Below are 57,671 nucleotides of genomic sequence, written 5' to 3' on the forward strand. Positions count from 1 at the left end.
TACCGCCAGCAAACTGGTATATTACAAATCTACGCATCGGGTAATCGAGATCGAGCTGGGCAATATTATGACCACCACTACTTTCTATATTAAAAATGACAAAGGAGAGGTAATCAAGAAAGGAAGCGTAGCCCGCAATGGCAAGATCGCTGTAAATACAGCGGAACTGAAAAACGGCAACTACCGCTTCGAGATCTGTGGTGTAACTCAGGACTTTACTATCCGTTAATCCACAATATATAAAGCCGCTTCCTGATTGTCTGCATGCAAGCAGGAAGCAGCTTTCATTACACCGTTAGTGCAACACGAAAACCGCGTGCAGCGTAGTATGATTCGGCACCGTTGTGGTAGGTAAATACCGTATTGTACCGCCGGTCACAAAACAGGGCACCACCCAAAGAACGGATGTCTTCCGGTGTCTGCACCCAGCTGGATGTTTTCAGATCAAAGGTCCCCAGCTCCTGTAGCGCTCTGTATTGTGCTTCTGTAAGCAAGGTTGCTCCCATTTCTGCAGCCATACCCAATGCACTGTGTTTGGGCTTATGCTCTTTCCTGGACTCCAGTGCCTCATGGTCAAAACAAACGCTCCTGCGGCCTTTAGGGCTTTCTGCGGCGCAGTCGACAAAGAGGTACTCATCTGTTTTTTTATTGTAACCAATTACATCCGGCTCACCTCCGGTCATTTCCATTTCATTAAGTGACCAGATTTTATCGGGATGAGATTCAAGCCTGGCCTGCACTTTAGTCCAGTTGACACCTTCGTGCCGGCCTTTATTTTTTTCAAAACGAGCCTGTAGTATATCTAGCAGCTCCTGCTGCACTTCTGGTGCTACGGTCTTTTTGTTACTTTTCATATCAATAGATTTGAGAGGAGTATAATGATGCTTTTAAAGAACTGCCCGACAGTACTTAATCGTCCAGGCCCTTGCCTTCCATGATTTGTGGTATACACTTCTCTACCCGGGAAGCGCGCGTCTTCGATTGTTTCGCTTGTCCGAAGTAAAAAAGATAAGCCCTTTGTCTTCCGGGAGTCAGTGCGGCAAAGGCTTCCTTCAGCGCAGCATTGTTATCAAGCTGCTCCTGAAATTCTTCCGGTATGGCATAATCTTTTGTTTTCTTCAATGCAACTTTTGCTCCCGACTCTTCTATTTCCACCGCTTCAAATATGTACTGCTTCAGGGTTTCCTCCACCGCCTCTATATCGGTCACGGATGTGAAGCGGACTTGCCTTGCCGACTGTACATTTTCCGTCTGCTGTATGAGTATGCCTTTCGGATCTTTCAGTAAAGCGCCTTTCATAAATAGCACTGCACAATACTCCTTAAAGGAGTGAATGAGGATAATATTTTTGTCCTGATAAGTATAGCAGGGCACACCCCACTTGAGCTCTTCTTTAAGCTGGCAGTCGAGGACAATAGTGCGCAGCAGCCTTTGTTCGTCATGCCATTTGGTGGCCTTATCAAAAAAGAAATCTACTTTCGGATTCATAGCATTAGTTGTGGCTTAAAGTTACTATTTTTCGTGCCGCCGGGCGGAAATACCAGGATACAATAGTCAGTAACAGCAGCAATAGCGAGGGAAAAACTCCCATAGGATCACTCATGACCATATGTGATATAGCCGCACCGGTCATCGCAAAGAAGAACCCGGCATATGCCCATTCTTTCAGTACCGGAAATTTAGGGACCAATACGGCAACAACACCCAGCAGTTTCCACACACCCAGTATGGTCAAAAAATAGGACGGATAACCCAGTACTTTCATCTTTTCTGCTTCTTCCTCCATGGGGATAAGTTGCACAATTGCCGTAGAGACCATACCCAAAGACAGCCAGATCGTAGCTATCCAGTAAATGATTTTATTTCTTTTGCTCATGGTTATTATTTTGAAGTAGCCAATAATTCCTGAATACGGTTGTGTGCCATGTTGAGTCCATACTCAAACGGCAGCTTCAGCATCTGGTCACGATCTGCGATAGAGCGGTATACAATCTGCATGCTCAGTTTGCTACGGTTATCGTCCAGCGATTCAAATTCCAGGAATTCGAGCTGTACCGGGAAGCCCGCATTTTCCATTTCAAAGGTGCGTACAATACGCTTGTTCTCTGTACATTCATGAATGGTGCCATTGGCTTTGAACACCACATTACCTTTATCATCGCTGGTTTCAAACTGGTATCCGCCATGCGGCTGCACATCCAGCTTTACCACTTTTGTACCCATCCATTGCGCTACGATCTCCGGCTCTATATATGCCTTAAAAAGCAGGTCCAGGGGCAGGTCGAATGTGCGGGTGATCAGCAGATCTTGTTTACCTTCTTCGGCATGTACTTTAGTTTTCGGTTCCATAGTTTATTTATTTTTAGCTTGATAGTTTTTCATAATGGCTTCCAGTTTGTTGAAGCGCTCATCCCACATCTGGCGGAACGGTTCTATAAAATCTGCGATCTCCTTCATCTTATGCGGATTTAAGTGATAATATATCTCCCTGCCCTGTTGCTCCTGCTTCAGCAGCTCACATTCGGTCAGTATCTGCAGGTGCTTAGAGACAGTTGGCCGGGCCGTATCAAAATTGGCGGCAATAGCCCCGGCCGACATCGATTGTGCAGCCAGCAGCATCAGTATAGCCCTGCGGGTAGGGTCGGCAATTGCCTGGAATACATCTCTTCTCAGATTCATTATGTAGCTATTTGACTACAAATATACATGTAGCTATTTAACTACGCAAATATTTTTTCACAAAAAAATGCCCGGCGCTGTGCCGGGCATTTTTTTTATGAAATTCAGTTATGATTATTTACCCTGAAATGCAGCTGGTCTTTTCTCCAGGAATGCTGCTGCACCTTCTTTTTTATCTTCGGTATCGAAACACTCACCGAACATACGGATTTCATTATCCAGTCCGGTAGGGCTAACGGTAGCCGCTTCATTAACCAGGCTGATGATCTTGCTGATCGCCACCGGTGCTTTGGTCAGTATTTTCTGAGCGATCTCGGTCGTTTTAGCCAGCAGCTCTTCTGCAGTAAATACGTGATTAACCAGGCCTAAAGCTTTTGCCTCGTCTGCTTTGATCATATCTGCAGTCATCAGCAGTTCCATTGCCTTGCCTTTACCAATCAGCTGTACCAGGCGTTGTGTACCGCCATAGCCAGGAATCAGGCCCAGGTTCACTTCCGGCTGACCGAAACGTGCACCTTCACTCGCGGTACGGAAGTGACAGGACATCGCCAGCTCACAACCACCACCTAATGCAAAACCGTTTACCGCTGCGATAATAGGTTTAGGGCTGTTTTCAATTTTATTAAACACAAGCTCAGCACCTCTTTTAGCCAGGGCTGCACCGCCATTGCCATCCAGGTCTGTAAATTCAGAAATATCTGCACCCGCTACGAAAGCCTTTGCACCGGCACCGGTAATGATGGCTGCTTTGATGTCTGCATTCTGGTACACCTCGTCCAGGGCTGCACCCAGTTCTGTAATCACGTCTTTATTCAAGGCGTTCATTTTGTCAGGACGATTGATCGTAATGGTACAGATATGTTGTTCTACTTGTGTTAGAATTGTTTGATACATGTTTTAAAAAAATGGTTTATAAAATTAGTTTGTATAATTTAGAAGATGCCCTCTTTCAGTTCTTCCCATAGTTCTGTATACGCTTGTGCTGCCCTGGAGCTGGGTGCAAATGCCATGACCGGAGCCTGGTATATGCCCATCTTCTCCACATCGGACAGGTAGGGTATGTAGGAAGAGAAGAATCTGCGCTGACGGTGAAAAGCTTCCATGGTTTCGAGATGCAAGGCTTTGCGGCTGTCGACCATAGAGAAGTAACACATCAGCTTGGCCAGGTCTATCTTCTTTTCTTCAAAGAAAGACTTGACGGCCTCGAAGGTTCTCAGAGATAGTGTAGTAGGTATAGTAGGCAACAGCACAATGTCCGCCGCCTGAAAGATATGCTCTGCCAGTACAGAAAACCCCGGAGGGCAATCTATAAAGACCAGGTCATAATCGTTTTTAAGTGGTTTCAGCAATTGTTTTACATACTTCTTGCTGTTACCCTGTGCCTCCAGCATAGCATCCAGCTTGCGGCTGGAGAAGTCGGAGGGGATAATGTCCAGGTAATCATAACCGGTATGCTGTATGAGCTCAGAGATAGCCACATGCTGTTCTACCAGCTTCTTTGTATCCTTGGCGCTACCGGCACTGGCCTGATAGTAGAAGCCTGAAGCCCCCTGCGGGTCCAGATCCCAGATCAGGGTACGGTACTCGTCCATAGCAGCAAGGTGTGCGAGGTTTACGCAACCGGCGGTCTTCCCCACACCACCTTTAAGATTATACAGGGCAATGGTAATCATAGATAAATATTTTAAAATGTTTACTATGCAATTCACTGATGTAAAACAAAGATATAATAGCCTTACATGTATTACCTTTCTATAAAGCCTGCTGCTGATTACATTTTGCCGATCTCGTCATCGATCCACAGCGCATAATTGGTATACCATTTTGCGGCTTTAGGATAGATTTCTGCCAGGGCACCTGCATCGGCCTGTGTACCATGTAACAGGAAAATATGGTTTTCGTCCTCATCTTCGCTGTTGGCAAACACGAATCCGAATGGGTTCAGTGCTTCAAACTGTTTCATATCTTCCGGAAATACAGACAGTACCTCCAGGTAAGTATTAGTAGGCATGTGTACCAGTACAGTACGGCCTTCCAGTTGTTCGCCTAAGTGGTTTTCACCATCCAGCAGTACGAATTCAGGAATCGGGAATTTATTTGCAATATTCATCTCTTCTTATTTTTGCTGTTTATATAATTACAATACTTCGATCTGGTTTTTCAGCAGATCTTCAAATACTTCTCTTTTTCTGATCAGGTGTGGCTTACCGTCTACCACCAGCACTTCTGCCGGTTTCAGGCGGCTGTTAAAGTTAGAGCTCATTTCGAAGCCATAGGCACCTGCATTATGAAACACCAGTACATCACCCTCTCTCACTTCATTGATCTTACGATCCCAGGCAAAGGTATCTGTTTCGCAGATATTACCCACCACAGTGTATATACGCTCAGCCCCTTTAGGATTGCTGATGTTTTCGATATTATGGTATGCATCGTAGAACATAGGACGGATCAGGTGGTTGAAGCCTGAGTTTACCCCTACGAATACGGTAGCAGTAGTTTGTTTGATCACATTTGTTTTCACCAGGAAATGGCCCGATTCGCTCACGATATATTTACCTGGTTCGAACCACAGCATCAGCTCTTTGTTGCTGGCTTTCTGAAATTTATCAAAGGCTTTCAGTACTTTCTTTCCTAAAGTCTGTACATCTGTCTCCAGCTCATCTTTAGCATAAGGCACTTTAAATCCGCTACCCATATCGATATACTTCAGGTTAGGGAAGTGCTCTGCTACCTCAAACATGATCTCCAGGCCTTGTACAAATACATCAGCATCTTTGATCTCACTGCCGGTATGCATATGCAGCCCTTCTACATTAAGACCTGTAGACTTCATGATGCGCTCGATATGGCGCAGCTGATGTATAGAGATACCGAATTTGCTATCGATGTGACCGGTAGAGATTTTATAGTTACCACCCGCAAAGATGTGCGGATTGATGCGGATAAAGATCGGGTAAGCACCGGCATATTTATTACCGAATTGCTCCAGGATAGAGATATTGTCAATATTAATGTGTACGCCCAGTTGCATAGCCGCTTCAATCTCGGCCAGGTCTACACAGTTAGGGGTAAACAGGATGCGATCAGGGGTGAAGCCTGCACGCAGACCCAGTTGTACTTCATAGATGCTCACACAGTCCAGTCCGGCACCCTGCTGCTCTACTACTTTAAGGATATTAATATTGGACAATGCCTTACAAGCATAAAAAAAACGAGTCTGCTTATCGAATGCCTTGCTTAACTTTTGATACTGCTGCTTTATCTTCTCTGCATTGTACACATACAATGGGGTACCAAATTCTTGTGCAATCGCTAATAGCTCGTTGTTTGTCATAATAACTTTTATACTTGTTTTAAAAAATTTTAGAATCCACAAAAATATATTAAAATATCATTTATAGCAATTCCAATGCGGATAAATAAGCCTCCGCCTGGCCTATAGGGGTACATGCTTCATAGCAGGGGCAAAAATACATTGTTTACAAGACGCCTAGTATCAATACAATAAACATAGTCTTTTTGACTGCTTCGAAAAGTTTGGGATCAAAATATTTTTAACAATTTCATTAAACCTATGCAAAGCCCTATAGTCTATGTAGGGCTGCTTAACGAAATATTAAGGACTACTACGGAGTATTTCACTAATTAGTGTCAAAAGACATACGTCTGTAATCATATTATCGTTATTTTCGCCGCATTACATACACTAGAATAAAACATTATCAGAAATTAACCCCATAATTATAATTGAACATGAAAAAAACACTACTCGCCTTACTGGCCACGACGACCATTGGCATGGGCATGAGCCATGCACAGACTCCTGTTAAACGCTATACCCCAACCTACTCTACCGGTGCTGCTTACGCACCACTGACCAATGCTACCGATGTAGGATTTGATGTAGACTGGGACGATACGGTAAGTGATGCCATCAACCTTCCGTTTACCTTCAAATACCAGAACACTCAGGTAAATACGGTAAGAATCGAAACCTACGGAAGCCTGTACCTGAACGACCTGGCGCATGAAGACGTTGACATGGGCCATATTACCGGTGTGTATATGGACTATGTTTCTGCTGGCAGAGGTAAAGTATTCTATACCACAACAGGTACTGCCGGTAACCGCATCTTTAAAGTAGAGTACCGCAATGTGGGCCGCTACAATGATGATAATGGTACCGATACCCTTAACTTCCAGATCTGGCTGTACGAAAGCGATAACGCGATCGAATACCGTGGTGGCTACTCTAATGTATCAGACACTATGTTTGCCAAAGATGCAAACGATGTGCTGGTAGGTGAGAAAGAACTTATTTTCTGCGGACTGGTATCTAACCCAGGTGACTCTATTGCTACTACAGGCGGCAATGCTTTCCTGCACGCAGCCCAGTACCTCAACAACACCTTCTACAACAATGCAGTACTGCTGTCTGACCTGCAGACCCCTAACCCATTGATTATAGAAGACTTACTGTATGGTGCCTACCCTGCAAACGGTTCTGTGATCCGTTTTGTACCTGTAAATCCGAACAGTATTGCGAAGGTAGACTTCGATATGGCTAGTGTATACCCTAACCCGTCTAAAGATGGTAAGTATAGCCTGACCCTGAAAGAAGCCCCTCAGGCTGGTGCTACACTGACGATCTATGATATGACCGGCAAGGTGGTGCTGAACCAGGCTTTAAACCAGTCCGGCACAACCATTGATCTGACTGCTTATGCTAATGGCAACTACTTCGGTAAGATCAATAACGGCGGCCGTACCGGCAGCTTCAAACTGATCAAAGAGTAAGCTATTCATACACGACATTAAAAAGAGAGGCGATGCATTGTGCATCGCCTCTCTTTTTAATGTCGTCTCATGCCTCTGTGCAGAGCGAAAAGCAGGGTATAAAAAAAGAAACCATAATGCTCTAAGCCATGCCCTGCAAATTGCGTCTATATTACCACATCACCAAAGAGAGAGATAATACCCTTGCCCTATAAACCCTTAAACAACCCAAACGATTATGAACATGAAAAAACCCTTACTCACTCTGCTGGCCGCAACTATGCTGGCTACAGGCATCAGCCATGCACAAAACCCGGTAAAACGTTACGGTGTATCCTATAGCGGAAGCACATACACCCCGCTGACCGGCGCCACCGACCTGGGCTTTACCGGCAACTGGGACGATACGACCAGCGCCAACATCACTTTTCCCTTCCCGTTTAAGTATCAGAATACTACGGTCAATACTTTTGCGATAAACAATACGGGCAGTATATACCTGAATGGTGTGGAGAGCGATTATACCTACCTGGGCCAGATTGGCGGCATCAACCTGCCGTACGAAGGCCGGGGCAGAGGCAAGGTCAAGTATGCCACCACCGATACAACGGGTAACCGTATATTCAAAATAGAATTCAGCAATGTTAGCTGGGCAAACGATATTAACGGCACCGATACCTTCAACTTCCAGGTATGGATGTATGAGCAGAACCATGCTATCGAATACCGTGCCGGTTACAGTAATGTAGCCAATACCATGTTTGCCACTACTGCCGCCGAGGTATTGTATGAAGGTAAAGAGCCCATTGCCTGTGCCCTGCTGGGCAATCCCGGCGACTCTATAGGCACCAACTTCCAGCAGCAGTTTATCCATGCTGCCCAGTACAAGTTTATCAGCAGCGAGTTTACAGATACTGCTGTGCTGCTCAGTGAAATGTCTTTTGATAATCCAGAGTTTGACATGGCTGCCCTGGATGCCGTTATCTATGGTTACTACCCTACTAATGGCTCGGTAATACGCTTTGTACCGCTTAACCCCAACAGCATTGCAAAGATAGATTTCGATATGGCCAGCATATACCCCAACCCATCTAAAAATGGTCAGTTCCGTATGCAGCTGAAAGAAGCTCCTAAAGCGGGTGCTACCCTGACGGTCTGTGATATGACTGGAAAGGTGGTGTTGCAACAAGCGATCAATCAAGCCACTACCCATATAGACCTGGCTGGCTATGCCAACGGACACTATTTTGGCAAGATCATGAACGGCGGCCGTATCGGCAGCTTTAAACTGATCAAGGAGTAAACCTACCAACATAAAAATTGCGGCGATGCATAGCATCGCCGCAATTTTTATGTTGGTCAATACCCTTTAAGGAGTAATTGTCCCCGTCTTTTCGAGCACAGCGCAGCGTCGTCGAGAAATCTCCTGAATGCTGTTCTGTATAAGAGGAGATATCTCCATTTCGCTTCGCTTCAGTCGATAAGACGAAGTGGAGCCGAAACTCGGTCGCTGAGGCCCTCAAAGCACCAATGTTGTACAAAAGTACCCTTCTAGAGCCTCAGAGTACAACAAGCGTTTCTGTGCTGGCCAACTCCAACCGATTGTACCAGTAGCAGAAATTATAATTCTAAACCTATCTTCAGGCACAACTCCGGCACTTTGGTATATGAGAATGTTGTGAGCTGATTTTTATAGTATACCTTCTCTGCCTGCATTGAATAATTATAAAAAGTACGGAACCACAATGAATTATCTTCATTAAATAAAATATTCAACTGTAAGCCATAAGAAAGCTTTGTTTTTTTATTTGAAAAAATTGTAACATCCTTATTGCTGCCTACATAAAAGTGAATCCTTTGCACTTCTGATTGAAAAACCTTTGGGCGGTTAAAATTATTGTTCTGCTGATAGGTATACGGCAGTAAATAGTCGTACCCATTTCTGCTGAATCCAAAAAAATGATTTGTATGTTCATAATGTTCAATAGTATTTAGGGTAAATGGGGCAGATGCACCAAGCCTTACCTCAAACTCATGATTCTTGATTCGGAAATTCTTCCCTACATGCAATGAAAAGCTTAACAGATTCAATTGCTGGTGATAGGTATACAGCTTATCTGTTGGCCCATTCAATGAAGAGTGGTCGGCCAGAAACTCATCAACTTTATATTCGTAACGAACAGTATTATTCAAGGTTCTGAATTCAGCACCAGCACCTATAAAAAATCGTTTAGGTAGCCACAATTCATAATCCAGCCCCGCTGCAAAATTGATGTTGTTTTTTACAATTACCTTACCAGGAACAGTGCTGGTTTTATCATTCGATACTCTTCTATACTGCCTCACCCCATTGGAATCATAGTTGTCGTACACGGTTTGCTTTTCTACACCACTTGTATTGATGCTGTATATAGGCATCGCATAAGGCCGAATGGCTTTGGTTGAAAAGCTTTTTTGTGCATATACACTACTGTTACTCCAGAGCAACAGTAGTGTATATGCCATATATCTAATTATTGTTGTTATTGGCATAATGGTAGTATTTGTGTTAGTTCTAGTTTTTCATTGCCTTATAAAAATATTCTGCCAATTTTAATAATGCATCACCTTAAAAGCCACTGCTGTAAATGCATATTGACTATCAATGAACTTCTTTTGTTATTAACTTTATGATTGTAAATAATAGCCTTCTTCTTCGCTGGCACGCGCTCCCAGCGCATGCCAGCATTCCCGTCTTTTCAAGCACAGCGCAGCGGAGCCGAGAAATCTCCTGATTGTTATTCTGTACAAAAGGAGATGTCTCCACTGCGGTCGACATGACGAAGTGAGCATTCCCGTCTTTTCAAGCACAGCGCAGCGGAGCCGAGAAATCTCAAGGTATTACAAAAAGAGATATCTCCACTACGCTCACACTTCGGTCGATATGACGAGTGGGAGATGAAAGCTCGTTTACTGAGGTACTCGAAGCGACAGGGTTGTGCCCCGGCCCCATACTATTACCTCTGAAAAGCACCAAAAACAGTACATAAGTTAGTAGCAGGGCTGCTGCCGTTGCAAGAGCGGGATATTAATTTAGAGGTAATATTTATTCACTTTCTAAATTTAATATTTATGTCAGGAATCAACAACAACCGTGTAAATGCTGTAATGAACAGCGATCAGCTGGCCAATGTAAAAACGCTCTTTGCTGCCATACAGGCGCAGCTGCCCTTTCTCGTAGGGCTAAGCCCGGCCGAGCGGGTCAATCTGCCTAAGATTAATGTAAGTAACAAAGCTTTTACAGAAGATGCCTTTAATGCCCTGCGCAACAATTCTACGCTGTTTCCACCCTTTATGGATGCTAATGCCTTGCAGAATGACCTTACCCTATTTGCCCAGCTGGACGAATTAAGTGCTATATGCAGACAGCTGTCGGAGAAGATAGACGACACGCGCATCATAGCCGGTAGCGAGGCTTATACCACCGCATTGAGCGTCTATCGCATCTCCGAGGCGGCAGCCATAGCGGGCATTCCGGGCAGCAAAGCCATATACCAGCAGCTAAAGGCACGATTCAGCTACAGCCCGGCTACTTCGGAAGCCGGTACCCCCACCCCTGAGGCAGGTGCCCCTACCGAAAACTGAAATAGAGGGTAGACAAATGCAAAACCTGACCTATACCAAACACTAATTGAGGTACCCAAAAGTGAAATGAGGGGTAGACGATGGCTAAGTGCGAGGGCAAAAAGTATACCCGGCACTGGTACATTGCCTACCCCTTAGGTATGGATGCGCATACCCTCAGGCTATATAAGAGGCAGGCGGGGCCACCCGAAAGCAAAATTGGATTTCACTTTCTGATACCCTCGATGCTCCATAGCGGTAGGTACGACTGGTACAGCGGTGGGTGCATCTGTATTTTTGTTCAGTACATAGGGTACCTGGGCCCGTCGGCGCGGCTTTTGAGTGGGTGCATGTGTCACGGCAGTATGTTTCTGCGCCTTTTTTGGAGGCGGTACTACCTGTATCACAAGCCTTTGTGGCTCCTGCACGACCTCTATATGCTGGCCGGGAGCAAAGCCGCAATCGGCCAGCCACTTGCCCGCAAGCCTTATCTTGGGGTATATAACATGGGTTTTGTACAGCAGGTGGGCATTATAGGTGACATGATGGTCATATACCTTTACGATGCGGGGCTTCTTAGCAGCCGGGCCATTAGTTTTCTTAACCATAAAGCGGGTGTTTTAGTTATAGCACAAAGCAAAGGCATGTGGCCTACCCGTACGGGTGTTACTTACAGGTAAAATACTGCGGTGGCAATACCGGTAATTAGTATAGAAATGTGTAATTTTCCAGTCTGAAAAAACAATTGACCTATGACCAAAACAACCAACCGTAAAGCGCACGAAGGCCGCAACATAAAACGCTTTCGCGAGATGCTGGGCATTAAACAAGATGCCCTGGCCGCAGACCTGGGCCATGACTGGAACCAACAGCGGGTATCGCTGCTGGAGCAGCGCGAGACTATAGAACTGGATGTGCTGCAACAGATTGCAGCGGTACTGCACCTGCCGGTAGAGGCTATTCAGAACTTTGATGAAGAGCAGGCAGTGAATATAATATCGAATACGTTTAACGATCAGGCAAACGGTTATAATTACTATCCTAACTTCAATTTTAATCCAGTGGATAAGATGGTGGAGCTATACGAGCGCATGCTCCAGCAGCAGAAGGAGATGATAGATCGACTGGAAGCGTTGATGAAGAAATAGACAAAAGAATAAGGAGCCCGGTGGGCTCCTTTTATACTAGTCAACTTACTAATAGAAATATCCTTATAGTACAACAGGAATTTTAATATTTTTTTTGTAGTTCTCTATATTTGAATGATTTCTATATTTATCATACAATGATTTCAAAGCAAATCCATTCAATATTAAAATCAATGTACTTACAATAATAGAAAGAATGATGTGACTAGTATAATATTTATACGCTTCGTCTAAATTATAGTTGTTCTCTTTCAAAACAATAAACATTATAAAAATAAGAATGGAGAGAAAAATCACACATTCAAAAATGCTTTTTCTCCTCCATTTTTTTATCTCACTGCTAATAAACTCCTCTTCTCTAATTTCTCGAATCTTCTTCTCGCTAATCATCAACGCTTCTTTCAATCCTAAGATTTGACTTTGATTATCATTGGTAAGTTCCTCATATTCTCTTTTTGCTTGAGAAAGTTTATTAGCTTCACTTCTAATAGCCTTAAATACACTATCTATACTTCTAGCAGTTTTCTCTTCTAATGCTTTCTGCTTACTTGCTTCATCATTCAACCTTTTAATAAACTCTTCTTTATCACTCTCTGCAATAGAATTAAGCTCCTCGATATCAATTAGTTGTTTATTGGTAATTCTCCTTGCAACTCTTAATATATCTTCGTCTGCTATCTCCTCTTGTGCATATTTGCACAAATTATCATCCAAATCTTTCAATACCTTAGATTTAGGCAAGTTCTTATTTAATGTCAAAGAAATTGTGGATGTTAATCCGATATTCACTAAATCATTAGCACTGAAGTTACTATTTATAGATGGACTACTTAGCCACAATATATTTAATAAATCATCTGCTTTAATACTAATCGGCTGAATACCATTTCTTACACTATATATCTCACCTGAATATGATGTAGAGTTATTTACAAACCAGCTATTTACTTTTTCAAAATCTTGAACATTCTTACCTCTTTTCTTCTTTACATATAGAATAGCTGTTGCATCATGTAAAGCTGAAATCTCAGAATTTCGAATTTTCTTAAGATCTTCAAATTCAGAAGTATATCTCGCTTCATTAGTCAACTTATCATGATTCGCTAAAATAAATATTTTAAACTTATTTAATTCAATCTGTATATTATCAGCAATTCTTTCTAAGTCTGATTTATTTAAATTTCTTCTATCGCATGCATTATAAACATCTTCAGGATTAATTTTTTTTTTGTAAAAAAGACTTATCAAAATTATGGGCCTTATTCTTTAATAAATTCTCAGTTTCATCAATAGTAGCCTTTAATACAGTAATCTTATATCCGCTCGAAATGGCCACTTGTACTAAAGTTCGACAAGTATGAGTAGATTCAGGTGTATTAAGATCCAATAGACCAACAATGAAATTTGTGTCTAGTATTAACTCTACTTCACCAGTATTTATATGTGGCTGGTATTCAACGTAGCAAGCAATTATAGATCCTAAATATATATCTTCAATTACTTCATAGACAGAAGGAATACTCTTAAAGAAATTTATAAATTGGGCTTCAAGAGTATAGTCCTCTCCATTAGTCTCACCCTTTATTGAAAAAAACTTACATAGGCTATGTTTATTTCGTTCAATAAACTTGAAAATATTTTCTGAATCATTTGTTGACTCAGTACTTTCTTTAAAGGTGATATACAAACTCTCAATATTGTCTATCTCCTTTTTTTTCTCATTAAAAACTTCCTCGAACTCATCAAATGTATATTTCGAGATCGCAAAGCTACCGTCGGCATATAAAAAGAATCTAGTAGCATCTTCTGTATTGACTTCGATTGCAATTCGATTAAGAATAGTTTTTAATACTGGAATTGGGAAGTCAAGAGAATAAAGCTCATCTGCTTCGGCCTTTATTTCACCTATACTTTTCCCACTATATATTTCCTTTCGATTTAAACTTGCTATAACCCTTTTAATTAAAGGTATAAATACGTCTAATGGACCTTTTATAAGCTCACCATTATTTCTTATGTGTGATAGAATACTATAGGTTACCGCTTTGTTCTTATTTGTCATTCTTTAGAGAATCAATTAAAATCATAAATAAATTTAAATATAACTCCATCTCTATACAATATCCAAACTTTCATACTTCCAATTTAAATAATGCATCCAAAAAGGGCAGCTTTCCCATAAAAAAATAAGTAAAAATCCCCTTGCATTTTTACTTCGCTAGAACCACCCAACATGAGTCTTAAACCTCAAACAGGACATATTCGAGGCACGTGTGCCAGCCCGCAATCGTTCCCGTCATTTTGAGCACAGCGCAGCGGCGTCGAGAAATCTCCTGAATGCACGTACAAAAGGAGATATCTCCACTGCCGTCGATATGACTTAGCTACCAGAGGAGATATCTCCATTTCGCTGCGCTTCAGTCGATATGACGAGTGAGTGTTCCTAAGCTGGCGCGCTCCCCAGCGCGCGTCTCAAATCTAATAACAGTAAGAGAAACCGGCACACGAGGTGCCTGCGCTAGCGTACAAAGTGAGTATACGACAAAAGGCTACCCAATGGGTAGCCTTTGCTATTGTATTATGTTATGCAGCAATTACTTGCTTAAGTGCATGCTTCTTTCTTTGTACAGGGTTCTGAAGTATGGGTCTCTCAGATCTTTGATGAAGCGGATAGCCTCGCCCGTGCTCTTCATCTCAGGCCCTAACTCTTTGTTTACATTAGGGAACTTGCTGAAGCTGAATACCGGCTCCTTGATCGCGTACCCTTCCAGGTGCTTCTCAATGGTGAAGTCTTTCAGTTTCTTATCGCCTAGCATTACTTTGGTAGCAATGTTCAGGAACGGTACACCATATGCCTTAGCGATGAATGGTGTGGTACGGCTGGCACGAGGGTTGGCCTCGATTACAAACACGCGACCGTCTTTGATGGCAAACTGTATGTTGATCAGTCCTTTAACGTTCAGTTTCAGGGCTATTTTCTTTGTAATGTCTTTCATCTCCTCAACTTCCAGTTTACCCAGGTTGAAGACAGGCAGTACAGAGTGGCTGTCTCCGCTGTGGATACCCGCCGGCTCTATGTGCTCCATGATGCCCATGATGTATACTTCCTCTCCGTCGCAGATGGCGTCGATCTCGGCCTCCTGGCAGCGATCCAGGAAGTGGTCGATCAGGATAGTATTGCCCGGCAGTATTTTCAGCAGGCTTACTACGCTCTCTTCCAGCTCCTCGTCGTTGATAACGATACGCATGGCTTGTCCGCCCAGTACATAAGACGGGCGCACCAGTACCGGGTAGCCTACCTGGTTGGCTACTTCCATAGCATCGTCGGTAGTGTAAGCGGTACCATATTTTGGATAAGGTATTTTCAATTCTTTAAGCAGGTCAGAGAATCGGCCACGATCTTCTGCGATATCCATATCGTCGAATGAGGTACCGATGATCTTAATGCCTTTGGCATGCAGGCGTTTAGCCATTTTCAGGGCCGTTTGTCCGCCCAGCTGTACGATAACGCCTTCTGGTTTTTCATGCTCGATGATCTCCCACACATGCTCCCAGTATACCGGTTCGAAGTACAGTTTGTCTGCAATGTCGAAGTCGGTAGATACGGTCTCAGGGTTACAGTTGATCATGATCGCCTCATAACCACACTCTTTAATAGCCAGCAGACCATGTGTACAACAGTAGTCAAACTCGATACCCTGACCAATGCGGTTAGGGCCTGAACCCAGTACGATGATCTTTTTCTTATCAGTCACCTTAGACTCATTCTGCAGGATATCGTCAGAGCCGGTTTGCAGCTCTTCGAATGTGCTGTAGAAGTATGGAGTTTTGGCTTCGAACTCGGCGCTACAGGTATCTACCATTTTGTAGACACGGGTTACACCCAGTTCTTTACGTCTTGTATAAATCTCTTCCGGAGTGCAATCGCCCATCAGCTCAGCAATCTGCTCATCACTGAAGCCCATTTTCTTAGCTTCGAACAGTACTTCTTTAGGCAGGCTGTGCGATTGTTTGTATTCCTTGATCTTTGCTTCCAGTTGTACGATCTCCTGGATCTGGTACAGGAACCAGCGATCGATCTGTGTCAGTTCTCTCAGTGTTTTGATAGAGATACCTACTTCCAGCGCTTCTTTGAGGCGGAAGATACGGTCCCATGTAGGGCGCTTCAGGTATTCTTTCAGCTCTTCAGGACGCATGCGGCTGCGGCTGATAGAGGTAAGACCGATAGCATTGTTCTCCAGGCTCTGACATGCCTTTTGCAGGGCTTCAGGGAAGGTACGTCCGATAGACATTACCTCACCTACAGACTTCATCTGCAGGCCCAGTGTATCGTCAGCACCTTTAAATTTATCAAAGTTCCAGCGTGGCATTTTTACGATTACGTAATCCAGCGCCGGCTCAAAGTATGCAGATGTTGTTTGGGTGATCTGGTTTTTCAGCTCATCCAGGTTGTAGCCTACCGCCAGTTTAGCAGCTACTTTGGCAATCGGGTAACCCGTTGCTTTAGAGGCCAGTGCAGAAGAGCGGCTTACGCGCGGGTTGATCTCGATGGCGATGATCTCTTCTGTCTCCGGGTTGAGGGCGAACTGTACGTTACAGCCTCCGGCAAAGTTTCCGAGATTACGCATCATATCTACTGCGGTATTACGCATCAGCTGGAATGCTGTATCGCTCAGGGTCATAGCCGGTGCTACAGTAATGCTGTCGCCGGTATGGATACCCATCGGGTCAAAGTTCTCTACGGTACAGATGATAACTACATTATCAGCAGCATCTCTCAGCAGTTCTAATTCAAATTCTTTCCAGCCCAGTACTGCTTTCTCAACCAGTACCTCGTGTATAGGAGAGGCTTTAAGACCGGCATCCAGTGCCGCTTCCAGCTCATCTTTACTTTTTACAAAACCACCTCCGGTACCACCCAGTGTGAAGGACGGACGGATAACCAGTGGAATACCGATCTCCTGTGCAAACTCTTTACCCTCAAGCATAGAGTTGGCCACGCGTGCAGGTGCTACGGGAATACCCATCTCCAGCATCCACTCGCGGAACAGGTCGCGGTCTTCTGCCTTATCGATTGCTTTAATGTCTACCCCGATCAGGCGTACATTGTACTGCTGCCAGATACCCAGCTCGTCTACTTCTTTACACAGGTTCAGCGCAGTCTGTCCACCCATAGTAGGCAGTACGGCATCGATATCATTTTCCTTCAGTATCTGTTCTATACTTTCCGGAGTCAAAGGTAACAGGTAGACCTTATCCGCAACTATGGGATCGGTCATGATCGTAGCAGGGTTACTGTTGATCAGTGTTACTTTGATTCCTTCTTCTCTTAAACTTCTGGCTGCCTGAGAACCGGAGTAGTCAAACTCACATGCCTGGCCTATTACGATAGGACCGGAGCCAATAATTAAAACAGATTTGATGGAAGTGTCTAAAGGCATTTTATATATGTTTATTTTTATTTTACGGATTTATGCTGCACTCAGTCCCCAATCATTGTATCGTGAGTACCCTCACCTATAGATACAAAAAATCGGGCTGGCGCCCGAAGTGCAAAACTAACACAATTATGCTTTCTGTACAAGTAATTATTCAGAAGCTTGTGCCGATACCTGCCTATTTATATATAGAGTATAGCTATTACATTTATAAAAAAGCCCGGGAGGTGGACGCTCCCGGGCTGAACTTTAACCACATACCTTATCGTAATAAGGTAATATCTCCTTTGTATGTTTTCTTCTCTTTATTAGGCAGTTCTACTATAATTATATACTGATACACACCCTGGTCACAGGCTTTCCCGTTATAATTACCATCCCAGCCGCTCATCGGGTCAATGGTTGTAAACACCTGCTGACCGTAGCGGTTATAGATCTCGAACCGCAGCAGCTTCTGAAATTTCGCATTAGTAAGCCCAAAAACATCGTTGCGGCCATCGCCATTGGGGGTAAAGGCATTAGGCATAATAGGATCCTGGGGGTAGCGTACATCTATATAAATATCTGCCGTATCCTTACAACCATAAGCATCTACCCCTACTACTGTATAGGTTTTAGGCTCGGTAACCGGGTAGGTAGTCGGGCTCTGCTCTCTGAAGTCGTGAAATGCCCCCAGCGGATACCAGGTATAGAACACTGCCCCCTGTGCAGACATGTTCACTTCCTTGCCATAATCGACCAGTGTGCCGCTCGGCGGGGTAATGCCGAACAATGGAGTTGGCGCCCTGAACCCTATCCTGACCTGTTTTGTGGTGGTACAATGGGCTTTGGGCGTGCTCGCCGAGAAGGTATAGTTATATACCCCCACAGGCATCCAGATATAGTTGGTGGCAATATTGGCTGCCCTCAGGCCGGTAGCCGGTGTCCAGTTATAAGTATAATTGATATTATCGGGCAGTACCTGTACCGGTATCATGAGGCTGTCCTGGCCGCAGGCGGCGGTATCGTCTGTCATAATGATCTGCGGGTAAGGTTCTGTAACCGCATGAAAGGTAATACTTCTTGGCGGACAGGTAGCCAGTGCACCTGGTTGTGTAACGGTAAATACAAAGTCCTGGTCCTGGGTAATGACCGGGTTTATGGTGAGGTTGCCCAGGTTATACTGCGCCGGCGCCCAGCTGAACTGAGAGCCAGGATCGGTCGATCCGGTAATAGCGATCTGCGTACCCGGACAATAGGCAGGAAGCGGGGTCGTCAGATTGGCATACAGTGCATCATATATATATATAGTATCTCTCTTTACAATATCGGTCGGGTTCAGACAACTGCAAGGCTCCAGCAGATCTATGATCAGCATCTTAGTACCATTGGGAGGCAGTAGCCCAACAACATCAATTGTACGGCTGGCCTGCATCGCTGCCAGCTGTATGGTATCGGGCAATAAGGCGTAATCTGATCCGGGGGATGCTGTGCCTGATTTATTGATATGCAGTACCAATGGCGCTGTGGTATCGCCGGTACGGGTAAAGGTGACCCGGGCAGGATTACAACCTCTTACCGTATGGTACCTTGGGTCGTTGGCCCCGCCACCGGTCGTAACGGTCATAGTTACCGGTATGCTGGTCTCATACTTAATCTTGAAGGTTACATTATCATTGACATACCCGTTAAGCTTGGTGGGAGCGTACGCACTCGCAGTGGTTGGAAAGTTACCGGCACCTGTACAGACTGCCTGGTAAAAAATCCCTTTAGGGTCAATACGACAGACTCCGGAATGAAAATGCTCACTGTTTGGGTCTCCGAAATAGCTGGCAAATTTAAGCCCGGCAAAATCGTCCCGGAACACTGCCATGTAAAATGGCTTTGGACTGGTATCGATCGCATTGGCCGTAACCGGCATACCAGTTTGTTTTAAAGACCAGGTAAATGTAGATATTGCAATATTGCCGCACTTATCTACAATCAGGGAAGAAGGAAAGATGTCGCCCATATACCCGGTTCTGAGGCCGGTACGGGTCGATGCCAGCGAAGCATTCAGCGCAGGAGCCAGCTTATCTATAAACACTGGGCCATTACTCACAAGTCCCTGTGCAGAGGTATTGGTAACAGGATAATTACCCTGGGTATTACCGGCTACATATACATTATGATTGCAGTCAAACGCAACCCGCATGGCATAGTCTGTCGTATCAGTACCTATGTAAGTAGAAGCCAGAAAAAAGAAATTATTATTATCAATAACGGTCACAAACCCATCCAAACGGCCGCCGGGCCTTGCTGGCTTATACGCCCCAAAGGATACCGGGTAATTGCTGGATATGGTGCTGCCCACGATGGCGATGCGGTCTGCTCCGGGATCGTACTCTATACCATAGGCACCATCCCAGGCACTACCCCCTATATAGGAGCCGTATTGCAGCGTAGTGAGGGTAGGATTAAAACGGGTAATGGTGGCATCGTGATTGCCTCCAAGCGCATTCTGAATAGCACCGGGTGTGGTGGGAAAGTCTGTAGAACCGGAGTTGCCGGTTATCCAGATATTATCCTGATTATCAAAAGCTACATCAACAGTACTATAGCCATAGTTGCCGGGGGCATAGGGACTGAAGTAGATAAGGTTCATATAATAGGCTTCTGGTCCTGTTCCGCCCAAATAGGTACAACCGACAAGTGCAGATCCTGCAGCATTAAACTTAACTACGTACATATCGGACGTCCCTTTCAGGCTGGACTGGTAAGCTCCGGCAGTAACTGGTAGTGTTGCCGTTTCGGTATAACCTGTCATTACCAGCTCCTGATTGTTGGTGACCCGTAAACTGCTGGGCAATATCCGTCCGCTATTGCCACCGAAATATGTGGAGTACACCAGGCTGGTACCATTGGGATTGTATTTATTGATGCCAATACTAAACGTACTGGGTACCGTGGTCTGATAGGCACCAATGGTAGTTGGCCAGCCCCAGGCAAATATGGTTGCTGAAGTATAGGTATTGCCAGCCGTATCATATGTGGCTCCATAACCGTTCACCCCTCCATCGAAAGGATTACTGTTATTGGAACCGCTAAAGGTGGCAAATACAACAGATGGATCAATTACGAGCTCATAAGCTTTATTATATCCTTTAGGGAAATGATAAGACAGCACGCCCTCTTTGAAACGATAGGCAGAAGGAACCATTACTTTCTTCCCTTCAATCATCTGGTAACAAACCGGAGCCTGCTCCATAACTTTATTTACAGTCGTGGTAATTGCTAAAGATCCATCCCGCAATAAAGCCGGCGTTACCCCATCGAATGATAAGGCGATCTGCTGCGGGTCTGCACCGGGATGTACAATAAAATCGTACTTGAGGTTATCGCCCGAAGCACCATATATTTTAAAATCGACACCAGTATAGATATCGTTCTGTAATACAGAACCATACAAGCCCACATTTCCCGCCCATTTTTTCGGATCATTACCGATGAAGTAGTTATGATACGCTTGTTTCTTGTCTGCTGTTGTGTAGGTAACACCTGGATTACTGCCTACAAAGTTTACCTTATAGGCATGTCCATGAATGAGAGGGGCCTCTGCCTCTTTCTCTTCTTTTGTATCATGTATTTTCCGGATGTCTTCTTTGCTGACGAAGTTGTATACCAGCCCATGATCGGTAAGAAACAGCGCACCATTGTCGCTCAGGCTGGCTTTATACTTTGCTTCGGCAGTCCATTGTCCTTTGTTCTCTGCAAAGGTCATTTGCTGCACCTGGTGTTCATGTGGTACACTTGCGGTGGGTGATCCGGGAGGAGGCGTTGCCCAGCCGGTGACCACACCGAACCCGGTCAGTCCGGCCAATAGCCATAATTTGCCCATAGTGATAATTTTTTACAATTGATAAATAGGGTTACCCAGGACATTAGGGTAAATGTCCTGAAATGGATTATCAACAATGGGAAATGCTGAAACTACTGTCTTATTGGGATTTGTCAGTACTCAAATTTACGGAGAAACACAAGCATTATTATCTTGTGTTGTAAAAACAGTACAAAAGTATGGGACCTCTACCCTAAAACACAAATCCCGGAACGCATAGCGTTCCGGGATTTTATGGATAATGGTGATATATTATATCTTATCGGAATAAGGTTACCGTTCCATTATATGTCTTAATCGTTTTGTTGGGCAACTCTACGACAATGATGTAGTTGTATACTGCCTGGTCACAATTCTTACCTTCAAATGTACCATCCCATCCTTTGAGTGGATCTATGGTGCTGAACACTTGCTGGCCCCAGCGGTTGTAGATTTCAAAACGAAGTAATTTCTGGAATTTAGCATTCGTCAGTCCGAATACATCATTCTTACCATCGCCGTTCGGTGTAAAGGCATTCGGCATGATCGGATCTAAAGGATATTTTACATCAAGGAAGATCGTAGCTGTATCCTTACAGCCATACTCATCAATACCCAGTACGCTATAGGTTGCAGGCTCCAGCACCGGCAATGTTCTGGCTACCGGCATGTCCGGATTGTAGAACTGCCCCGGAGGGAACCAGGAGTATAGTACTGCTCCCTGTGCAGACATATCTACTTCCGTACCATAAGGTACTACGGTACCGCTTTGTGGTCTTACATAACTCAGGTCAAACGGCGGACGTACATTGATATTAATATTATGAGTGGAAACGCAATTTGCCTGCGGTGTGGTCACTGTAATTACATAAGGATAAGTGCCTGGCGGACGGAACAGGAAGTTGGTTCCTATATTGGTTGCTCTTAAGCCTGTACCCGGCGACCAGTTATACAGATAATTGACAGAATCGGGGTATACAGAGACCGGTATGACTGCAGAATCCTGGCCACAGACGATGGTATCGCTTGGTGCCGATATAATAGGATACTGCTCTACCAATGCATGGTATGTCTTACGTCTCGGAGGACAGGTTGCCGGTGCTCCCGGTTGTGTAACGGTTATCGTAAAATCTCTTGTTGTCAGTAATGTAGGCGTTATGGTAAGGCTACCGGTATTGTACTGCACCGGCATCCAGCTGAAGCTCAGACTAGGATCGGTTTCTGCTGTGATAGAAATCGTCGTGTTGGGACATACGGCCTGCTCTGGTGTAAGAATATTGACAAACAATGAGTCCAGAATATATACTGTATCTCTTTTCAGAATAGGAATAATAGAAGCTCCTGCTGCTACCGAATCGGGATGTAATACGCCAATGATCACATATTTATTACTACCCAGAGGTGGTAACAGACCCTGAATATGCAGGTCAACTGTGCTGGACCCTCCTGGCACTACCAGTGTAGGTGCAATAAAAGCATAGTCTGTACCATTAACTGCTGTACCGCTCACCTGCAGGTGGAAGGTAAATGGCTGTAAGGTATCACAACCTAATCTTTTATAACGGATTACCGCAGGGTTACAGCCTCTTACGGTATGCAGCTTGGTAGAACCACCTCCACCACCGGTTATGTTTTCGGTTTGTACCGGTGTACTCATCAGGCTTCCTGCTTTCAGGAATACTCCTGAGTTCAGCGCACCATCAACCGCATCAGCAATCGCTAATTTCAGGTGGTAGGTCTGACAAGGAATTACGTCCTGTATGGCAGTCAGCACGGTAGTCATACCGTCAAAAACAATATTTGGATTTGCAGTTGGAAGAAGGTTATCTACATAATAGGCGGTAAACGGAGAGCCTGGTGCAATAGCATTACACGTGGCTATATTACCATTGATACCTGCACCCGGATTTACGGTATTGATCGCGATCGGCACATTGGTACCCGGCACCAGCGCTATATTCCTCTTGGTAGGAATAGCAGGAATATTGGATACAATACCCGGACCGGAAATCAGGAATGCAAATACATCATTAAAAGATGAACAGGCATATTCCGGATACTCTTCCGAACCAAATACATACTGAAAGCGCACCGTATCGCCCGAAGGGATAAAGTCAAACTCCAGCACACATGCATTGTTGGTAGCCGAGCCATTGATAATAGAGGTCAGGTCGCCATCGCCCGGAGTGTTACCACCGGTATAGCTCATACCCTGTGTCGCAATAGCATCTACACCCACTGTAAATGTTGCAGTATTGGTCTTTGCAGAACCGGTTGTGAGTACGATACCGCTATCTATACCCAGATTACTGGTTCCGGAAAAGGTACCACTACCTGTAGAGCGGCAAACCAATGTTGGATTCATGGTTACTACACCCTGTCCGACAAGCTTATTGACGAGCTGGGTTGCGGTAACATTATCAATAACAGTTAGCTGCGCCTGACTTAGGGTGAAGCTGCAGCACAAAACTAAAAGTACACTTATGATTTTGTGTAGATATCGAATCATAAATTATAGATGATTAGTGATTAGGTTAATTATTTAAAAGATGTTTCACATGCTATTGTTCAACATACATATAAACCAGGTAAAAGTATAGAAGTTGCCGGCGGCCGGTGTACACAAGTAAGCAGAAGTATAATTAGTTATACCTTACAACGGTGTAAAAAAAATATAAGACAAACAAGTAAAGGTCATGATGGTTAAAGCTTAACTATAGGGTTCAAATAGGTATTTATAGAAAAAATCTCTATAAATATAAGCAATAATTGTCATGATTACAATGATTATTTAAAAAATAGTTAACACTAAAGAAAAAAAGCAGACCCTATATATAAATAACCATAACCTGTCTTTTCTTAAGTCATTCATTTATAATTCAATAGGGCGTATTCTGCAGAATACGCCCTATTGAATTATAAATGGGAAAAAACAAGGTACTATTCAATCAGCAACGCAAGCGATTTTTCGATCATTTGCGTAACAGAACGCGATCCGTCTTTGGTAAACTCTTTTGTCTGACGATTTGCGATAATTGTATTGATAGATAGGCAATGGTGGCCCATGATGCGCCCCAGTCCGTAAATGGCAGAGGTCTCCATCTCAAAATTGGTAATGCGGTGATCTCCGCAACGGAATCCCGCCAGAGAATCGATAAGGTGCGGCAAAGCCGGTGCCATACGAATCTGACGGCCCTGAGGTGCATAAAATCCCGGACAGGTAACGGTTATACCATGTATATACCCTTCTCTGGCCGGAAATTTGTTCAGCAGTTGAATAGACCCTTCGGCCATATATGGCCTGATCGCCGATGTTTCTAAACGACTGTGTTTCACAAAAGCATCTTTGATAAAAGCCACTTCAGCATTCTCACTATAATAATAGTAGTGCAGCAGATTATCCAGGCCGATGCCGAAGGTGCTGACCACAAGACTGTCTACCGGTATATCGGCTTGCAAAGCCCCGGAGGTGCCCATTCTTACGATTTCGAGTGTGGTATGATCTTCTTTTGGAAGGCGTGTACTGAAGTCTACATTGACCAGGGCATCCAGTTCGTTAAGGGTAATGTCTATATTATCCGGTCCAATACCGGTCGATACTACACTCAAACGCTTCTGCCCTATATACCCGGTATGTGTTATGAACTCCCGGTGTTCTTTTTTGTGCTCAATACGGTCAAAATATTTAGAGATCATAGCTACCCTTCCAGGGTCTCCTACCGTAATAATGGTGTTGGCTATTTCCTCGGGATGAACATCGAGATGGTAAATACATCCTTTTTCTGTTATGATCAGTTCCGATGCACCGATAGGGTTTCCCTGCATAAATAATCTCTATTTTTATTTGGAATTTTAAACAATCAAACTTACCTTTGCTGTCCTCTAAATCGCGTATGCGATACGTTTTGGTACCGTGGCCGAGAGGTTAGGCAGAGCTCTGCAAAAGCTTGTACAGCGGTTCGAATCCGTTCGGTACCTCACAAAAATACAGAAAGCATCACATAAAATAAGTGATGCTTTCTTTTTTTATTTCTTAATTTTGATAGGATTGTGAACCTGGAGATCAGATGAGTAAACAAAAACAACCTAAAGTATACATAAAGAATAAGCCTGCAACTTTTGAATATGCTATTGAAGACAAATTAGTAGCAGGTATCATGCTTACCGGATCGGAAATCAAATCGGTACGTTTGAATAAAGTAAGTTTTAACGACAGCTATTGTTTTTTTCATAAAGGCGAATTGTGGATTCGCAGTCTGCATATTGCACAATATGTAAATGCCGGCTACGTAGGCCACGACCCTACCCGCGAGCGCAAATTGCTGCTGAATAAAAAGGAACTTAAAAAGTGGGCCCAGAAAATAAAGGAAAAGGGATTCACCATTGTACCATTATCTATGTTTATCAGCGACAACGGCTACGCCAAACTGGAGATCGGTTTGGGTAAAGGAAAGAAGCTGCATGACAAGAGAGACAGCATAAAAGCCAGAGATGCAGAGCGCAGTCTTAAAAATAAGGATTGGTAAATTTCCTGAATTAATTGTTAAGGCATAAACATTATTCACCTATTTATTTATTTTTGTGCTGAAACCATAGATTTTGATTATACAGAATTAAACCTTTTGCATATCAATACTCTAAGTATGAACAACTATTAAAAACAAATAAAAAAATAGATTATGAAAAAAATCCGCATTATTGCTTCCGCAGCTTTATTATCGGTAACGGCTTTAGGCGCTGTTACTTTATCTTCTTGTACTAAAGAAGATTGTGCAATTGGATACGAAGGTTCTGACTGTACTACTGAGATCAGAGAACAAATGATTGGTACATTCAATGCGACAGATGTTGACAACTCAACAGGAACTCCATATACTTATACTCCGGTAGTATCAAAAAACAACAGCGTTACTGTAGTAAACATCGCCAACTTCGGTGACTTCTTCACTAACACTGAATTAGTTACTTCTAATGTAACCAAATCAGGTAACACCATTTCATTCAGTATCCCAGCTCAAAAACCAGATAACATTTATACTGTAACTGGTTCTGGCCAATATGACGTGAGCACTAAAAAAGTAACGATTACTTACTCTTTAGATAACGGTGTTTCTATTAAAAACTACACTGGTACCTGGACTAAACAATAATCCGTAATACCAATTAAGTTACATAAAGAAGCCTCAGGAAATTTCCTGAGGCTTCTTTATGTATACATGTTCGCGTGATCTTCATCTGCGAACATATTAGGTTCTTAGAAACGACTAGCCTTTTTATCAGAAGTAGACTGAGTGTTTTGTTTGTTTTCATCAAAACGGGAAGCTTTTTTATCAGCAGCGTCTTTAGCTGCGTTTTGTTTTGCTTTTTCGTCATCAAAACGGGAAGCCTTTTTATCTTTGATAATGTCTTCCTGTGTTCTCGGTTTTTCCGGAACTGGCTTAGGCGTTGGTTTGGTAGTCACCGGCTTGGTTGTTGATGGTTTGCTTGGTTTAGCAACAGTACCACCACTTGCAGCAGCGGCAGCAGCAGCTTGTGCAGCAGCCAGAGAATCTTCAGCTGCTTTTCTCAGCATAGAATCTTTTTCAGCAGCAGCGGCAGCAGCGATAGAATCTGCTGAAGCTTTTGTCATAGAGTCAACCTGTGCCTGAGTGTATGTACCTTCATTGGCATTATCTCCGCCACAAGAAGCAAAAGTCAGGGCACCGGCAAATGCGGCTAATACTAAAATGCGTTTTTTCATTGTTTATGATTTATTTGTTTTGAAACTTTAGTTGTCTACAAAGATATTATGCAAAAATTAAAATCTGCCCTAAAAATAGTATATAGTATGTTAAGAGCGGGGTTTATGCAATTATAATTATACTATTTGATACGATTTCCGGCAAAAAGTAACCCTTTACACCTATATGATGCAAAAAAATTAATAAGTGCATAAAAAGATAATTTTTGTAAAAAAGAATTCTTAATACTATCTTTGCATATGGCAGCAAAATCTAGCAAGTTTTACGGCGAGGGACTTACCTTTGATGACGTCCTCTTAGTGCCGGCTTATTCAGAAGTACTTCCGAGAGAAGTAAACATTTCCACCAAACTTACCAAAGACATTACCCTTAACACGCCCATCATTTCGGCCGCAATGGATACCGTTACGGAGGCGAATCTGGCTATTGCATTGGCGAGAGAAGGCGGATTAGGTATTCTACACAAGAATATGAGTATTGATAAGCAAGCCGAGCAGGTACGAAAGGTAAAGCGCTCAGAAAGCGGTCTTATCCTCGACCCGATTACGCTGCACCCCGACCAGACTATTGGTGATGCTCTGAAAGTGATGAGAGAAAACAAGATCGGTGGTATTCCGATCGTGGACAGCGCACACAAGCTGGTAGGTATCCTTACCAACAGAGACTTACGTTTCGAGAAAAACGTGAAAAAGAAAGTTTCTGAAATCATGACCGCAGCCAACCTGGTGACCGCACCAAATGGCACTACCCTTCAGAAAGCGGAGAAAATTTTACAACAACATAAGATTGAAAAATTACCGATCGTAGATAAAGCCGGACAATTGATCGGCCTCATTACTTTCCGTGATATTTTACAATATAAGAGCCACCCTAACTCTTGCAAAGATCAGTTCGGCCGCCTGCTGGCAGGTGCTGCCGTAGGCGTTACTGCAGATCTGCTGGAGCGTGTAGAAGCCCTGGTACAATCAGGTGTGGATGTGGTAACACTGGACAGTGCACACGGACACTCTAAAGGTATCCTGGATGCCGTGAAGCTGGTTAAGAAAAACTTCAAAAATCTGCCGGTTATCGGTGGTAATATCGCTACTGCTGCTGGTGCCCTGGCCCTGGCAGAAGCTGGTGCTGATGCCGTAAAAGTAGGTATCGGACCTGGTTCTATCTGTACTACCCGTATCGTTACCGGTATCGGTGCTCCGCAGCTGACTGCTGTTATGGAAGCCGCTGAGGCACTGAAGAAAAAAGGTATTCCTGTAATCGCTGATGGCGGTATCCGCTACACCGGTGATATGGTAAAAGCCATCGCTGCAGGTGCAGCCTGTATCATGGCCGGTTCTGTATTTGCAGGTACCGAAGAAAGCCCTGGCGATACCATCATTTATGAAGGCAGAAAATTCAAATCTTACCGTGGTATGGGTTCTCTGGATGCAATGCAGGATGGTTCTAAAGACCGCTACTTCCAGGATGCTGAAGATGATGTGAAGAAACTGGTACCGGAAGGTATCGTAGGTCGCGTTCCTTATAAAGGTACTGTAAGCGAAGTGGTACAACAATTCGTTGGTGGTCTGAGAGCCGGTATGGGATACTGTGGTACTTCTACTATCAAAAAATTACAGGATGATGCACAGTTTATCCGCATCACCAGTGCAAGTATGGCAGAAAGCCACCCACATGGTGTGGTGATTACTAAAGAGGCGCCAAACTATAGCCGCTAATTCATTTTACATTCTTATAATAAATCAGGCAACCATATATGGTTGCCTGATTTATTATAAGAATAATCCTATATTTATCTCTTCAAAATCCATGTCATGCAAAAGATTACCCAAACCATAAAATACACTGCAGCATTGCTTCTCCTCGGCGGCGGCACCCTGCAGGCACAAAAAATAAAAGAATACTACCCGGATGGCAAACTATCCTTCAAAGGCAATTATGCTTATGTATGGGGAGAAATGGAAAGTTATGAATATCCTGAAGTGATGCAGACACGCTCTGCAAAATGGAGTAACCGCTTTGCGGAACTGGATCAGTATAGCAACCTCATACCCCGCAAGCAATATGACGGGAAATGTACTTTTTATTATATCAACGGCAATATATACTATACCGGCACTTATGAGCATGGTGTAAAACAGGGTACATTTACCTTTTATCATATGAACGGAAAGGTTGCGGCTAAACGTAATTATGATCATGGCATGGCTTCCGGCACCTGGGAGTCCTGGGACGAACAGGGCAGAATGACCACACAATTCCATTATACTGCTTTTTCAACCCAGGTAATGAAAGAGATCAGTAACTATGTATTTGAAGAAGTTGCCGACAGAGATCGTGGCAGTAACAGAAAATATATGGATTCTGTATTTTCCAGTATCTACCAGCAGGATTGGAAAGATCAACTTGATCCGCGTACTGCTGAAGAACGGGACGGAATATATGTTATAAGAAAATATGCAGAACAAAACCTGTTTAAACGCAGTATAAAAGACGGATCATTTAAGGTTTGGAAAGAGGGACAACCATACATGGAATTCTATTTTAAACAGAACAAGCCTGTCGGAACCTGGAAAGTATGGGAAGACGGGCAACTGGTTTGCAACATGAACCTGGATATACCTCGTCCGCCACGTCCGGTTCAGAGAGAACTTAAGACTATAAGCCTTTCTGAAATGGAAGGGTCCGGAGATCCGATTGCCATAGATCCTGGTATTACAATAGCTGTTCCCCCAGATGGTGCACCACCTCAAGCGGAAAAAGTATTTACAGCAGTAGAGCAAATGCCTGAATTTCCTGGCGGTCAGGCGGCAATGATGACCTACCTGAACAAGAATATTATTTACCCCGCTGAAGCAGTGAAGAAGGGAATCAGTGGTAATGTGATTTTAAAATTCGTCGTAACCGAAAAGGGAGACATTGAAGATGTGCAGGTAGTACGTAAGGTCAATCCTCTGCTGGACAAAGAGGCCATACGCGTAGTTAAGGCAATGCCGAAGTGGAAACCCGGAAAGCAAAATGGGAAGGCCGTAAAAACACAATACAATCTGCCGGTACGATTTGTACTGCAATAAATAAAAGCGGGAGCCCTATGGCCTCCCGCTTTCATCTTTTAAATATTTAATCTTTCATTGTAATAATTGGTTTTTTCGCTCCTGATGCTTTCATGATTTCCGGCATCGTGGCTTCGGCGTTCTTAAGTGCTTTTGCCTGCTGGCCGGTCCAGTGCTTCGTGAGGTATAACTGTCCCTGACTTGTATCCTGTGTGGCAAATACCAGCGGTAAACCTTTTTTAATATGGGTTATAACCTGCGACATCGCTGCAGCTCCGCCTTTTGTCAGCTTCATATTAATGCTGTTCGCCGTGTCACTTACTTCTATCTCCGGCCGTCCTTGTGTTACGATATCTCCCCCATCTATTTTCGAGGATATTTTGTGAATCGTGAACCCGATATTATTTATATCCTTATTAATCATCGCCCACTCTGTACAGTTTGATCCTTTATAATATGGAGAAAGCCCCCAGTGCAGGTTGAGCACCAATGGAATGCCCAGCAGGGTTTTATTCCGGATAAGGGTAGTTCCTTGCACAATCACCAGGTCGGGCTGTATCTTATTCAGCAAAGCCACCACTTCCGGGCTGTTGATATCTTCTACCGTTTGTAGTGGTATTTGGTTATTCATCTCCTGCCACTGATCGCCCAATACACGTTCATACCCTGCTCTGATCTTATGGCGTTGCATAAAATGACGGGCGATGATCGAAACTGATTTCAGGATACCTTTCTCCATTATTTTCTTCAGGAGGTTTGATCTTGAGTTTTCCCTGATGACCAGCACCAGCTGATGGTCTTGCGCAATCCTGTTTACAAAATAATTCAGGTGTACAGGTGTGCCAATCAATGCGACGATTTTTAATTGATCCATTGCTTAAGTTTCGTTTTCAGTTGGAAGGAAGATCTGAATTTATTGAGTGCAATTTTCCCATCCTGTACCAGCGGATTGAAACGATGCAGTAATAGTTGTCCATGAATATAATGATCCAGGGGGAAATAGTTCTTCTCCATGATCGTGCTGATACCGGTATGCATACCTGCTTCTGCAGCTATTGCAATAATACGTTCATTAAAACTGCCATTGGGGTATGACACCCAATCGGGCTGTCTTCCCAGCAGCTTTTGTAATATGTCCTGTGCTGTCCGGAACTCTTTGTTTACTTCTTCTTCCGACAGGTTGGTCAGCACTTCATGCGTGTGGGTATGGTTGCCAATGTGGACCAGCGGATGCCGGGCAAATTGCACAAATTCCTGCTCCGTCATAAAGCGGTTGGCATCATGTTGTACATACAGTGCATGTTTACCAAAATTAGTTCTGATATACGATTCAATCTCGCTTAACCGCAGACCTTTTAAATGCATGACTTCTTTAAGAATAGTTTCATCTGTCTGACCGGATTGCTTCCGGTAAAAATATAAGGCATCTGACCAGAATATTTTCCCGTTATACAGGTAATCTGTAGGCACAAAAAAGAGTGCGGGTATATTGAACTCTTCTAATACCGGCAATAGATTGAGGTTATTATAATAGCCATCATCAAAAGTAATCAGGCCATATTTCTTCGCAGGGTCTAACTGATCCACTCCGGCGGTAAAAGGTCCGGTAAATACATATCCCTGATCCAGAAAAAAATGAATGAAATTCCGGAAATCCTGCACCGTAAGCCGTTCCTGCGGATAAAGCAGGTTATGCTTATAGTCCGATGACTTTTCCAGGCAGGCATGAAATAAAAAAGTATTTAAAGCCGGTTTTTCCCCAAACATCTTTACATAGATATTCGAGGACAAGTCATCAGCAATATTGAGCAGAGATTTTAAAAACATATCATTTTGGTCAGCGCGGACATCTTTATTTCCGACAATGATACCGGCAGGTACACGCATTTATTCCCATGCCGAAAATAAGATTAAATAAGACTTGAAACTAAAAAAGCGGAGTGATTTTTCACCGGGCTTACCCTGTTAAAATCACTCCGCTTATATTAATGGGCATTAAGCCCTAAACTTTCATGCTTAGCTATTGAAAGGCTTTCTGGCTTTAGGGCCACGTTTATCACCGTAGTCTCCTTTTGGCTTATTGCCACCACCATAAGAATTACCTTTGCTGTAGCCACCTTCACGACGTGCGCCGCCATAGCCACCGCCACCGGATCTGTTACCGCCACCTCCGAAAGAAGGTTTGTTATCTGCTTCTTCTACACGCACCTTACGGTTATTGTATTTACGGGAGCTGATGTTTGCAGAGATATAATCCAGTGCATCTGCAGGGATGTTAAAGAAGCTGCTCAGTTCTCTTACAGTGATCTTAGTGATCATATTACCATCAAAGTCTGTTTGATCGGTAATGAACTGAATCAGTTTTTGCGTATTCAGGCCATCTTTGGTACCTAAGTTGATGAACAGTCTTACTGAACCATCTCTGTTAGCACTTCTTTCAGTTGATTTCTGCTCGTATCCTGAGTTTAAGTCCGGAGCATCTTCATAAGAAGCAACGGTATCTTTCAGTTGCAGCCACAGTAAACGTTGGATCAGGTCTTCTTTGTCAATACCTTCAAAGCGCTCATTGATTGCTTTGCTCATTTTTTCGCTGAAGTGAGTCTGACCTTCTGTTTCTTCAATTTTCTCCATGAAGTAGAACAGGCGTTTACGCACTACTTCATTTCCATCAGGAATATCAGATTTGTTGAATTTCGTTTTTGAAATGCGTTCGATCTGACGGATCTTTCCGATTTCTCTTGGAGTAACGATAGACATACAGATACCAGATTTACCGGCACGGGCAGTACGACCACTACGGTGCGTATAGCTCTCTACATCTTCCGGTAATTCGTAGTTGATTACGTGGGTAATATCGTTAACGTCAATACCACGGGCAGCTACGTCAGTTGCAACGATCGCCTGCAGCATTTTACGTTTGAAGCGATCCATTACTTTGGTACGCATTTTCTGATCCATGTCACCGTGCAGCGGGCTTACATGATATCCTTCACGCATCAGTTTTTCAGAAATATCCTGAGCATCCTGTTTGGTGCGGGTAAAGATAATACCGTAAATATCCGGTGCGAAATCCAATAAACGTTTCAGGGTATCATAACGGTGATGAGCGCTGGTCACAAAGTACTGGTGATCGATGTTCTCATTCGTTACGTTTTCTCTTGCTACTGCAATCTCTTTAGGATTATTCATAAAACGCTTTGCAATACGTCTTACGTCATTATTCATGGTTGCAGAGAATAACCAGCAGGCTTCTTTCTTTTCTGCATTTTTCAGGATGAAATCGATATCATCACGGAAACCCATGTTCAGCATCTCGTCTGCCTCATCCAGTACCACCGTTTTCACGTGGTCTAAATTGATCACACCGCGCTCCATCAAGTCCATCAAACGACCTGGTGTTGCAACGATGATATGCGGACGACGTTTAATTTCTCTGATCTGTGCGCCGATCGGAGTACCACCGTAAACGGCAACAATTCCTACTCCAGACAGAAATTTACTATATTTTACAAATTCTTCCTGAATTTGCATACACAATTCCCTTGTAGGACTCAGTACCAAAGCTTGAATTTCGCCAAGTTCCTCTTCTATACGGTTCAGCAAAGGAAGCCCAAATGCCGCGGTTTTACCGGTACCTGTCTGTGCCAGGGCGGTAATGTCAATGTTCTCACGAACCAAAAGCGGGATGGTCTGTTCCTGAATTGGGGATGGTGTTTCAAATCCAATTGCCTTTACAGCCTGTACGAGTTCCTCTTTTAATCCGAATTGTTCGAATGTAATCATTACTATTTTTTGAAATAAGCTGCAAAGGTACGACAATTCTGTCATACTCAATACTTTTATTATATGAGAGCTATATAATCTTTTATGTAAACCTCATACAAGTTCCTGGTAAACCTGCATCGTATGCCCTGCAAAATGGGCTGCTGTAAATCGTTCTGCATACCTCAGTGCTTTTACAATCTGCTCCTGCCGTTTGTCTTCTCGTGTCCATAATTGGGCAATGTGCGCAGCAAGCGCAGCATCATCAGAAGGGTGGACATACAGGCTGTCCGGGCCGCCGGCCTCTTCCAGGCAGCTGCCCGTAGCCGCGATTACCGGAACGCGACACTTTATGGCTTCCACAATAGGAATACCAAAGCCTTCAAAAATACTGGGATACACAAATATAGTTGCCAGCTGGTATATGGCAGGAAGATCGGCAAATCCTACATCAGAAAGGACTTTTACCCTGTTCTGCAAATCATGCTCCCGGATGTATGCTTCCACTTCTGTACTGTAATCCGTCTTTTTACCGACGAGTACCAGCGCAACCTCTGCGGGTAGTTGCTTTAATGCTTTTACAATCAACAATGCATTTTTGCGCGTTTCAATCGTGCCTACACTGAGCAGGAAACGCTGGGGCAGCTTATATTTTACAGCCACAGCTCTTAGCTGTTCCGGAGGTACTGACTGTTCAAAAATCTCATTGCAGGTCTGGTATATAACCCGTATTTTTTGTGCAGGTATTTTCATATACTGCACCAGGTCTCTTTTGGTTTGTTCACTGATGGCAATGATCAGATCGGCTTTATCACAGGCAGATTTGGTTTTAAACCAGTATATTTTCCGGTCCAGGGCCGGATATAATTCGGGAAAGCGCAGGAAGATAAGATCATGTATGGTCACTACATATTTTACCCCCTTAGGTGTACTGCCTGCCGGCAGCTCTGCACTGAGGCCATGGTACACCTGAATATCTTTTTTAGGTAAGGTATAAGGAATCCGGAAGCTTCTCCAGAAAGAAGATAAGAGCTTGCCGGGAGATTGTATCACCTTTACCCTAGGCATCTCAAAAGCCTGGTCAAACAGGCTTGGCCCCTCCAATAGTGGTGTGTATAACAGGTATTGATGCTGCGGATAGTATTGATGCAAAGCCTCCACGAGGGAACGACTATAATTTCCCAGGCCGGTACGATTCTTAAAGGCTCGTTTTGCATCAAAAGCGATGTTCATATCCTGCAAAATTAGTTCATTTTTGATTTACTGTCCCGCTTCAGCAGTTAAGAAATCATGTACGTCGTCCATCCACTCGTCTTTATATCGGTTCAGATAGTTTTCATGGCCCGCAAGCGGGTATATCTTCAGCACTTTCCTTCCCTGCAGATTATGGTAAATAGCATCGATTTCCTGTCGGCTCACATACTTGTCGCTGCCTCCTGAAAGTAATAATACCGGGCACTTAATCCCCGCAGCATAATCTATAGGGCAATGCTCAAACGCATTGAACTGATTCTCTACCCCGCCCCATAACACCAGTAAATGTGCCATAGGAAATGCAGGCACCCCCATAACATTAAATCGTGCTGACACGGTTTGCAATAAACTTCCGAAAGGACACTCTAATATTGTAGCTTGTACCGGTGCATCTGGCGTCTGGGACAAATAGCGCATGATGGATACCGCGCCCATCGAGGTCCCAAATAAGACGATGTGCCGCTCACCCATTTGCTCCAGTAGCTTTACACTTTCGGCTACCTGCTCCGCCTCTTTGTATCCGATAGTGGTCTCATTGCCTTTTGCTGCACCAGCCCCCATAAGATCGATCAGTAAAGTGCTGTAGCCCTCGTTCAGAAATGCTTCTGCCCGGTCGAGCATACCGGCTTTACTGGAGCCATACCCATGACAGATCAGTACAATTCCTTTACGGTCCGGAGCTTTGATATACCAGCCTTCTGTAGGATGGCTTCCTCCTATTTTAAGGGTAACATATGATTGCTGAGGAGTTGTAAACAGCTGTGGGCGCGGGTTATCTGCACCGGTCAGAAGGGCCGATAATTTTTGCGAGAAAGACAGTGCATCAGGCTTTACTCTCTTCTCCGTTGTCGGTTCAAAATGGGTAAAGCGGTATGCGTGCAAGGCCGCAACAATATTCATCAGCAGCACGATCAAGCCAATGCTCCAGAGCAGGATACGCCGTTTCTTTTCTTTACGGATATACATAGTCTTTTTAAAATTCAGGGTCTACCTGGAATGAGATCATTTGTTTGGTTGCCGGGTGCTTCACCGACAGATACTCTGCATGTAAATGCAGCCTGTTTGCTTTGGTGCCGTACAGGTCATCGCCCACTATGGGCATATTCAAACCTAATGAGTGGGCCGAATGCATTCTCAGCTGATGGGTACGCCCGGTTATGGGATAGAAATACACACGTGTTTTATTTCCTTCTATGCCAATCACCTGCCATTTGGTTTTAGAGGGTTTGCCATACTCATAGCATACCAGCTGATGCGGACGGTTATCGAGATCTACCCGCAGTGGCAGATCAACGAAGCCCTCTCTCTGCTCCAACACACCATCCAACAGGGCAATGTAGCGCTTCTGTATTGTTTTTTTGATAAACTGGCTCTGAATATAATGATGCGCCTCTTTGGTCTTTGCTGCAATCAGCAGACCGGATGTAGCCATATCCAGGCGATGCACCAGTAATGGGCCAGTAGCATCGGGATATCGCTTCTGCAAAATGCTCAATACACAATCCTGTATATTGATGCCGGGCACGGACAGGAAATCTGCAGGTTTATTAACCACGATGATGTATTCATCTTCGTATACCGTTTTGATCTGGTCGCCCAGATCCTCCTGCACCAGCATAGGATTATCATCAGTTTCCATCCCCTCCATCATATGTTCCAGTATCGGCTCGCACTTGCCTTTACAGGCCGGATAGAAATAGCCGTGCTTCCTGATTTCCGAAACAGGTGATTGGCCCCACCAGAACTCGGCCATGGCCAAAGGTTTTAATCCATGCTGAAAGGCATATTGCAGCATTTTAGGCGTGGCACATTCGCCAGCGCCTGCCGGTGGATTTTCAAAAATCTGCGGATCAAAAATGGTCCTTACATTTTTATATGTTCCGTATTGGTTTATAAAGTTGTATTGCTGAAAAAGCCATTCCTGGAGATGGGCAGACTGTTGTTTGCGCAATTCTTTCAGCCGGTCTATTTCCTGTTGGAATCCGGCAATGGTTTGTGCCAATGCATCGGCCTGCTGGCGGCGCTGCTGCGTAAAATAGCGCAGATATGCACTATCTGTTACACTTTCTTTGGCCAGGGCCTCACAATACAATTCATATTCAGCTGCATCCAATATGGTCTTTTGTTCATTTCTCCTGGTTTTACGTAGTGCTTTCTTTTCGCGCAATTGCTCTTTTAGCTGAGCGATATCTGCAGCCACTGCAGATTCTTCAATCGCGGCAGTTGCAAGTGCAGCAGTATATTCCGGTGCTGCTTCCAGTGCTGCTATTTGCAGGGTTACCTGGTGTATCTCCTGCTCTCCTGTTCTGAAAACGCCGCCTTCTCTGAGCATATCAAATACCGGCGGCACAAAGCGGCCAATCGTATTAGAGTTGGCCAGCTTACCGGAAAAAGCGGTCAGGTACCCTACCCTGCCGTCCTGGGTCTGTACCAGCAATACGCCAAACATCTTACCGATAACCAGACCGGCTTGCCCTTCCTGTAATCCGAAGTTATGCTCCCACTCCTGCTGCGACAGGAGGTATTGCTGCAATGCAGCTACCGCTTCCAGACATAATGGATGCGGCTCGTAATAAAACGGGAAGGTAAACCGCTCCGGCAATTCTGATGGAGCGATATCCCGCTGGAAAGGAATAAAACAGGCTGGCACTTCCGGCACACTAATCGACATATACTATTCTCTGGATTTGAATCTGCAAAATTAAAACAAAAATAGAGTTACGATAAAATAACATTAAAACTTATTGCATATTACTTTAAACATGAGTACATTAGTAGCAATAAACAACCTCTAATTATGCACCATTATTACTCGTCCGTTTGTGCCGGGCTTTTATGCCTCGGCCTTCTTTCTGCTCCTGCATATGCGAGAATACAGAAATTTCACGCTGATCCGATATCTGACCAGATCAGCGCTCCTATAACCAAAGAATTGAGTTCCTACCGCATCTTTAGTCAGGATCGATCGGCGATTCTATCTTTTATACATAATATACGCGGTCGGTACAATGACCCTGCTTTCAGTACAACTATTACCATTCCCATGCTGGATGGTAAGGAGGAAGATTTTGTCATCAGCAGCAGTAATATACTCCCGGAATCTTTCCTGGCAGCTAATCCTGACATCCTTGCGTTTAAAGGAGTCTCGGCTGATGGCAAAAAATCGCTACGCCTCACCCTAAGCCCAATGGGTATGATGGGGACGATCCGTATAGCGGGGATGGAAGGCGCCATCTATCTCGCACCGGTCGATCTGCAACAGCCCGACAACCTGATTATTTATTCCGCAAAGGATATGCAGCAACATGTAGCGGCAGCCAAATGCGGCACAGACGGTAGTCTGTATAGTTCAGAACCGGACCTGCATTTAATGACGGCATACCTGGGCTCTTCGCAGATGCGCAATTACCGTCTTGCAGTCGCGGCATCGGGAGAATATACAACCTGGGCCACAGGTCAGGCAGCAGCGCTGGCCCTGATTACGACTTCTGTAAATAATATCAGTGCAATTTATGAAAGAGACGCCAGCATACATTTCACCCTGGTGACCAACAACTCTGTCATATACCCAGATGCGACTATCGATCCTTATACAACTGTTAGTTTTCCTTCCGGCACAACCCTGACGGAAAACAATACTGCACTGAATACCAATATAACCAGTGCAAACTATGATGTCGGCATTTTATTTGGTTACGGATGGTCCGGCGGACTGGCGCAATTAAGTTCTACCTGTGGCTCCAGCAAAGGACGTGGTGCAGGGGGGCTGAGCAGTAGCTTCAGTACCGGCTCTTCCGGTCCGGTGTTTGACAATATGATTGCACATGAGATTGGACACCAGTTTTCTGCACAGCACACCATGGCCTCCAACAACGGTGGCTGTAGCGGCAATACCAATCCTGCCACAGGCTGGGAGCCAGGTGGTGGCTCTACGATCATGGCTTATGCAGGTACCTGTACCGGCAATTCATACCAGAACAACTCTGATGACTATTTTCACGGGGGCAGCCTCGGGCAGATTGCTACCTTTATCACTTCTGGTGCCGGTGCAGGATGTGCGACCCTTAGCAGTAGCGGCAACACGACACCTATCAGCAACGTGACATCGGCCAGCTATTCCATTCCTAACGGCACACCGTTTAAACTTACACTGAATACGACTGATGCCAATGCCGCAGATGTATTGTCCTATACCTGGGAGCAGATAGATGCTATCGGCGGTGCTGGCACTTCCAGCGCTCCAAGTGCAACGGCGACCTCCGGTCCACAGTTCAGATCGTTCCCTCCGGGTACCAGTGCGACCAGATACTTACCGAGCCTTTCGGTATTGTTAGGTAATGCGTCGGGCACATACGAAGTGCTGCCTACTGTAGCCAGGATTATGAACTTCCGTGGCACGGCAAGAGACAACCATTCCGGCGGCGGTGCTGCTGCTTATGCAGATGTAGCGGTTACTACACTGGCTTGTGGTCCGTTTTCATTTACCAACCTGAACACCACTACTTCTCTGGTGGCTAATGGTTCGAATACCGTTACCCTTAACTGGAATACGGCTACGGCCTGTGCTGCAATGCCCAATATCAAAATCTCTTTTTCTACAGACGGGGGCCAGACTTTCCCGTATACAATCCTGGCCAGCACACCTAATGACGGTACCGAAACCATTACGGTACCCAACCTGCCTACCTGTTCCGGTCGCTTTATGATTGAATCAATCGGGAACATTTATTTCAATATCAATGCAGCAGACATCAGCATCAGTTCTGGTTGCTTAGTCAACGGCACACAATTTACACCAGCTACTGCGCTAAGTGCTCCAGTGGGAGATGCCTCATTAAATATGAGCCTGGCACCTGCTTATGGTACAACGATTAGCTCCCCGATTACCGGAGCAATAACCAGTTCTTCTACTGCGGGTAATTTATCGTTCTACAATCCTAATACACCTGCCTGTCAAGGACCTAGTAACAGCAACCGTTATAATCTCATTGAGTTCTATCCATCGGTTTCCGGAACCTATACATTTAACCGAACCACTTCCGGAAGTATTGTAGTAAACTTATATGAAGGCGCTTATAACAGCGCCAGTGTTTGTGACAACTTCCTGGCCTCATCGGCCAATATGAACGCGACAAACGATGGGGTGATCATTGGCACATCTACCAGTGCCAGCCTGTGTGCGAATCAAAAATATGTATTGCAGGTATCGACGTTCAGCAATTCGGTTTCTTTACCAAACAACTTCAGCATTAACGTGGTAACACCTGGTGGCGGCAGTATCAGCACCGGTATCGCTAACCCTGCGGGTACCAATTATATGTATGTTATGGTCAACAATACTACCGGCAATATCGTACAGATCGCTACTACCGCAAATATGACCAATACGGGCAATTTCCCGATCGGCAATTATACTGTGTATGGCTTATCTTCGACCAGCACTGCTGCTGCATTAAATACTACTTATGCCGGCACTTCATTTAACAGCTTTAATACTGCTTTACTGAATCAGACAGGTATCTGCGGACAGGTATCTGCTAATGCGAGAACCATAGCCGTAACGGCTCCGTTGCCGGTAACATTATTAAGCTTTAAAGCCAGCAAAACAACTGCAGGTGATGCATTACTGGACTGGAAAGTAAAAGAAGACGCTATGACTGCCGGTTATACTATTGAACGCAGCCTGGACGGACAATACTTTACGCAGATCGGAACTGTCAGCGCTAAAGGAGATCTGCAAGTTGCAGAACAGGTGTATCAATATACTGACAAGCAATTTGCCTCTTTGAACGGGAAAGTATACTACCGTTTACGTGTAGCTAATAAAGATCAGAGTCTGCAATATTCTGACATTGCGATGCTGCAGAATGGCGAGGCGAGCAACAATATCAGCGTGTTCCCTAACCCGGTTAATCATGATCTGTTTGTGCATTTCAACAACGATCCGGCTGCTACTTACCACATCAGTATTACAGATGTTTTAGGTAAAACGGTATGGCAACAAGACTACCAGAAACTGAGTGGTGCCAGCCGATTGAGCATACCAGTATCATCTTATGCATCTGGTATGTATTATATCAGTATTACGGATGGCACAGATATCAGTACGCACAAGTTCATTAAAAAATAGACGGCTTATTTTTCAACAATAACAAAGGGATGCTTAGACAAGCATCCCTTTTTACGTTAACAACAAATAAATCGAATTTTACTGTTTTTCTTCATTGCGCAATACCACTGTTCCGTCAAAGACATCGATCAGTACCGGTTTGGACTTATCTATATCTCCGGCAATGATATGGCGGCTCAATAAGTTGATGATCTCTTTCTGGATCAGTCTTTTCAACGGACGGGCACCAAACTGCGGATCAAATCCCTGTTCTGCAAAATAATCTATTGCATAGTCTGTAAAGTTCAGCGTAATGCCCTGTTGGGCTACCCGTTCTTTAACTTCATCAAACTGTATTTTGATGATGCCACGAATCTCATTTTTCAGCAGCGGATGGAACATGATTACCTCATCTATACGGTTAATAAATTCCGGTCTCAGGGTTTGACGCAGCATCAGGATCACATCATCTTTTGTGCGTTCAAACACATCGTGGAATTTTGCATCGTTACTACCACTCAGTCCTTCAAAATTTTCCTGTATAATATCAGAACCCAGGTTACTGGTCATGATAATGATGGTATTTTTAAAATTCACCACACGACCTTTATTATCGGTCAGGCGGCCATCATCCAGTACCTGCAGCATCACATTAAATACATCCGGGTGTGCTTTTTCTATCTCATCCAGCAGGATTACAGAATATGGTTTACGGCGCACGGCTTCTGTCAGCTGACCACCCTCATCATAGCCTACATATCCAGGAGGCGCACCCACCAGACGGCTTACGCTATGCTTCTCCTGGTACTCACTCATGTCGATACGGGTCATCATAGAATCATCGTCAAACAGGGCTTCTGCAAGGGCTTTGGCCAGTTCTGTTTTACCCACACCGGTTGTACCCAGGAAAATGAAAGAACCGATTGGCTTGCGTTCATCCTGCAGACCTGCACGGCTTCTGCGAATGGCATCTGCGACTGCAGTAATTGCCTCATCCTGGCCTATTACGCGTTTATGCAACTGTTCTTCCAGGTGCAGTAATTTCTCGCGCTCACTCTGCATCATTTTCTGTACCGGTATGCCGGTAGCCTTTGCTACATTCTCTGCTATATCTTCTGCATCTACTTCTTCTTTCAGTAAGCGACGATCCAGGGCCAGTTCATTCAGGGCATTGGTATTGGATACCAGTTGTGCCTCTTCTTCTTTCAGTTTACCATAGCGGATCTCAGCCACTTTACCGTAATCACCGTCACGCTCTGCTTTTTCGGCTTCCTGTTTCAGGGTTTCAATACGGCTTTTTGACTGCTGTATTTTCTCCACCATTTCCTTTTCGGTAGTCCATTTAGCTTTCAGCGTATCACGCTCTACCAGCAGGTTGGCAATATTGGTATTCAGCGTCTGTAATTTGCTTTCGTCATTCTCCCGTTTGATCGCTTCGCGTTCAATCTCCAGCTGGCGGATTCTTCTTTCCAGTTCATCCAGTGGCTCAGGCATAGAATTCATTTCCAGCTTCAGTTTCGCTGCACTTTCATCGATCAGATCAATCGCTTTATCGGGCAGGAAACGATCGGTAATATATCTTTGAGACAGCTCTACAGCTGCAATTATGGCTTCATCTTTGATGCGCACATGATGGTGTGTTTCATAGCGATCTTTCAATCCGCGCAGGATAGAGATCGCATCATCAGTACTCGGCTCATCTACCATCACTTTCTGGAAGCGGCGCTCCAGGGCTTTATCTTTCTCAAAATACTTCTGGTATTCGTTTAAGGTAGTAGCACCTATGGCTCGCAGTTCGCCGCGGGCCAGGGCCGGCTTCAGGATATTTGCGGCATCCATAGCGCCTTCTCCACCGCCTGCACCGACAAGTGTATGTATCTCGTCAATGAACAGGATGATCTCTCCGTCACTTTCAGAAACTTCTTTCACCACAGATTTCAAGCGCTCTTCAAATTCACCTTTATACTTTGCTCCTGCAATCAGTAATCCCATATCCAGTGCATAGATGATTTTGCTGCGCAGACTATCCGGCACATCACCGTTAATGATACGATGTGCCAAACCTTCTACTATAGCGGTTTTACCCACACCCGGTTCCCCGATCAGTATCGGGTTATTTTTAGATCGGCGGGAAAGGATATGCAGTGTTCTGCGGATCTCTTCATCACGACCGATTACCGGATCGAGTTTACCGGCCTGTGCCAGTTCATTCAAGTTTTTTGCGTACTTGGAAAGGGAATTGTAGCTATTATCTGAAGTTTGAGAATTGACGGTACTGCCCTTTCTCAGGTCTTTAACAGCCGCTACCAGGGCCTTTTCAGTTACCCCGGCATCTTTAAGCAGTTTTGCTGTATCGTCGCTGCCTTGTATAATAGACAGTAAGAGATGCTCCGGACTTACAAATTCATCCCCGAATGTTTTGAGGATATTTGAGGTTCTCAGGATCGCATTGTTTACCTCCCGGCTTACCGACTGTGCGGCATCTCCTCCGGTCTGCTTGGCAATACGGGCAATACTTTCATCCAGTTTTGTATTGATCAGGTTAAGATTACCATTGCTTTTCTTTAATAGAAATTCAATAGGTCCTTCTTTATCTTCCAGCATGGCTTTGAGTAAGTGCTGGGTTTCAATATATGGATTGTTATGGTTAAAGGCGACCTGCTGTGCCTGTTGCAGGGTCTCCTGTGCTTTGATGGTGAAATTATTTAAGTTCATAGCTAGACGCTTTGTTTTCTTTTATAAAATTAATCCTACAAACTAAGCACCAGAAACAAATACATGATATTTCGTCATTATTTAACAGTAGTGCCCTGACGGGCCGTCGTGTCCTGTTTTTATGACCGGAAAATATTACCGATTTTTATATTCTATTGTGTAAAATTGGCATTAAGACTGACTTGCAGGCTCCTGTACGATCGCGTTAAGGTGATCAAAAAATGCCGGATATGATTTATTCACGGCATCAGCCTGTGTAATATGTACCGTACCATCGGCCTTTAAAGCCAGTATAGCTGCTGCCATAGCAATGCGGTGATCATTGCAGGAATCTACAGTTGCGCCTTTTACATCAGCCTTTCCTTTTACGATCATATAATCATCCTGCAGGGTAATAGAAACACCCATTTTGCCCATCTGCTCCTGCAAGGTCAGGGCACGGTTACTCTCCTTATGTTGTAATCTGCTTACGCCTTCTATAACAGAAGTTCCTTCTGCGCAGGCAGCCAGCACCACTAATGGAGGGAACAGGTCCGGGCAGTCTGTTGCATCGAACTGGAATGCTTTCAGGGCCTGATGTTGCACCACAACTTCTTCTGTAGTGATAGACATACGACAACCACAATCATGCAGGGCTTCTATAATTTTTTTATCGGCCTGTGCTGAGAATACGTCCAGTCCGCTGACGCTTACCGATCCGGCGATAGCACCGGCAACAAGAAAGAATGCTGCATTACTCCAATCGCCCTCTACAGACACTTTTTTCAGCCCCTGAGCGGCAACAGCTTTTTTCGGATTAAAGGTGAATCGTTTGTAATTATCGTTCTGCGGTACATTCATACCAAAAATCTCCAGTACCTGTAAGGTAAGATCAATATAAGGTTTGCTATTCAGCTGCAGGACGGCAATGGTTACGGGTTCGGTGATCTCCGCCTGAGCATAGGCCATCAGCACACCGGTAAGTACCTGAGAGGTAATGCTTCCGTCCAGGGTGATATCTTTAGGCTGCAAGGGGCCTTTTATGGTAATCGGGAACCCTTGTGTGACATCGCTGGTATAGTGTATACCAAGCGTAGTACATGCCTCTTCTATAAGCTTCAGTGGTCGGTTCCGCAAAGAACCTTCCGCTTCTATAGCGATCTCTTTGCCGGCCAGTGCCGCAATCATACTAAACATACGCAATGCCAGACCACTTTCTCCACAATGAATCATCGGTTCTATCGCATCATTCGGAAAGCCCTCCGAATCCACTTCAACCTTTTGCTCATCCGGTATATATTGTGCTGCAGCTCCCAACTGTCTGATCAGGGAAAGCGCGGCTTTCTCATCTGCAGAGCCGCCGAAGTGCTCCAGCACGGTCTTTCCCTTGCGTAATAATGCCGCGGCCAGCAGGCGCTGACTTACACTTTTAGAAGATGGGATACGTATATTTCCTTTAACGGCCTGTGGTTGTATAGATATATTCATTAATGATCACTGTTTTGAAAATATGCTGATTAGTGCATTGCTGCAGCTATGATATCAAATGAGATGGTGCTGATCTCTGCTGCTCCGATGGATTGTAGTAAAATATAGTCAATCCCGGATCCTGCTGTTTTCTTATCGGCCTGCATTAATGCAAGTGTGGCTTCTTTATCAAAAGCCAGATGGTGCGGTAAGTGATATTGCACGATCAGTTTTTGTAACCGTTCTGCTTCTGTAAAGCCTGTTAATTGTGCAGATAGTTGCGCGGCAAAACACATGCCTATGCTTACAGCTGCACCATGGGCCAGCTGATACGGGTTTTCTATGGCATGGGCCAGTGTATGGCCGAAGTTGAGTTTCTTACGCTCTCCCCGTTCAAATTCATCCTGCTGTACCACTCTTGCTTTCAGTAAAGCATTGCGTTGTACCAGTTCGGCTAATAATGTATGCTGCTGCTGATAGTCTGCCAGTGTATGTGCTTCCAGCGCGGCAAATAAATCGGCATCATAGATCGCCGCGTGTTTAATGATTTCTGCGAAACCATTGATCCACTCTTCCTGCGGAAGCGTACGCAGCAATTGATAATCATACAACAGGAACTCCGGCTGCAGTGTAAGTCCAATCATGTTTTTGGCCATGCCGATATCCAGCCCGTTCTTCCCTCCGATAGCAGCATCTACCATAGCCAGTATTGTTGTCGGTACAAATCCGAAACGGATGCCCCGTTTATATATGCCGGCAAGGAATCCGGTAAAATCGGAGACTACTCCACCGCCAACACCAACCAGAAAACAGTTACGATCTGCATGGAATGCAAGCAATTCATTTACGGCACGCTCCAGTACCGTAAGGCTTTTGGCCGCTTCTCCTGCAGGAAGTATAATTACTTCTTTGTCTGCAAAGATGGCTTCATGTGCTGCATAAACATTTGTATCGGTCACATAGATTGTGCGTCCGGACAGCAGTTCCGGCAATGCCTCTATTGACGCATCGAAACAAAATTGTGTTGCAGCCTTTGTGAATTGTATCGAAATCGCCTGCATGATTAATCTTTTTTCTGATTCATGACCATATCCTGTTGCTTAATGCTCTCCAGGTGTATGGCATCGAAATACTGAATGATGAATTCTTCGCTTAATCCCAGGGCGGCACCTTTGGCACATAAACGGTCCAGTATTTCCTTCCAGCGGCTTACCTGCAGAATCGTGACATCATTCTCTTTTTTATATTTACCGATCTCCTGTACCAGCTGCATCCGGCTGGCCAGCAGTTCGATGATTTCATTATCCAACTGGTTGATCTGCGTGCGGTATTTCTGCATCAGGGTGTGCAACTCTTCCGTGGGCATTTCTTCCTGCCTCCAGATAATCTGATCCAGAATATGCACCAGATTATTGGGGGTTACCTGCTGACGGGCATCGCTCCAGGCAGCATCGGGGTTGATATGGGATTCTATCATAACCCCGTCATAGCGCAGGTCCATTGCTTTTTGAATGGTTTCCTGCAGCAGGTGGCGATTACCGCAGATATGTGAGGGGTCAATAATAAAAGGTACATCACTGCATCTGCGTTTCATTTCCAGTGCCAGATGCCACATGGGTGCATTGCGGTATACGGTATTGCCATAATGCGAAAACCCACGATGTATCAGACCAATCGCCTTATCTCCCGTTTTCTGCATGCGCTCATAGGCTCCAAGCCAGAGTTCCACATCTGCATTCACCGGGTTCTTGATATATACCGGTACATCTACACCATACAATACGTCTGCGACTTCCTGTACACTGAAGGGGTTTACAGTCGTGCGGGCACCGATCCAGAGCACGTCGATTCCGGCTTTGAGTGCCTCTTCTGTCTGCCGGGCATTGGCCACTTCTACAGCCAGGGGCAAGCCTGTCTGATCTTTGGCTTCCTGTAGCCAGCTCAGCCCAACTGATCCTACTCCTTCGAAACTGCCCGGTCTTGTCCGGGGTTTCCAGATACCGGCACGTAATATATCTACTCTACCCGTCTGTTTTAATGCCTCTGCTGTAGCCAATACCTGTTCACGCGTTTCGGCACTGCAAGGGCCGGAAATGATCAGGGGTCGTTTATCTAAAATCTGCTTTATTGTTTCTGCACTCATGTGATTTCTCTTAATATAGTTCAGGGCTTATCCCTTTTTACGATCAGCACCCAGTCTGACTCCAGCGACAGGTATCCGTATTCGTAACAGAACTGGTATACATGGCCTTTCTGCGTCTGGTGCTGATGGGTATGATAACGGGTTTGAAAACCATGCTGTAGCAAGGTTTCCCGACGTACTTTAACCGTCGGTTCTCCTGTTTCCATCAACTGCTGCAAAATTCGCCTATTCTTGCGCAGTATATTGTTAATATTTCGGACAAAATTGTTCTGATCACTGTTTTGCCGGTTATTAAAATGGTTACGGCAAGCATCATCACAGAATTTTTTATCTGTACGGCCTTTTAGTTGCCTGGAGCAGTCCAGGCAACGCTTTTCTTTGGTTTCCATAGGTTTCAATTCGGTTTTAGACGACAACAAACGGTTACAAACAATTATACCAGTACATAAGCACTTAAATACCGGTTCAGGCCGCTACCCGTCTGCATCTTTGTATCAGCAAGTAACACAAAATAGCAAACAAATTTCATTATTCATTTTAAATTTTATTCAGATGAACAGCTTAAACAACAGCGTAAGATTAATCGGTTATGCAGGAGCAGACCCGGAGACTAAAACCCTGGACAATGGTATTACTGTAGCCCGTGTACGCCTGGCAACGAATGACCGGTACAAAAACAGGAAAGGAGAATGGCAGCATGAAACTACCTGGCACCAGATCGTACTCTGGGACAAACTGGCGGCCAAAGCAGAACAGCAAATATTTAAAGGGGCTATGATACTGATTGAGGGTAAGATTACCAGCCGCAGCTATGTCAATGCCTCAGGACAGGCACAATATATTACCGAAATAAGGGCCGGTAATTACATGCTTCTGGATAAGAAGAACGATCAACAGTGGCCTGAGCAGGCTGAGGAAAGCTTTGTAGCAGAAGAGCATCTGCCTTTCTAAAATAAAACCTGCACCTTAACACCTTAATATGCGATTAAAGACAAACGGTTTGTCTTTAATCGCATATTTTTGCAAGACAAACATTGTCTTATTTATGCTACAAGCAGGAGATAAAGCTCCCGATTTCAAAGCAATTGACCAATATGGCCAGGAGCACCAGTTAAAGGATTATAAAGGAAAGAAACTGGCTATTTATTTTTATCCGAAGGATAATACACCAACCTGTACTACACAGGCCTGTAACCTGAGAGACAACTTCAATACCTTAAAAGATAAGGGGATTACCATTCTCGGCGTAAGCATTGACGCGACCAAAAGTCACCAGAAATTTTCGGATAAGTTCCAGTTAAACTTCCCTATCCTGTCTGACGAAGATCACCATATGGTAGAGGCTTATCAGGTCTGGCAGCTGAAAAAGTTTATGGGCAGGGAATATATGGGTACGGTGCGTACTACCTTCTTAATTAACGAGAAAGGTATTATCGAACACATTATCGATAAGGTAAAAAGTAAGGATCATGCACAGCAGATCCTGGATACCTGGGCGCTGAATTAAACTTCTGCCGAATTTTATTATCTTAGTACTATTGTTTGGCATCGCTGCCTTAACATCCGAAAAATATACATTATGATGAAAAATATCCTGAAAGGCGGACTTTTGATCGCTTCTTTATTTGCAACAGGTGTGCAGGCAAAGGCACAGAATGCCAATGAACTGCTCAACTCCCTGTTTGGCAATAAAAACCAGCAAAATACTTCCGGCACGAACAGCGCCGGCAACCTGAGCAATGCACAGGTTGTAAGTGGCCTCAAAGAAGCCTTGCGGATAGGAGCCAATAATGCTGCCGGTAAATTATCGGTTACAGATGGTTTCTTTAAAAATGCTGCTGTAAAAATCCTGATGCCGCCTGAGGTACAGCAGGTAGAAAGGACCCTGCGTTCTGTGGGTATGGGCGCCTTGGTAGATAAAGCGATCCTGTCGATGAACCGCGCTGCGGAGGATGCATCCAAACAGGCTGCTCCTATTTTCGTCAATGCCATTACAACTATGTCTTTGCAGGATGGTATCGGTATCCTGACCGGTGGCAACAATGCGGCGACCAATTACCTGAAACTGAGGACTTCTGATGCACTTACACAAGCGTTCAGACCAATCATTCAGAGTTCCCTGCAAAAGGTTGGTGCAACCAATATCTGGAAAACGGTATTCACTACTTATAACCAGTTACCGCTGGTGAGCCGCAAGGTTAATCCAGACCTGAGTAGCTATGTGGTACAAAAAGCAATGGACGGTATGTTCTACAGCATTGCTCAGGAAGAAACCAAGATCCGTACAGACCCTGCTGCACAGGTAACCAGCCTGTTGAAACAGGTGTTCGGAAGGAAATAAGAAAATTCATTTTATAGTCAAAAGCGATATGCCCTGCATGTCGCTTTTTTGATTATAAAGGCATAAATGAAGCAAATACGCAGATAAACATTACGCATTTATGAAATTGTTTATTCAATGCCTATTTATATTAATTTTGCAGCCATGAAATACTTAATCGTTGGCCTGGGCAATATCGGTTATGAATATGATGCGACCAGGCACAATATCGGTTTTGATGTAGCGGATGCCTTCGTGATCAAACACGGGGGTAAATTTGAACAGGATCGGCTGGCTTTTGTGGCTAATGTAAAATGGAAGGGTAAACAATTTGTCGTGATCAAACCGACAACTTATATGAACCTGAGTGGTAAGGCCCTTAAGTACTGGATGGATAAAGAAAAAATTGCACTGGAAAATGTCCTGGTTATCGTTGATGACCTGGCGCTTCCTCTGGAGGCGCTACGCCTGCGCCCCAGCGGTAGTGATGCCGGCCATAACGGGCTGCGCGATATACAGGCAACCTTAGGCACGACCAATTATCCGCGTTTACGCTTCGGTATCGGCAATAATTTCCCAAAAGGCAAGCAAGTCGATTTTGTACTGGGTAAATGGAAGCCCGATGAAATGCCAATCATCCATGAAAAAGTGCTTACCTCAATCGATATTATTGAGAGCTTTGCCGCTATGGGTATGGCTCGTACCATGAATACTTATAATAAATAATCTCATTCAAAATAGTACCTTTGTAAGATGAATCAGAATACTATCGCATCTATTATTCCTCAGGATTTTGATGACAGTTCGCGTGTATGGATCTATCAGAGTACCCGACCATTTAATGAACAGCAGGAATTGGAGATCAATGAACAATTACTGCATTTTATCAGCCAGTGGAATGCGCACGGCGCACCAGTTAAAGGCTGGGGTAAATTATTGTTCGGTCGTTTTGTTGTACTGATGGCTGATGAAACGCAGGAGAAAGTAAGCGGCTGCAGTACTGATAGTTCTGTAAGAGTGATCAAGAGCATCGAGCGCCAGTACGAATGCAACCTGTTTGATCGCCTTTCAATTACCTTCCTGGTAAAAGGCAAAGCCGAGGTGCTGCCGATGAACCAGGTACAATATGCACTGGATAAGGGTTATATACAACAGGACACATTACTGTTCAACAACCTGGTATCCAGCAAGAAGGAGATGCTGGAGCAATGGCTGCAACCGCTGCAGGATAGCTGGCTGGCCCCACGTTTACAATTTTCTACTCCTACCAACTCATAAACATGATCTTATCAGATAAAAAAATCTTAGCTGAGATTGAAAAAGGAACGATTGTTATCGATCCTTATGACAGAAGCTACCTTGGCAGTAATTCTTATGATGTGCATCTGGGTAAATATTTAGCCGTATACAAAGATGCGATCCTGGATGCGAAGGCTCATAATGAGATCACCCATTTCGAAATACCGGAAGATGGTTATGTATTGCAACCGGGTGTATTATACCTGGGGGTAACGCAGGAGTATACCGAAACGCATGAGCATGTGCCATTCCTCGAAGGAAAATCCTCTACAGGCCGCCTGGGTATTGACATTCATGCTACCGCGGGTAAAGGTGATGTTGGTTTTTGTAATACCTGGACCTTGGAAATTTCCTGTGTGCATCCGGTGCGGATCTATGCCGGCATGCCGATCGGTCAGCTGATCTACTTCCCGGTAGACGGCGAGGTAGAGCACCTGTACAATAAAAAACAAAATGCCAAGTATACCGAACGTACGATACGCCCGGTAGAAAGTATGATGTGGAAAAACAGCTTTTAATTTTTATATAGTTATATAATGATGAATATTGGAATCGTCGGTTGCGGAGCCATGGGTAATGGTATTGCCCAGGTAGCTGCAATGGCAGGACATACAGTTGTGGTTTATGATAACAATGCTGCGGCATTGGACAAAGCCAGACAATCGACAGAAAAAACACTGCAAAAACTTGCAGAGAAAGGTAAGATAGCTGATGCACAGGCTTTACTGGCTCAGTATACTTATTCCAGCGATCTGGCTGCGCTTAAAGACAGCGGCCTGATCATTGAAGCAATCATTGAAAACCTGGATATAAAGAAAGCTGTATTTGCGCAGCTGGAAGCACTGGTACAGGATAGCTGTATCCTGGCATCCAACACCTCTTCCCTCTCTATTGCCTCTATTGCAGCGGCTTGTACAAAATCGGAAAGGGTGATTGGTATCCACTTCTTTAATCCTGCGCCGGTAATGGCCCTGGTAGAAATCATTCCTGCTATACAGACCCGTGAAGGCCTGGCTGATGAGATCAAAGAGCTAATGCTGCAATGGAAAAAAGTACCGGTGCTGACCAAAGATACTCCGGGCTTTATTGTGAATCGTGTGGCACGCCCTTTCTATGGAGAGGCGATCCGCATTATGGAAGAAGGACTTGCGACCAAAGAAGATATTGACCTGGCAATGACACAGGTGGGTGGTTTTAAAATGGGACCATTCATGCTGACTGATTATATCGGCCATGATGTAAACTATATCGTTACAGAAACTGTATTCCAGTCATTCTATTACGATCCTAAATACCGTCCGGCATTTGCGCAGAAACGCCTGCTGGAAGCGGGTTGGCTGGGTCGCAAATCGGGTAAAGGTTTTTATAATTACGAGCAGGGAGAACCGGCTTTGACCAGTTCTTTATCTGAGAAGGAGCAAAAAGCTATTGTTGAGCGTATACTGTTTATGCTGATCAATGAAGCTGTCGAAGCTTTATACCTGAACATTGCTACGGCTGCCGACCTGGATCTGGCTATGACCAAAGGGGTAAACTACCCTAAAGGTCTGCTGCAATGGTGCGATGAGCTGGGTGCAGATTACGTTCTGGCGGGATTAGATGCTTTATATAATACCTATCACGATGACCGTTATCGTGCAAGTGCTTTATTAAGAAAATATGGTGCGGAGAAAAGAAAATTCTTCAATTAAATATATTAAATAAAAAGCGGCGCTACGATATTGTAGCGCCGCTTTCTTATACAATAATCTTGCATAAAAGAAGGCGCATTATGCGCCTTCCTGAAAAAATTCTTACTTAATATTCTTCTTCATTAAAGAAGAAGTCATCCTGGGTCGGGTAATCAGGCCATATATCTTCTACTCCTTCGTAAAGTTCACCTTCATCTTCTAACTCCTGAAGGTTCTCTACCACTTCCAGAGGGGCTCCAGAACGGATTGCGTAGTCAATTAATTCGTCTTTTGTAGCAGGCCATGGTGCATCTTCTAAATGTGATGCTAATTCTAAAGTCCAAAACATATTATAATTATTTTCTTGTAGTTTTAATTTCGGCAAATGTAAGATATAGTTGATAAAAAAATGCAAGTTTTTTATCCGGAAATATTAAATTTTAGTTATAAAGCAAAACCCTTGCCAGGAGGGCAAATCGGGATAATAGTATTACATTTACACTCCTTAATAATCACCTTTTTATTCTGAATTATGTTATTACAGGCTCAGCATTTATCTAAAAGCTATGGAACACTGGAAGTATTGAAGGATGTTTCGCTCTCTATTGAGAAGGGAACATTTGTGGCCATAGTTGGTCCATCCGGTGCGGGCAAAAGTACGCTGCTGCATATCCTGGGCCTGCTGGACAATCCAGGCACAGGTTCTGTATCTATACTGGATACGCCTTTAGAGCGCATGCCTTCCCGTAAGCAAGCGGCTTTTCGCAATAAAAATATTGGTTTTGTGTTTCAGTCTCATCATTTACTTCCGGAATTTACAGCCCTGGAAAATGTAAGTATGCCTTTATGGATAAATGGTATGGCAAAGGAAAAAGCAATGGAAGAAGCGCGTATTGCATTGCAGCAAGTGGGCCTTTCGGCAAGGGTAGATCATAAGCCCAGTGCGCTTTCCGGCGGGGAACAACAGAGAGTGGCTATCGCACGAGCCATTGTACAGAAACCTGCAGTGATCTTTGCAGACGAGCCTACAGGCAACCTGGATACGGCTACTGCGGCAGCGGTTAACCAGTTATTCCTCGACCTTAAGGCACGCTACCAGCTTACCTTTGTCGTAGTTACACACAATGAGCAACTGGCTGCACTGGCAGATCGTGTACTAACAATGAAAGATGGACGCATTATCGCAGATAGTATGGATACTGCACTGAAAACTACTTTGAATTAGTCCAGGTAAAAAGTCCGTTCTTTACAAACTGATAGGGATAAAATTGTCCTTTGAACCGCTCCAGTGCTTTTTGCACCGCATACTTACTATTGCCGGGACAATAGAATACCATAAATCCACCACCTCCGGCTCCGCTTATTTTGCCTCCGGTAGCCCCGGCATCCAGTGCCGTTGCATAGATCTCATCTATGAGTGAGTTAGAAATGTCTTTAGCAGTTTGTTTCTTATGTTCAAACCCGAAATGCAATATCTCCCCTATCGCATCAATATTCCCGATAAGTAAGGCTTCTTTCATCATTATAGATTGCTCTTTCAGATGAGACATGGCTTCGATGGAGTCTGCTCTGCGCTCTGCAATATTTTTGCTTTGTGCGTCAATAATTTTTGCGGACACCCGGCTGGTTGAAGTATAAAACAGTAAAAGGTTATTTTCGAGTTCGTGTATATGACTGGAACGCACCCGAAGAGGATTGACGATTACTTTATCCTCAGAAAAGAATTCCATATAATTGAAGCCTCCGAATGTTGCGGCATACTGGTCTTGCTTACCACCGGACATTTTAAGGTCTTCTCTTTCGATGCTATAGGCCAGGCGGGCAATTTCGTATTCGCCCAGCGGCAATTTAAGCCATTCAATAAATGCTCCTAATATCGCAACCACAAGAGTAGAAGAGGTACCTAAACCAGAACCTGCCGGTACATCGACAGAGGTGGTGAGGCGAAACCCGCTGCTTACCGGTCCATAAGTCGCTACAATGCGGTTATAAATACCTTTAGCCAGATCTAGATAACCATCAATGGGTAAGGCATCGGCCAGGGAATACTCTTTGTATTCGTCCCGGTCTACTGCTTCAATAACAATTGCAGGCTCGTCGATGGGTTCTATAGAAGCATAGGCATAAAGGGAGATGGTTGTATTTAATATGGCACCTCCATAGAGATCACTATACGGACTTACATCGGTTCCACCACCGGCCAGGCCTATACGCAAGGGAGCTTTGCTTCTATATAACATGTGAACGCTTACAAATTTTGAGCCACAAATATATATAAAAAACAAGTCGCTTCCAGGAGGAAGCGACCTTTTGTTTGTTTTTAGCTTTTTAACTAAATTATTTTGCAGCTTTAGCAGCTTCAGCAGCTTTTTCAGCACCAGCTTTAACTTCGTGAGCAGCTTCTTTAGTTGCGTTAGCAGCAGCTTCAGTAGTTGCAGCAGCAGCGTTAGCAGCGTTAGTACCAGCAGCTTCAGTTGTAGCAGCAGCAGCGTTAGCAGTTGCAGCAGCAGCAGAATCTACAGTAGTTGCAGCTTGCTCAGTAGCAGCAGCAGCTTGCTCAGTAGCAGCAGCAGCTGAATCAGCAGTTGCAGTAGCGTCAGTGTTAGCTTCGTTGTTACCGCAAGATGCAGCGAATAAACCCATAGCGATAGCGAAAACGCCTAATTTTAATGATTTCATTTGTTTGTTTTTTAAAATTTTAAAATTGTGATTTTGAATATTAATGCGCAAAAGTAAAAAAGGTAACCCAACTTTCGAAAAATTTTTAAAAATATTTTTTGAACGGCTTTTTGGGTTACTTTTTGGCAATTTCAGCATTAAGTAAATGAATAGTATTAGTTAACTTAGCATACGTTTAAACAGGCCTGTACATGTTCCTGAATAGCCGAAAGGTAATTAGTATATATTCTAACATAGGCGGGAAGGCATCATTTACAGAATAAAAGAACAATTGCTGGTGAGTAAAACAAGTATTTATAGTGATAGCGAACTGATAGAAGGATTATCCCGCAACAACAGCCAGGCTATCCGGGAAATATACCGTTTGTATCAGTCTATGCTGACCAAATGGATCGTGACCAGGGGCGGTGCTGAAAATGATGCATATGATATCTTCCAGGAAGGATTAATGGTATTATATGAAAAGGCGCAAAAACCGGAATTTGCCCTTACCTGTAAATTAAGTACGTACTTATTTGCAGTATGTAAGCGGCTCTGGTTTAAAAAACTGGAGTCCTCCAGCCAGGTATCGTTCCTGCAGGAGATGGAAGATGAGGAAGACAATGATATGGAGGCGCAATACCATGACGATGTGTCCCACCACCTGGAGAAAGAGGTCAACTTCCAGCTACTGGAAAATGCAATGAGTCAGTTAGGTGAGCCTTGTAACGGATTGCTGAAAGCTTTCTACCTGGAGGAAAAGAACATGCAGGATATAGCAAAGCAATTTGGCTATACTAATGCAGAAAATGCCAAAACACAGAAGTACAAATGCCTGAACCGGCTGAAAAAACTATTTTTTTCGTCTAGAAAGACAACATAATATTTAAGAAGATGATTCATTTATTAAACATAGAGGAATGGGCTGAGCGATATAAGGACGGAGATCTCAGTACAGCTGAGATCAAAGCACTACATACTGCTCTGGATGAGGATAAGGTGTTAAATGCATCTTTTCAGCAGGCGCTGCAATTGCAGGTACTGCTGTCAGAAAAGAAATCGGCTGCGGCCATCCGCGAAAGCCTGAAACGTGCTGCTGCGGAACATAAAAAACTGGCTGCCGGCACTCCGGCTCCGGCTATGCAGATAAAAACATCGTTTTCTGCACGCTTACGCCGCTACTGGAAGCCCTTGTCTGCCGCTGCAGTCATCGCGCTGTTCTCGTCTCTGCTGACATATACCTTTACGAGAGATAACCGCCAGGATCAAAACCAATATACACAGTTACAGAAAGATATCGCGTCTCTGAAACATTCTCAGAACCAGATTATCAGCAATATGAACAAAAAAGGTAGCGGTACCCATATCGACTACCCGGGAGATTACAGCGGTTCCGGCTTTGCCATTACCAATGACGGACTGGTTGCAACCAATTATCATGTTGTGGAAGGTGCGGACTCTGTTTTTGTACAGTTGAATGATGGGAGTTATTACAGGGCCAATATCCTGACTGCCAATCCGCAATCTGATCTGGCTATCCTGAAAATTACGGATAAAGATTTTGTGTTCGGTAAAGCATTACCATATATGATCTCTAAAAATCCGTCTGCTTTAGGTCAAAAAATCTTCAGTATCGGCTACCCTCAGGACAATGTAGTATATAACGAAGGCTATATCAGCAGTGAGCACGGCTATAACGGAGATACAGCATCTTACCAGCTGGAGATTACGGCTAATCCGGGCCAGAGTGGTGCCCCTATCCTGGATAACAACGGGAATATAGTAGGTATCATTACCGGTAAGAAAACCAATACCAATGGTACAACCTATGCGGTGCATGCCAATGAATTGCTGGCTATGATCAATAACCTGAACAACCTGACCAAGGATCAGAAGATCAATCTGAATACCAAAAATCGCTTAAGCAGCAGCAGACCAGACCAGATCAAGGTACTGAGAGATTATGTCTGCGCCGTGAGGGTCTACAAATAATGATTACCAGGCCAGATCATCATCCGGCTTAGG

At 44.3% G+C, this 57,671-nt stretch carries 53 protein-coding genes and 1 tRNA gene (2 of these 54 only partly in view); 21 read left to right on the forward strand and 33 right to left on the reverse strand.

Annotated elements, in window-relative coordinates; genetic code table 11:
• Positions 1-229, forward strand: partial view of a hypothetical protein gene (locus tag EMP01_RS02555; RefSeq protein ID WP_129019922.1) — the 3' portion only. Its footprint begins 68 nt before the window's first position; only the last 229 of its 297 coding nucleotides appear in the window; the start codon falls outside the window, past its left edge; the stop codon is at positions 227-229.
• A 58-nt stretch (positions 230-287) separates the two neighbouring features.
• Here the strand turns inward: EMP01_RS02555 and EMP01_RS02560 are convergent, their stop codons facing one another.
• From EMP01_RS02560 to lysA, 9 genes are all read right to left on the reverse strand, one after another.
• Positions 288-854 carry a DUF4256 domain-containing protein gene (locus tag EMP01_RS02560; protein WP_129019923.1) on the reverse strand — a complete coding sequence of 189 codons (567 nt, stop codon included), beginning with the start codon at positions 852-854 and terminating at the stop codon, positions 288-290.
• Positions 855-909: 55 nt separating this feature from the next.
• Positions 910-1,488 carry a YdeI/OmpD-associated family protein gene (locus EMP01_RS02565; protein ID WP_129019924.1) on the reverse strand — a complete coding sequence of 193 codons (579 nt, stop codon included), beginning with the start codon at positions 1,486-1,488 and terminating at the stop codon, positions 910-912.
• Between the two features lie 4 nt (positions 1,489-1,492).
• Positions 1,493-1,876, reverse strand: a complete 384-nt coding sequence (locus tag EMP01_RS02570; RefSeq protein ID WP_129019925.1) for a DoxX family protein — start codon at positions 1,874-1,876, stop codon at positions 1,493-1,495.
• Positions 1,877-1,881: 5 nt separating this feature from the next.
• A complete protein-coding gene (locus EMP01_RS02575; protein WP_129019926.1) occupies positions 1,882-2,349 on the reverse strand; it encodes an SRPBCC domain-containing protein in 468 nt (155 codons plus the stop codon).
• A gap of 3 nt (positions 2,350-2,352) precedes the next feature.
• Complete coding sequence (locus tag EMP01_RS02580; RefSeq protein WP_129019927.1) at positions 2,353-2,679, reverse strand: ArsR/SmtB family transcription factor; 327 nt, start codon at positions 2,677-2,679, stop codon at positions 2,353-2,355.
• Positions 2,680-2,793: 114 nt separating this feature from the next.
• A complete protein-coding gene (locus tag EMP01_RS02585) occupies positions 2,794-3,573 on the reverse strand; it encodes an enoyl-CoA hydratase/isomerase family protein (RefSeq protein WP_129019928.1) in 780 nt (259 codons plus the stop codon).
• A 38-nt stretch (positions 3,574-3,611) separates the two neighbouring features.
• Positions 3,612-4,352 (reverse strand): ParA family protein, encoded by a 741-nt coding sequence (locus EMP01_RS02590; RefSeq protein ID WP_129019929.1) that lies wholly within the window; start codon positions 4,350-4,352, stop codon positions 3,612-3,614.
• A 98-nt stretch (positions 4,353-4,450) separates the two neighbouring features.
• A complete protein-coding gene (locus tag EMP01_RS02595; RefSeq protein ID WP_129019930.1) occupies positions 4,451-4,789 on the reverse strand; it encodes a hypothetical protein in 339 nt (112 codons plus the stop codon).
• Positions 4,790-4,816: 27 nt separating this feature from the next.
• Positions 4,817-6,016: a diaminopimelate decarboxylase gene (lysA, locus tag EMP01_RS02600; protein WP_202615973.1), complete on the reverse strand. Its 1,200-nt coding sequence runs from the start codon at positions 6,014-6,016 to the stop codon at positions 4,817-4,819.
• 419 nt (positions 6,017-6,435) lie between these two features.
• On the opposite strand from lysA, the gene EMP01_RS02605 reads away from it, so the two are divergent.
• On the forward strand, positions 6,436-7,479 hold the full coding sequence (locus EMP01_RS02605) for a T9SS type A sorting domain-containing protein (RefSeq protein ID WP_129019931.1): 1,044 nt from the start codon (positions 6,436-6,438) through the stop codon (positions 7,477-7,479).
• 223 nt (positions 7,480-7,702) lie between these two features.
• Positions 7,703-8,761, forward strand: coding sequence for a T9SS type A sorting domain-containing protein (locus tag EMP01_RS02610; protein ID WP_161971194.1), 1,059 nt, complete (start codon positions 7,703-7,705; stop codon positions 8,759-8,761).
• Positions 8,762-9,078: 317 nt separating this feature from the next.
• Here EMP01_RS02610 and EMP01_RS02615 read toward each other — a convergent pair whose 3' ends face one another.
• On the reverse strand, positions 9,079-9,963 hold the full coding sequence (locus tag EMP01_RS02615; protein ID WP_129019933.1) for a hypothetical protein: 885 nt from the start codon (positions 9,961-9,963) through the stop codon (positions 9,079-9,081).
• Between the two features lie 606 nt (positions 9,964-10,569).
• On the opposite strand from EMP01_RS02615, the gene EMP01_RS02620 reads away from it, so the two are divergent.
• Complete coding sequence (locus EMP01_RS02620; protein WP_129019934.1) at positions 10,570-11,082, forward strand: hypothetical protein; 513 nt, start codon at positions 10,570-10,572, stop codon at positions 11,080-11,082.
• A gap of 161 nt (positions 11,083-11,243) precedes the next feature.
• Here EMP01_RS02620 and EMP01_RS02625 read toward each other — a convergent pair whose 3' ends face one another.
• Positions 11,244-11,669, reverse strand: a complete 426-nt coding sequence (locus EMP01_RS02625) for a SymE family type I addiction module toxin (RefSeq protein WP_129019935.1) — start codon at positions 11,667-11,669, stop codon at positions 11,244-11,246.
• A gap of 144 nt (positions 11,670-11,813) precedes the next feature.
• Here EMP01_RS02625 and EMP01_RS02630 point away from each other — a divergent pair, with 144 nt between their 5' ends.
• Complete coding sequence (locus EMP01_RS02630; protein ID WP_129019936.1) at positions 11,814-12,209, forward strand: helix-turn-helix domain-containing protein; 396 nt, start codon at positions 11,814-11,816, stop codon at positions 12,207-12,209.
• A 63-nt stretch (positions 12,210-12,272) separates the two neighbouring features.
• Here EMP01_RS02630 and EMP01_RS02635 read toward each other — a convergent pair whose 3' ends face one another.
• The 6 genes from EMP01_RS02635 to EMP01_RS02660 all read right to left on the reverse strand — a co-directional run bounded on the left by EMP01_RS02635 (position 12,273) and on the right by EMP01_RS02660 (position 25,307).
• Positions 12,273-13,457 carry a hypothetical protein gene (locus EMP01_RS02635; RefSeq protein ID WP_129019937.1) on the reverse strand — a complete coding sequence of 395 codons (1,185 nt, stop codon included), beginning with the start codon at positions 13,455-13,457 and terminating at the stop codon, positions 12,273-12,275.
• On the reverse strand, positions 13,426-14,271 hold the full coding sequence (locus tag EMP01_RS02640; RefSeq protein WP_129019938.1) for an SRPBCC family protein: 846 nt from the start codon (positions 14,269-14,271) through the stop codon (positions 13,426-13,428). The genes EMP01_RS02635 and EMP01_RS02640 overlap by 32 nt, the downstream gene beginning before the upstream one ends.
• 532 nt (positions 14,272-14,803) lie before the next feature.
• Positions 14,804-17,650 carry a carbamoyl-phosphate synthase large subunit gene (gene carB, locus EMP01_RS02645; protein ID WP_129019939.1) on the reverse strand — a complete coding sequence of 949 codons (2,847 nt, stop codon included), beginning with the start codon at positions 17,648-17,650 and terminating at the stop codon, positions 14,804-14,806.
• 259 nt (positions 17,651-17,909) lie between these two features.
• The gene (locus tag EMP01_RS02650; protein WP_129019940.1) at positions 17,910-21,503 is read right to left on the reverse strand and encodes a DUF7948 domain-containing protein; all 3,594 of its coding nucleotides are present in this window, start codon (positions 21,501-21,503) and stop codon (positions 17,910-17,912) included.
• Positions 21,504-21,762: 259 nt separating this feature from the next.
• Positions 21,763-23,991, reverse strand: coding sequence for a choice-of-anchor L domain-containing protein (locus EMP01_RS02655; RefSeq protein ID WP_129019941.1), 2,229 nt, complete (start codon positions 23,989-23,991; stop codon positions 21,763-21,765).
• Positions 23,992-24,422: 431 nt separating this feature from the next.
• Positions 24,423-25,307, reverse strand: a complete 885-nt coding sequence (locus EMP01_RS02660; protein WP_129019942.1) for a nucleoside phosphorylase — start codon at positions 25,305-25,307, stop codon at positions 24,423-24,425.
• A gap of 82 nt (positions 25,308-25,389) precedes the next feature.
• Between EMP01_RS02660 and EMP01_RS02665 the strand changes: the two genes are divergently transcribed.
• The 3 genes from EMP01_RS02665 (at position 25,390) to EMP01_RS02675 (ending at position 26,632) form a co-directional block, all read left to right on the forward strand.
• Positions 25,390-25,460: transfer RNA gene (locus EMP01_RS02665), tRNA-Cys, on the forward strand.
• Between the two features lie 89 nt (positions 25,461-25,549).
• Positions 25,550-26,008, forward strand: coding sequence for an SsrA-binding protein SmpB (gene smpB / locus EMP01_RS02670; protein WP_129019943.1), 459 nt, complete (start codon positions 25,550-25,552; stop codon positions 26,006-26,008).
• 153 nt (positions 26,009-26,161) lie between these two features.
• Complete coding sequence (locus EMP01_RS02675; RefSeq protein ID WP_129019944.1) at positions 26,162-26,632, forward strand: hypothetical protein; 471 nt, start codon at positions 26,162-26,164, stop codon at positions 26,630-26,632.
• Between the two features lie 104 nt (positions 26,633-26,736).
• Here EMP01_RS02675 and EMP01_RS15580 read toward each other — a convergent pair whose 3' ends face one another.
• Complete coding sequence (locus tag EMP01_RS15580; protein ID WP_202615974.1) at positions 26,737-27,222, reverse strand: hypothetical protein; 486 nt, start codon at positions 27,220-27,222, stop codon at positions 26,737-26,739.
• A 240-nt stretch (positions 27,223-27,462) separates the two neighbouring features.
• Between EMP01_RS15580 and guaB the strand changes: the two genes are divergently transcribed.
• Both guaB and EMP01_RS15585 read left to right on the forward strand, forming a co-directional pair.
• A complete protein-coding gene (gene guaB, locus EMP01_RS02685) occupies positions 27,463-28,935 on the forward strand; it encodes an IMP dehydrogenase (RefSeq protein WP_129019945.1) in 1,473 nt (490 codons plus the stop codon).
• Between the two features lie 96 nt (positions 28,936-29,031).
• Complete coding sequence (locus tag EMP01_RS15585; protein WP_202615975.1) at positions 29,032-30,291, forward strand: TonB family protein; 1,260 nt, start codon at positions 29,032-29,034, stop codon at positions 30,289-30,291.
• Between the two features lie 46 nt (positions 30,292-30,337).
• Here the strand turns inward: EMP01_RS15585 and EMP01_RS02695 are convergent, their stop codons facing one another.
• From EMP01_RS02695 to EMP01_RS02720, 6 genes are all read right to left on the reverse strand, one after another.
• Complete coding sequence (locus EMP01_RS02695) at positions 30,338-31,144, reverse strand: formyl transferase (protein WP_129019946.1); 807 nt, start codon at positions 31,142-31,144, stop codon at positions 30,338-30,340.
• Positions 31,132-32,097: a polysaccharide deacetylase family protein gene (locus EMP01_RS02700; RefSeq protein ID WP_161971195.1), complete on the reverse strand. Its 966-nt coding sequence runs from the start codon at positions 32,095-32,097 to the stop codon at positions 31,132-31,134. The genes EMP01_RS02695 and EMP01_RS02700 overlap by 13 nt, the downstream gene beginning before the upstream one ends.
• Positions 32,098-32,286: 189 nt before the next feature.
• Positions 32,287-34,053, reverse strand: coding sequence for a DEAD/DEAH box helicase (locus tag EMP01_RS02705; protein ID WP_129019948.1), 1,767 nt, complete (start codon positions 34,051-34,053; stop codon positions 32,287-32,289).
• 93 nt (positions 34,054-34,146) lie between these two features.
• Positions 34,147-35,265, reverse strand: coding sequence for a glycosyltransferase family 4 protein (locus EMP01_RS02710; RefSeq protein ID WP_129019949.1), 1,119 nt, complete (start codon positions 35,263-35,265; stop codon positions 34,147-34,149).
• Between the two features lie 27 nt (positions 35,266-35,292).
• Positions 35,293-36,252: an alpha/beta hydrolase gene (locus EMP01_RS02715; protein ID WP_129019950.1), complete on the reverse strand. Its 960-nt coding sequence runs from the start codon at positions 36,250-36,252 to the stop codon at positions 35,293-35,295.
• Between the two features lie 7 nt (positions 36,253-36,259).
• A complete protein-coding gene (locus EMP01_RS02720) occupies positions 36,260-37,957 on the reverse strand; it encodes an RluA family pseudouridine synthase (protein ID WP_129019951.1) in 1,698 nt (565 codons plus the stop codon).
• Positions 37,958-38,083: 126 nt separating this feature from the next.
• Between EMP01_RS02720 and EMP01_RS02725 the strand changes: the two genes are divergently transcribed.
• On the forward strand, positions 38,084-41,416 hold the full coding sequence (locus EMP01_RS02725; RefSeq protein ID WP_129019952.1) for a zinc-dependent metalloprotease: 3,333 nt from the start codon (positions 38,084-38,086) through the stop codon (positions 41,414-41,416).
• Between the two features lie 78 nt (positions 41,417-41,494).
• Here EMP01_RS02725 and clpB read toward each other — a convergent pair whose 3' ends face one another.
• The 5 genes from clpB to EMP01_RS02750 all read right to left on the reverse strand — a co-directional run bounded on the left by clpB (position 41,495) and on the right by EMP01_RS02750 (position 48,088).
• A complete protein-coding gene (gene clpB, locus EMP01_RS02730; protein WP_129019953.1) occupies positions 41,495-44,110 on the reverse strand; it encodes an ATP-dependent chaperone ClpB in 2,616 nt (871 codons plus the stop codon).
• 171 nt (positions 44,111-44,281) lie between these two features.
• Positions 44,282-45,577: a 3-phosphoshikimate 1-carboxyvinyltransferase gene (aroA, locus tag EMP01_RS02735; RefSeq protein ID WP_129019954.1), complete on the reverse strand. Its 1,296-nt coding sequence runs from the start codon at positions 45,575-45,577 to the stop codon at positions 44,282-44,284.
• Between the two features lie 29 nt (positions 45,578-45,606).
• Complete coding sequence (aroB, locus tag EMP01_RS02740) at positions 45,607-46,617, reverse strand: 3-dehydroquinate synthase (RefSeq protein ID WP_129019955.1); 1,011 nt, start codon at positions 46,615-46,617, stop codon at positions 45,607-45,609.
• Between the two features lie 2 nt (positions 46,618-46,619).
• Positions 46,620-47,699 carry a chorismate mutase gene (locus EMP01_RS02745; protein WP_129019956.1) on the reverse strand — a complete coding sequence of 360 codons (1,080 nt, stop codon included), beginning with the start codon at positions 47,697-47,699 and terminating at the stop codon, positions 46,620-46,622.
• 20 nt (positions 47,700-47,719) lie between these two features.
• Positions 47,720-48,088, reverse strand: coding sequence for a hypothetical protein (locus EMP01_RS02750; RefSeq protein ID WP_129019957.1), 369 nt, complete (start codon positions 48,086-48,088; stop codon positions 47,720-47,722).
• 163 nt (positions 48,089-48,251) lie between these two features.
• Between EMP01_RS02750 and EMP01_RS02755 the strand changes: the two genes are divergently transcribed.
• From EMP01_RS02755 to EMP01_RS02785, 7 genes are all read left to right on the forward strand, one after another.
• On the forward strand, positions 48,252-48,650 hold the full coding sequence (locus EMP01_RS02755) for a single-stranded DNA-binding protein (protein ID WP_129019958.1): 399 nt from the start codon (positions 48,252-48,254) through the stop codon (positions 48,648-48,650).
• Positions 48,651-48,744: 94 nt separating this feature from the next.
• Positions 48,745-49,206 carry a thioredoxin-dependent thiol peroxidase gene (bcp, locus tag EMP01_RS02760; protein ID WP_129019959.1) on the forward strand — a complete coding sequence of 154 codons (462 nt, stop codon included), beginning with the start codon at positions 48,745-48,747 and terminating at the stop codon, positions 49,204-49,206.
• Between the two features lie 72 nt (positions 49,207-49,278).
• The gene (locus tag EMP01_RS02765; RefSeq protein WP_237559453.1) at positions 49,279-50,040 is read left to right on the forward strand and encodes a DUF4197 domain-containing protein; all 762 of its coding nucleotides are present in this window, start codon (positions 49,279-49,281) and stop codon (positions 50,038-50,040) included.
• 144 nt (positions 50,041-50,184) lie between these two features.
• Positions 50,185-50,745, forward strand: coding sequence for an aminoacyl-tRNA hydrolase (gene pth / locus EMP01_RS02770; RefSeq protein ID WP_129019961.1), 561 nt, complete (start codon positions 50,185-50,187; stop codon positions 50,743-50,745).
• 27 nt (positions 50,746-50,772) lie between these two features.
• Positions 50,773-51,297 carry a hypothetical protein gene (locus tag EMP01_RS02775; RefSeq protein WP_129019962.1) on the forward strand — a complete coding sequence of 175 codons (525 nt, stop codon included), beginning with the start codon at positions 50,773-50,775 and terminating at the stop codon, positions 51,295-51,297.
• A gap of 2 nt (positions 51,298-51,299) precedes the next feature.
• A complete protein-coding gene (gene dcd / locus EMP01_RS02780; protein ID WP_129019963.1) occupies positions 51,300-51,836 on the forward strand; it encodes a dCTP deaminase in 537 nt (178 codons plus the stop codon).
• Between the two features lie 18 nt (positions 51,837-51,854).
• The gene (locus EMP01_RS02785; protein ID WP_202615977.1) at positions 51,855-53,009 is read left to right on the forward strand and encodes a 3-hydroxyacyl-CoA dehydrogenase NAD-binding domain-containing protein; all 1,155 of its coding nucleotides are present in this window, start codon (positions 51,855-51,857) and stop codon (positions 53,007-53,009) included.
• 106 nt (positions 53,010-53,115) lie between these two features.
• On the opposite strand, the gene EMP01_RS02790 is transcribed toward EMP01_RS02785, so the two are convergent.
• A complete protein-coding gene (locus EMP01_RS02790; protein ID WP_129020625.1) occupies positions 53,116-53,337 on the reverse strand; it encodes a DUF2795 domain-containing protein in 222 nt (73 codons plus the stop codon).
• Between the two features lie 183 nt (positions 53,338-53,520).
• Here EMP01_RS02790 and EMP01_RS02795 point away from each other — a divergent pair, with 183 nt between their 5' ends.
• Positions 53,521-54,213, forward strand: coding sequence for an ABC transporter ATP-binding protein (locus tag EMP01_RS02795; protein ID WP_129019964.1), 693 nt, complete (start codon positions 53,521-53,523; stop codon positions 54,211-54,213).
• Here the strand turns inward: EMP01_RS02795 and EMP01_RS02800 are convergent.
• Positions 54,200-55,228, reverse strand: coding sequence for a GHMP family kinase ATP-binding protein (locus EMP01_RS02800; protein WP_129019965.1), 1,029 nt, complete (start codon positions 55,226-55,228; stop codon positions 54,200-54,202). The genes EMP01_RS02795 and EMP01_RS02800 overlap by 14 nt on opposite strands.
• A 97-nt stretch (positions 55,229-55,325) precedes the next feature.
• A complete protein-coding gene (locus EMP01_RS15590; protein ID WP_202615978.1) occupies positions 55,326-55,805 on the reverse strand; it encodes a hypothetical protein in 480 nt (159 codons plus the stop codon).
• 139 nt (positions 55,806-55,944) lie between these two features.
• On the opposite strand from EMP01_RS15590, the gene EMP01_RS02810 reads away from it, so the two are divergent.
• Positions 55,945-56,529 (forward strand): RNA polymerase sigma factor, encoded by a 585-nt coding sequence (locus EMP01_RS02810; protein ID WP_237559454.1) that lies wholly within the window; start codon positions 55,945-55,947, stop codon positions 56,527-56,529.
• Between the two features lie 11 nt (positions 56,530-56,540).
• On the forward strand, positions 56,541-57,638 hold the full coding sequence (locus EMP01_RS02815; RefSeq protein WP_129019966.1) for a S1C family serine protease: 1,098 nt from the start codon (positions 56,541-56,543) through the stop codon (positions 57,636-57,638).
• Positions 57,639-57,641: 3 nt separating this feature from the next.
• On the opposite strand, the gene EMP01_RS02820 is transcribed toward EMP01_RS02815, so the two are convergent.
• Positions 57,642-57,671, reverse strand: the 3' end of a protein-coding gene (locus tag EMP01_RS02820) for a hypothetical protein (RefSeq protein ID WP_129019967.1). The gene runs 303 nt beyond the window's last position; 30 of the gene's 333 nt are visible here — the last part of the coding sequence; its start codon lies off the right edge, out of view; it ends in the stop codon at positions 57,642-57,644.

Source organism: Edaphocola flava, from assembly GCF_004118155.1.
GTDB lineage: Bacteria > Bacteroidota > Bacteroidia > Chitinophagales > Chitinophagaceae > Edaphocola > Edaphocola flava.

Excerpts from the sequence above, each read along its gene's own strand:
- EMP01_RS02745 (WP_129019956.1), bottom strand. The coding sequence starts at position 47,699 with ATGAGTGCAGAAACAATAAAGCAGATTTTAGATAAACGACCCCTGATC.
- EMP01_RS02640 (WP_129019938.1), bottom strand. The coding sequence starts at position 14,271 with ATGACAAATAAGAACAAAGCGGTAACCTATAGTATTCTATCACACATA.
- EMP01_RS02710 (WP_129019949.1), bottom strand. The coding sequence starts at position 35,265 with ATGAACATCGCTTTTGATGCAAAACGAGCCTTTAAGAATCGTACCGGC.
- EMP01_RS02695 (WP_129019946.1), bottom strand. The coding sequence starts at position 31,144 with ATGGATCAATTAAAAATCGTCGCATTGATTGGCACACCTGTACACCTG.
- EMP01_RS02790 (WP_129020625.1), bottom strand. The coding sequence starts at position 53,337 with ATGTTTTGGACTTTAGAATTAGCATCACATTTAGAAGATGCACCATGG.
- EMP01_RS02575 (WP_129019926.1), bottom strand. The coding sequence starts at position 2,349 with ATGGAACCGAAAACTAAAGTACATGCCGAAGAAGGTAAACAAGATCTG.
- EMP01_RS02700 (WP_161971195.1), bottom strand. The coding sequence starts at position 32,097 with ATGTTTTTAAAATCTCTGCTCAATATTGCTGATGACTTGTCCTCGAAT.
- EMP01_RS02800 (WP_129019965.1), bottom strand. The coding sequence starts at position 55,228 with ATGTTATATAGAAGCAAAGCTCCCTTGCGTATAGGCCTGGCCGGTGGT.
- aroB (WP_129019955.1), bottom strand. The coding sequence starts at position 46,617 with ATGCAGGCGATTTCGATACAATTCACAAAGGCTGCAACACAATTTTGT.
- EMP01_RS02615 (WP_129019933.1), bottom strand. The coding sequence starts at position 9,963 with ATGGCATATACACTACTGTTGCTCTGGAGTAACAGTAGTGTATATGCA.
- dcd (WP_129019963.1), top strand. The coding sequence starts at position 51,300 with ATGATCTTATCAGATAAAAAAATCTTAGCTGAGATTGAAAAAGGAACG.
- EMP01_RS02580 (WP_129019927.1), bottom strand. The coding sequence starts at position 2,679 with ATGAATCTGAGAAGAGATGTATTCCAGGCAATTGCCGACCCTACCCGC.
- EMP01_RS15590 (WP_202615978.1), bottom strand. The coding sequence starts at position 55,805 with ATGCTGAAATTGCCAAAAAGTAACCCAAAAAGCCGTTCAAAAAATATT.
- EMP01_RS02715 (WP_129019950.1), bottom strand. The coding sequence starts at position 36,252 with ATGTATATCCGTAAAGAAAAGAAACGGCGTATCCTGCTCTGGAGCATT.
- EMP01_RS02785 (WP_202615977.1), top strand. The coding sequence starts at position 51,855 with ATGATGAATATTGGAATCGTCGGTTGCGGAGCCATGGGTAATGGTATT.
- EMP01_RS02655 (WP_129019941.1), bottom strand. The coding sequence starts at position 23,991 with ATGATTCGATATCTACACAAAATCATAAGTGTACTTTTAGTTTTGTGC.
- EMP01_RS02625 (WP_129019935.1), bottom strand. The coding sequence starts at position 11,669 with ATGGTTAAGAAAACTAATGGCCCGGCTGCTAAGAAGCCCCGCATCGTA.
- EMP01_RS02750 (WP_129019957.1), bottom strand. The coding sequence starts at position 48,088 with ATGGAAACCAAAGAAAAGCGTTGCCTGGACTGCTCCAGGCAACTAAAA.
- bcp (WP_129019959.1), top strand. The coding sequence starts at position 48,745 with ATGCTACAAGCAGGAGATAAAGCTCCCGATTTCAAAGCAATTGACCAA.
- EMP01_RS02570 (WP_129019925.1), bottom strand. The coding sequence starts at position 1,876 with ATGAGCAAAAGAAATAAAATCATTTACTGGATAGCTACGATCTGGCTG.
- EMP01_RS02725 (WP_129019952.1), top strand. The coding sequence starts at position 38,084 with ATGCACCATTATTACTCGTCCGTTTGTGCCGGGCTTTTATGCCTCGGC.
- pth (WP_129019961.1), top strand. The coding sequence starts at position 50,185 with ATGAAATACTTAATCGTTGGCCTGGGCAATATCGGTTATGAATATGAT.
- EMP01_RS02675 (WP_129019944.1), top strand. The coding sequence starts at position 26,162 with ATGAAAAAAATCCGCATTATTGCTTCCGCAGCTTTATTATCGGTAACG.
- EMP01_RS02815 (WP_129019966.1), top strand. The coding sequence starts at position 56,541 with ATGATTCATTTATTAAACATAGAGGAATGGGCTGAGCGATATAAGGAC.
- EMP01_RS02565 (WP_129019924.1), bottom strand. The coding sequence starts at position 1,488 with ATGAATCCGAAAGTAGATTTCTTTTTTGATAAGGCCACCAAATGGCAT.
- EMP01_RS02705 (WP_129019948.1), bottom strand. The coding sequence starts at position 34,053 with ATGATTACATTCGAACAATTCGGATTAAAAGAGGAACTCGTACAGGCT.
- EMP01_RS02755 (WP_129019958.1), top strand. The coding sequence starts at position 48,252 with ATGAACAGCTTAAACAACAGCGTAAGATTAATCGGTTATGCAGGAGCA.
- EMP01_RS02720 (WP_129019951.1), bottom strand. The coding sequence starts at position 37,957 with ATGTCGATTAGTGTGCCGGAAGTGCCAGCCTGTTTTATTCCTTTCCAG.
- EMP01_RS15580 (WP_202615974.1), bottom strand. The coding sequence starts at position 27,222 with ATGAAAAAACGCATTTTAGTATTAGCCGCATTTGCCGGTGCCCTGACT.
- smpB (WP_129019943.1), top strand. The coding sequence starts at position 25,550 with ATGAGTAAACAAAAACAACCTAAAGTATACATAAAGAATAAGCCTGCA.
- EMP01_RS02620 (WP_129019934.1), top strand. The coding sequence starts at position 10,570 with ATGTCAGGAATCAACAACAACCGTGTAAATGCTGTAATGAACAGCGAT.
- aroA (WP_129019954.1), bottom strand. The coding sequence starts at position 45,577 with ATGAATATATCTATACAACCACAGGCCGTTAAAGGAAATATACGTATC.
- EMP01_RS02610 (WP_161971194.1), top strand. The coding sequence starts at position 7,703 with ATGAAAAAACCCTTACTCACTCTGCTGGCCGCAACTATGCTGGCTACA.
- EMP01_RS02630 (WP_129019936.1), top strand. The coding sequence starts at position 11,814 with ATGACCAAAACAACCAACCGTAAAGCGCACGAAGGCCGCAACATAAAA.
- carB (WP_129019939.1), bottom strand. The coding sequence starts at position 17,650 with ATGCCTTTAGACACTTCCATCAAATCTGTTTTAATTATTGGCTCCGGT.
- guaB (WP_129019945.1), top strand. The coding sequence starts at position 27,463 with ATGGCAGCAAAATCTAGCAAGTTTTACGGCGAGGGACTTACCTTTGAT.
- EMP01_RS02605 (WP_129019931.1), top strand. The coding sequence starts at position 6,436 with ATGAAAAAAACACTACTCGCCTTACTGGCCACGACGACCATTGGCATG.
- EMP01_RS02590 (WP_129019929.1), bottom strand. The coding sequence starts at position 4,352 with ATGATTACCATTGCCCTGTATAATCTTAAAGGTGGTGTGGGGAAGACC.
- EMP01_RS02765 (WP_237559453.1), top strand. The coding sequence starts at position 49,279 with ATGATGAAAAATATCCTGAAAGGCGGACTTTTGATCGCTTCTTTATTT.
- EMP01_RS02585 (WP_129019928.1), bottom strand. The coding sequence starts at position 3,573 with ATGTATCAAACAATTCTAACACAAGTAGAACAACATATCTGTACCATT.
- EMP01_RS02795 (WP_129019964.1), top strand. The coding sequence starts at position 53,521 with ATGTTATTACAGGCTCAGCATTTATCTAAAAGCTATGGAACACTGGAA.
- EMP01_RS02560 (WP_129019923.1), bottom strand. The coding sequence starts at position 854 with ATGAAAAGTAACAAAAAGACCGTAGCACCAGAAGTGCAGCAGGAGCTG.
- clpB (WP_129019953.1), bottom strand. The coding sequence starts at position 44,110 with ATGAACTTAAATAATTTCACCATCAAAGCACAGGAGACCCTGCAACAG.
- EMP01_RS02595 (WP_129019930.1), bottom strand. The coding sequence starts at position 4,789 with ATGAATATTGCAAATAAATTCCCGATTCCTGAATTCGTACTGCTGGAT.
- EMP01_RS02650 (WP_129019940.1), bottom strand. The coding sequence starts at position 21,503 with ATGGGCAAATTATGGCTATTGGCCGGACTGACCGGGTTCGGTGTGGTC.
- lysA (WP_202615973.1), bottom strand. The coding sequence starts at position 6,016 with ATGACAAACAACGAGCTATTAGCGATTGCACAAGAATTTGGTACCCCA.
- EMP01_RS02660 (WP_129019942.1), bottom strand. The coding sequence starts at position 25,307 with ATGCAGGGAAACCCTATCGGTGCATCGGAACTGATCATAACAGAAAAA.
- EMP01_RS02775 (WP_129019962.1), top strand. The coding sequence starts at position 50,773 with ATGAATCAGAATACTATCGCATCTATTATTCCTCAGGATTTTGATGAC.
- EMP01_RS15585 (WP_202615975.1), top strand. The coding sequence starts at position 29,032 with ATGCAAAAGATTACCCAAACCATAAAATACACTGCAGCATTGCTTCTC.